The organism is uncultured Pelagimonas sp. (assembly GCF_947498515.1).
Classification (GTDB): domain Bacteria; phylum Pseudomonadota; class Alphaproteobacteria; order Rhodobacterales; family Rhodobacteraceae; genus Pelagimonas.
This window is the reverse complement of the sequence record NZ_CANMKO010000001.1, coordinates 562,000-619,670: the sequence shown is the minus strand read 5'-3', so window position 1 is coordinate 619,670 and position 57,671 is coordinate 562,000. Positions and strand designations below refer to the sequence as shown.

The 57,671-nt window shown below is 55.6% G+C and carries 48 protein-coding genes and 1 pseudogene (1 of these 49 running past the window's edge); 27 read left to right on the top strand and 22 right to left on the bottom strand.

The features are described 5' to 3' along the window. Positions 1–119: 119 nt before the first annotated feature. Entirely contained in the window at positions 120–2,207 is a 2,088-nt protein-coding gene (locus Q1A43_RS03125; protein ID WP_299932405.1) for a methyl-accepting chemotaxis protein, read from the top strand. 730 nt (positions 2,208–2,937) lie between these two features. On the opposite strand, the gene Q1A43_RS03120 is transcribed toward Q1A43_RS03125, so the two are convergent. The 7 genes from Q1A43_RS03120 to chvE form a co-directional block, all read right to left on the bottom strand. Next, entirely contained in the window at positions 2,938–4,452 is a 1,515-nt protein-coding gene (locus tag Q1A43_RS03120; RefSeq protein ID WP_299932404.1) for an aldehyde dehydrogenase (NADP(+)), read from the bottom strand. A 12-nt stretch (positions 4,453–4,464) separates the two neighbouring features. Continuing rightward, the gene (locus Q1A43_RS03115) at positions 4,465–5,382 is read right to left on the bottom strand and encodes a dihydrodipicolinate synthase family protein (protein WP_299932402.1); all 918 of its coding nucleotides are present in this window, start codon (positions 5,380–5,382) and stop codon (positions 4,465–4,467) included. Positions 5,383–5,448: 66 nt separating this feature from the next. Beyond that, entirely contained in the window at positions 5,449–6,378 is a 930-nt protein-coding gene (locus tag Q1A43_RS03110) for a Gfo/Idh/MocA family oxidoreductase (protein ID WP_299932399.1), read from the bottom strand. Further along, a complete protein-coding gene (gene araD / locus Q1A43_RS03105) occupies positions 6,378–8,120 on the bottom strand; it encodes an L-arabinonate dehydratase (RefSeq protein WP_299932396.1) in 1,743 nt (580 codons plus the stop codon). Before araD ends, Q1A43_RS03110 begins: the two co-directional genes overlap by 1 nt. Position 8,121: 1 nt before the next feature. Next, positions 8,122–9,357: a multiple monosaccharide ABC transporter permease gene (mmsB, locus tag Q1A43_RS03100; RefSeq protein ID WP_299932394.1), complete on the bottom strand. Its 1,236-nt coding sequence runs from the start codon at positions 9,355–9,357 to the stop codon at positions 8,122–8,124. Positions 9,358–9,368: 11 nt separating this feature from the next. Then, complete coding sequence (gene mmsA / locus Q1A43_RS03095) at positions 9,369–10,889, bottom strand: multiple monosaccharide ABC transporter ATP-binding protein (protein ID WP_299932392.1); 1,521 nt, start codon at positions 10,887–10,889, stop codon at positions 9,369–9,371. A gap of 66 nt (positions 10,890–10,955) precedes the next feature. Then, positions 10,956–12,008: a multiple monosaccharide ABC transporter substrate-binding protein gene (gene chvE / locus Q1A43_RS03090; RefSeq protein WP_299932390.1), complete on the bottom strand. Its 1,053-nt coding sequence runs from the start codon at positions 12,006–12,008 to the stop codon at positions 10,956–10,958. A 140-nt stretch (positions 12,009–12,148) separates the two neighbouring features. On the opposite strand from chvE, the gene Q1A43_RS03085 reads away from it, so the two are divergent. Then, on the top strand, positions 12,149–13,078 hold the full coding sequence (locus Q1A43_RS03085; protein ID WP_299928683.1) for a LysR family transcriptional regulator: 930 nt from the start codon (positions 12,149–12,151) through the stop codon (positions 13,076–13,078). A 138-nt stretch (positions 13,079–13,216) separates the two neighbouring features. Here the strand turns inward: Q1A43_RS03085 and Q1A43_RS03080 are convergent, their stop codons facing one another. From Q1A43_RS03080 to Q1A43_RS03070, 3 genes are all read right to left on the bottom strand, one after another. Further along, positions 13,217–13,525: a hypothetical protein gene (locus Q1A43_RS03080; protein WP_299928686.1), complete on the bottom strand. Its 309-nt coding sequence runs from the start codon at positions 13,523–13,525 to the stop codon at positions 13,217–13,219. A 10-nt stretch (positions 13,526–13,535) separates the two neighbouring features. After that, positions 13,536–13,985 carry a hypothetical protein gene (locus tag Q1A43_RS03075; protein ID WP_299928689.1) on the bottom strand — a complete coding sequence of 150 codons (450 nt, stop codon included), beginning with the start codon at positions 13,983–13,985 and terminating at the stop codon, positions 13,536–13,538. Between the two features lie 91 nt (positions 13,986–14,076). Continuing rightward, positions 14,077–14,733: a response regulator transcription factor gene (locus Q1A43_RS03070; protein WP_299932388.1), complete on the bottom strand. Its 657-nt coding sequence runs from the start codon at positions 14,731–14,733 to the stop codon at positions 14,077–14,079. 112 nt (positions 14,734–14,845) lie between these two features. On the opposite strand from Q1A43_RS03070, the gene Q1A43_RS03065 reads away from it, so the two are divergent. After that, positions 14,846–16,744, top strand: coding sequence for an MFS domain-containing histidine kinase (locus tag Q1A43_RS03065; RefSeq protein ID WP_299932385.1), 1,899 nt, complete (start codon positions 14,846–14,848; stop codon positions 16,742–16,744). Between the two features lie 6 nt (positions 16,745–16,750). Here the strand turns inward: Q1A43_RS03065 and Q1A43_RS03060 are convergent, their stop codons facing one another. From Q1A43_RS03060 to Q1A43_RS03050, 3 genes are all read right to left on the bottom strand, one after another. Further along, positions 16,751–17,629, bottom strand: coding sequence for a hypothetical protein (locus tag Q1A43_RS03060; protein ID WP_299932383.1), 879 nt, complete (start codon positions 17,627–17,629; stop codon positions 16,751–16,753). Positions 17,630–17,693: 64 nt separating this feature from the next. Then, positions 17,694–18,611 (bottom strand): hypothetical protein, encoded by a 918-nt coding sequence (locus Q1A43_RS03055; RefSeq protein ID WP_299932380.1) that lies wholly within the window; start codon positions 18,609–18,611, stop codon positions 17,694–17,696. A 37-nt stretch (positions 18,612–18,648) separates the two neighbouring features. Next, positions 18,649–19,041, bottom strand: a complete 393-nt coding sequence (locus tag Q1A43_RS03050; RefSeq protein WP_299928701.1) for a hypothetical protein — start codon at positions 19,039–19,041, stop codon at positions 18,649–18,651. 265 nt (positions 19,042–19,306) lie between these two features. Here Q1A43_RS03050 and Q1A43_RS03045 point away from each other — a divergent pair, with 265 nt between their 5' ends. The 13 genes and pseudogenes from Q1A43_RS03045 (at position 19,307) to Q1A43_RS02990 (ending at position 35,259) form a co-directional block, all read left to right on the top strand. Next, positions 19,307–21,217 carry a hypothetical protein gene (locus Q1A43_RS03045; protein ID WP_299932377.1) on the top strand — a complete coding sequence of 637 codons (1,911 nt, stop codon included), beginning with the start codon at positions 19,307–19,309 and terminating at the stop codon, positions 21,215–21,217. Between the two features lie 193 nt (positions 21,218–21,410). Beyond that, positions 21,411–21,763 (top strand): annotated as a pseudogene (locus Q1A43_RS03040) (transposase); the annotation flags it as partial. Positions 21,764–22,361: 598 nt separating this feature from the next. Next, positions 22,362–24,155, top strand: coding sequence for a calcium-binding protein (locus Q1A43_RS03035; RefSeq protein WP_299930673.1), 1,794 nt, complete (start codon positions 22,362–22,364; stop codon positions 24,153–24,155). A gap of 523 nt (positions 24,156–24,678) precedes the next feature. After that, complete coding sequence (locus Q1A43_RS22470) at positions 24,679–24,780, top strand: Hint domain-containing protein (RefSeq protein ID WP_366944224.1); 102 nt, start codon at positions 24,679–24,681, stop codon at positions 24,778–24,780. Between the two features lie 933 nt (positions 24,781–25,713). Further along, positions 25,714–26,286: a hypothetical protein gene (locus Q1A43_RS03030; protein ID WP_299920626.1), complete on the top strand. Its 573-nt coding sequence runs from the start codon at positions 25,714–25,716 to the stop codon at positions 26,284–26,286. A 291-nt stretch (positions 26,287–26,577) separates the two neighbouring features. Continuing rightward, positions 26,578–28,086, top strand: coding sequence for a methyl-accepting chemotaxis protein (locus Q1A43_RS03025; RefSeq protein WP_299932374.1), 1,509 nt, complete (start codon positions 26,578–26,580; stop codon positions 28,084–28,086). A gap of 1,015 nt (positions 28,087–29,101) precedes the next feature. Beyond that, positions 29,102–29,551, top strand: coding sequence for a cytochrome c (locus tag Q1A43_RS03020; protein ID WP_299920630.1), 450 nt, complete (start codon positions 29,102–29,104; stop codon positions 29,549–29,551). Between the two features lie 12 nt (positions 29,552–29,563). Beyond that, entirely contained in the window at positions 29,564–30,931 is a 1,368-nt protein-coding gene (locus tag Q1A43_RS03015) for a cbb3-type cytochrome c oxidase subunit I (protein ID WP_299932371.1), read from the top strand. A gap of 17 nt (positions 30,932–30,948) precedes the next feature. Continuing rightward, positions 30,949–31,758, top strand: coding sequence for a CbbQ/NirQ/NorQ/GpvN family protein (locus Q1A43_RS03010; RefSeq protein ID WP_299921241.1), 810 nt, complete (start codon positions 30,949–30,951; stop codon positions 31,756–31,758). 8 nt (positions 31,759–31,766) lie between these two features. Further along, positions 31,767–33,737, top strand: a complete 1,971-nt coding sequence (locus tag Q1A43_RS03005) for a VWA domain-containing protein (RefSeq protein WP_299932368.1) — start codon at positions 31,767–31,769, stop codon at positions 33,735–33,737. Beyond that, positions 33,734–34,291: a cytochrome c oxidase subunit 3 family protein gene (locus Q1A43_RS03000; protein WP_299932365.1), complete on the top strand. Its 558-nt coding sequence runs from the start codon at positions 33,734–33,736 to the stop codon at positions 34,289–34,291. The genes Q1A43_RS03005 and Q1A43_RS03000 overlap by 4 nt, the downstream gene beginning before the upstream one ends. A gap of 10 nt (positions 34,292–34,301) precedes the next feature. Then, positions 34,302–34,562: a cytochrome C oxidase subunit IV family protein gene (locus tag Q1A43_RS02995; protein WP_299932362.1), complete on the top strand. Its 261-nt coding sequence runs from the start codon at positions 34,302–34,304 to the stop codon at positions 34,560–34,562. A 16-nt stretch (positions 34,563–34,578) separates the two neighbouring features. Further along, the gene (locus Q1A43_RS02990) at positions 34,579–35,259 is read left to right on the top strand and encodes an NnrU family protein (protein ID WP_299932359.1); all 681 of its coding nucleotides are present in this window, start codon (positions 34,579–34,581) and stop codon (positions 35,257–35,259) included. 110 nt (positions 35,260–35,369) lie between these two features. Here the strand turns inward: Q1A43_RS02990 and Q1A43_RS02985 are convergent, their stop codons facing one another. The 4 genes from Q1A43_RS02985 to Q1A43_RS02970 form a co-directional block, all read right to left on the bottom strand. Further along, positions 35,370–35,939 carry a DUF4202 domain-containing protein gene (locus Q1A43_RS02985; RefSeq protein WP_299932356.1) on the bottom strand — a complete coding sequence of 190 codons (570 nt, stop codon included), beginning with the start codon at positions 35,937–35,939 and terminating at the stop codon, positions 35,370–35,372. Then, positions 35,936–36,637, bottom strand: coding sequence for a Crp/Fnr family transcriptional regulator (locus tag Q1A43_RS02980; protein ID WP_299932354.1), 702 nt, complete (start codon positions 36,635–36,637; stop codon positions 35,936–35,938). Before Q1A43_RS02980 ends, Q1A43_RS02985 begins: the two co-directional genes overlap by 4 nt. A 98-nt stretch (positions 36,638–36,735) precedes the next feature. Beyond that, on the bottom strand, positions 36,736–38,220 hold the full coding sequence (glpK, locus tag Q1A43_RS02975) for a glycerol kinase GlpK (protein ID WP_299932352.1): 1,485 nt from the start codon (positions 38,218–38,220) through the stop codon (positions 36,736–36,738). 83 nt (positions 38,221–38,303) lie between these two features. Further along, the gene (locus Q1A43_RS02970) at positions 38,304–38,906 is read right to left on the bottom strand and encodes a response regulator transcription factor (protein ID WP_299920645.1); all 603 of its coding nucleotides are present in this window, start codon (positions 38,904–38,906) and stop codon (positions 38,304–38,306) included. A 227-nt stretch (positions 38,907–39,133) separates the two neighbouring features. Here Q1A43_RS02970 and Q1A43_RS02965 point away from each other — a divergent pair, with 227 nt between their 5' ends. From Q1A43_RS02965 to Q1A43_RS02955, 3 genes are read left to right on the top strand one after another with little or no spacing between them, the layout of a single operon-like run. Beyond that, entirely contained in the window at positions 39,134–39,655 is a 522-nt protein-coding gene (locus tag Q1A43_RS02965; protein ID WP_299932350.1) for a molybdopterin-dependent oxidoreductase, read from the top strand. A 37-nt stretch (positions 39,656–39,692) separates the two neighbouring features. Then, positions 39,693–42,302 carry a response regulator gene (locus tag Q1A43_RS02960; protein WP_299932348.1) on the top strand — a complete coding sequence of 870 codons (2,610 nt, stop codon included), beginning with the start codon at positions 39,693–39,695 and terminating at the stop codon, positions 42,300–42,302. Between the two features lie 28 nt (positions 42,303–42,330). Further along, entirely contained in the window at positions 42,331–43,833 is a 1,503-nt protein-coding gene (locus tag Q1A43_RS02955; RefSeq protein WP_299932346.1) for a malonyl-CoA synthase, read from the top strand. On the opposite strand, the gene tsaA is transcribed toward Q1A43_RS02955, so the two are convergent. Both tsaA and Q1A43_RS02945 read right to left on the bottom strand, forming a co-directional pair. After that, positions 43,830–44,321, bottom strand: coding sequence for a tRNA (N6-threonylcarbamoyladenosine(37)-N6)-methyltransferase TrmO (gene tsaA, locus Q1A43_RS02950; RefSeq protein WP_299932345.1), 492 nt, complete (start codon positions 44,319–44,321; stop codon positions 43,830–43,832). The two genes, Q1A43_RS02955 and tsaA, sit on opposite strands and share 4 nt — an antisense overlap. Next, entirely contained in the window at positions 44,318–45,166 is an 849-nt protein-coding gene (locus Q1A43_RS02945; protein WP_299932342.1) for an SMP-30/gluconolactonase/LRE family protein, read from the bottom strand. The genes tsaA and Q1A43_RS02945 overlap by 4 nt, the downstream gene beginning before the upstream one ends. Before the next feature lie 207 nt (positions 45,167–45,373). Here Q1A43_RS02945 and Q1A43_RS02940 point away from each other — a divergent pair, with 207 nt between their 5' ends. Beyond that, positions 45,374–47,461, top strand: coding sequence for a 3-hydroxyacyl-CoA dehydrogenase NAD-binding domain-containing protein (locus Q1A43_RS02940; RefSeq protein WP_299932340.1), 2,088 nt, complete (start codon positions 45,374–45,376; stop codon positions 47,459–47,461). On the opposite strand, the gene Q1A43_RS02935 is transcribed toward Q1A43_RS02940, so the two are convergent. From Q1A43_RS02935 to glpD, 3 genes are all read right to left on the bottom strand, one after another. Then, positions 47,462–48,022 (bottom strand): DUF4166 domain-containing protein, encoded by a 561-nt coding sequence (locus Q1A43_RS02935; protein WP_299932338.1) that lies wholly within the window; start codon positions 48,020–48,022, stop codon positions 47,462–47,464. Beyond that, positions 48,019–48,483 carry a thiol-disulfide oxidoreductase DCC family protein gene (locus Q1A43_RS02930; RefSeq protein WP_299932336.1) on the bottom strand — a complete coding sequence of 155 codons (465 nt, stop codon included), beginning with the start codon at positions 48,481–48,483 and terminating at the stop codon, positions 48,019–48,021. Before Q1A43_RS02930 ends, Q1A43_RS02935 begins: the two co-directional genes overlap by 4 nt. A gap of 71 nt (positions 48,484–48,554) precedes the next feature. Continuing rightward, positions 48,555–50,141, bottom strand: a complete 1,587-nt coding sequence (gene glpD / locus Q1A43_RS02925) for a glycerol-3-phosphate dehydrogenase (protein WP_299932334.1) — start codon at positions 50,139–50,141, stop codon at positions 48,555–48,557. A gap of 205 nt (positions 50,142–50,346) precedes the next feature. Here glpD and Q1A43_RS02920 point away from each other — a divergent pair, with 205 nt between their 5' ends. The 7 genes from Q1A43_RS02920 to nirB all read left to right on the top strand — a co-directional run. Continuing rightward, positions 50,347–50,931, top strand: a complete 585-nt coding sequence (locus tag Q1A43_RS02920) for an ANTAR domain-containing protein (protein ID WP_299920670.1) — start codon at positions 50,347–50,349, stop codon at positions 50,929–50,931. Continuing rightward, a complete protein-coding gene (locus Q1A43_RS02915) occupies positions 50,928–52,130 on the top strand; it encodes a CmpA/NrtA family ABC transporter substrate-binding protein (protein WP_299932332.1) in 1,203 nt (400 codons plus the stop codon). The genes Q1A43_RS02920 and Q1A43_RS02915 overlap by 4 nt, the downstream gene beginning before the upstream one ends. 239 nt (positions 52,131–52,369) lie before the next feature. Continuing rightward, entirely contained in the window at positions 52,370–53,737 is a 1,368-nt protein-coding gene (locus tag Q1A43_RS02910; protein WP_299920675.1) for a CmpA/NrtA family ABC transporter substrate-binding protein, read from the top strand. Between the two features lie 103 nt (positions 53,738–53,840). Beyond that, on the top strand, positions 53,841–54,926 hold the full coding sequence (locus tag Q1A43_RS02905; RefSeq protein WP_299920678.1) for an ABC transporter permease: 1,086 nt from the start codon (positions 53,841–53,843) through the stop codon (positions 54,924–54,926). Positions 54,927–54,931: 5 nt separating this feature from the next. Next, a complete protein-coding gene (locus tag Q1A43_RS02900) occupies positions 54,932–56,629 on the top strand; it encodes an ABC transporter ATP-binding protein (RefSeq protein ID WP_299920681.1) in 1,698 nt (565 codons plus the stop codon). A gap of 83 nt (positions 56,630–56,712) precedes the next feature. Then, on the top strand, positions 56,713–57,138 hold the full coding sequence (locus Q1A43_RS02895) for a globin domain-containing protein (RefSeq protein WP_299920683.1): 426 nt from the start codon (positions 56,713–56,715) through the stop codon (positions 57,136–57,138). 46 nt (positions 57,139–57,184) lie between these two features. Beyond that, positions 57,185–57,671 carry the 5' portion of a nitrite reductase large subunit NirB gene (gene nirB, locus Q1A43_RS02890; RefSeq protein ID WP_299932329.1) on the top strand. 1,964 nt of this gene lie beyond the right edge of the window, so only the first 487 of its 2,451 coding nucleotides appear in the window; the start codon lies at positions 57,185–57,187; its stop codon lies beyond the right edge, outside the window.

Here is a 57,671-nt window from a genome sequence, read left to right as displayed (position 1 = left end):
GAAACCGCCAAAAAGTAAAATTGAGAAAATTCAAATTTGGACAAGTACCATTTCTTCAACAAATTCATTTAGCCAAATTGCGACCGAAAAGTAATTTGACGTATTTGTTTGGAGAAAAAATGAAATTTCGCACGCACATTTTGGTCATGATGGTATTGCCATTTTGCGCCCTGACCGCGCTCGGATTCTTGAGGGCCAATGAAAACTGGCACCGCTTGGGAAGCGCCGAACTTGCTCAATCCGAAGTTGCGGTGTCTCTTGGGCTGGTTACGCTTATTCATGATCTTCAAGTAGAGCGGGGGCAATCGGCAGTCTTCTTATCTTCTGGGGGCACTTCTGGTCGTACTGGACTTGCGAAAGCCCGAGACGAAGTTGACCTAGCATTCTTGGATGTTCCGAGTAGTGAAGCTGAGCTGATGGCACTCCTTGATAACTTGCAGGCAACAAGAACAGCAGTCTCTAATCAATCTTTGAACGTTCCGGAAATGGCGACGTTTTACACCGATGCCATTCAAGGCATTCTAGGCGCGGTCAGTCAGAAGTTGATTATCCAAAATAATATTCAACTTTCTCAGATCGGCAATGGCATGGTGTCCTTGATGTATGCCAAAGAAGCCGCCGGTTTGCAGCGGGCAGCCGGCGCGACCGGGTTCGGTGGACAGATCTTCACCTTGGATATCTACAAGAAATTCGCTGAAAAAGGCGCTAAAGAAGCTCAGCTTCTCGCAGTCGCTCAATTGACGTTAAAGACTTTCTTTCCCGATCTTGAACTAACCAATAGTTCCGTTGTCACCGGTTTGGACGAAGTACGAACAGACATTTTGAATGCGGGACCAGAAGGGCCGCTTCCCAACTTGACCGCGAATGAGTGGTTTTCGCTGTCAACGCTTTGGATTAGCCACCTTCACGATGTAGAAGTCGAAATCACCGATAGGCTAAGTGCAATAGCGTTACAAGAGGCGAGCGCCGCCAAGCAAACCCTGTTGATCACGCTCGCATGTGTCCTGATTTCACTACTTGGAAGCGTCTTCATGGGTGCGCGGCTCGTTAGGATTTTAACGCACGAATTCGCCGAAGTTCAAAGTGACCTAGATAGGTTGTCTCGCAAAGATTTCGATTTCAAGCCGAGCAGCCTCGACGCGAAAAACGAGATCGGGCAACTCAGCCGTTCCATGGAAAAAACGCGGATCGCATTGCAAGACTCAGAAGACAAACTGGTTCAGCTTGAGAAAAGCCGGATTGCCGACCGAGGTTCTGTGGTTGCAACCATTGAATCCCATCTCGAGCGTTTGGCGGATCGAAATCTTGATTGTGAAATCCACGAAGAATTCCCTGCGGAGTTTGAAACTCTACGGCTAAGTTTCAATGCCACTGTTCATACCTTAAAAACGACCATTTCAGATGTTGCAAATGTTGCCAAAGGCATCGCTTCAAGCGCATCTGAGGTTCATCAAGCCGCAAACGAAATGTCGCGCCGCACGGAAAGCCAGGCCGCCACACTTGAACAAGCTGCGGCAGCCTTGGAACAACAAACCGCTTCGGTTCGGTCGGCCGCTGCTGGGGCGGCGAACGTCGATCAAACAGTGGATAAGGCCCGAATTGAGGCGACCAAAAGCGAAACTGTCGTGAACAACGCCGTCACCGCAATGGAGCAGATCGAGTCGACATCCGACGAGATTGCAAAAATTACCAATGTGATCGATGACATTGCATTTCAAACCAACTTATTGGCCCTAAACGCGGGGGTAGAAGCTGCCCGTGCTGGCCCCGCTGGCAAAGGGTTTGCAGTCGTTGCCGTTGAGGTGCAGGGGTTGGCGCAGCGGTCCGCCGAAGCCGCAACAGGGATCAAAGATTTGATTACTGAAAGCACGGCCGAAGTCCTTAGGGGCTCCCAACTTGTCAGTGAAGCCGGTCTGGCTCTCAATTCTATTGTCTCCCAGGTCAACGAGATTTCCGACCTGATTGGAGGAATAGCAAGAAGCGCTGCGGAGCAATCAACCAGCCTGTCTGAAATCAACACAGGTGTGACTCATATGGACTCCGTTACTCAGAAAAACGCAGCTATGGCCGAACAATCCACCGCTTTGGGGCAGCTCTTGAATTCTGAGGCGATAAAACTGAGGGAGCTTATGGACCGTTTCCAAGTGGGAGTGGAAGCTCAGCATTTCCAGACAAACCAATTTAGCAAAACGTCAATCCAGGGCTAAGGGAAAAGCCAGAAACCAGAGCAAGGTTTCAGTTCAGACAAGGGACCTGAAACTTTGCTCCGCTTAGGTTGCAATTGGTTTGGTTTCATAAAGTCGCCGACCGTCAAGGGCTTCTGTTGAAACCACGAGTGCGTGCATCGCATCTGTCGCAAAGTGGAGTGGAGTGGAGTGGAGTGGAATATGTGAACTGAACGCCGTGAGCGACCGCAACCGGAGAAGCCCAGGCCACATGCCGCACCAGAAACCTCAAACGAAGTCAGGCCCTTGCATTGCCCAACAGGCAATTGCGCAAGCGCAATATCCCCTGAGGCGCGCCACGGCCAATTAACTCGCGGAGGTGCAAGGTCGCGGGCTTTCAATGGACACACAACACCGAAGCGCCAACCATGAGAAACAGAGGAATGACCCTGATACAGAAATTGAACTTAACCTAGCTTCCACTGCTGCCCCCCTGCAAAGAATAGGGGTGAACGGAGGCACTGCATTGCCCTCAAAGCGGCCAGTCGCACCGAACCACTGCAATGTGGTTAGGCCAATGGCCTCGACGAAAGTGCGGCGAAATCCAACATTCGGCTCATATCGCTCGCTGCCAGATACCTAGCGGTAGTGACTGTTGAAGGAGCAACAACGAAAACCTGTCCTGACGCGGCCAATGTCACGAAAACGCGCCAGCATTTCACCACGCGCCAAGGCCAAACGGCCGCCACCTTCACCTTAGCCAAGATGCCTGTCAGGCAAACTCATCTGGCACAAGACCCTTTGGGACATTCTGAAAACAAACTGGCCGCAAAAAACGGCGGATGGCGAGGGTGCCAACAGAGGTCGCGCCAAAGTTGGTGGATGCGGGATAAGGACCTCCGTGAACCATAGCATCGCTCACTTCAACTCCGGTTGGAAATCCGTTGGTCATGATGCGGCCAGCCTTTCGTTCAAGAACAGGCATCAACGTTTGAGCTAAGCCAAAATCGCCGCCCTCCATGTGTAGTGTACAGGTCAGTTGCCCTTCAAGGGACTTGGCAATTTTGATCATTTCGTCCTCATCACCGGCGCGGACAACGACCCCAAGAGGACCGAAAACCTCTTCTCCGAGCGATCTATTCTTCAACCATTGAGCGCCAGTGCTGGTAAACAAATTGGGGGTTCCTGTGCGTTGCTCGCAGGATGATGAGAAGAGGTTTTCAACTCCGGATGTGGCCACGATGCGGTCGCGGCCATCTCGGTAGGCTTGGGCGATACCGTCTGTCAGCATGGTTTGAGGTGCGATTGTCGCAACCGCCTCGACCGCGGCTATTTCGAATGCATCGGCATCTGGCCCATCGATCATGACGACAACGCCAGGGTTGGTGCAAAACTGGCCCGCGCCCATTGTCAGCGACGCCACCCAGCCAGAGGCGATGTCTCCACCGCGTGCTTTCAACGCTTCGGGCAACAAGAACATCGGATTGACGCTTCCTAACTCGCCAAAGAAAGGGATCGGGATAGGACGTCTCGCGCAGAGATCAAACAAAGCTCGCCCGCCACCAAGAGACCCTGTAAAGCCGACCGCATTGATCATAGGATGCTGTACAAGCGCCTGCCCCAATTCACGCGTATCACCTTGCAAGAAACTGAACGTGCCCGGCGCTACATCACACTTGGAGATTGCGGCATGAATGGCCTCGGCGATTATTTCACCAGTGCCGGGATGGGCCGGATGCCCCTTGACAACCACTGGACAGCCCGCCGCCAAGGCCGAGGCCGTGTCACCGCCAGCTGTTGAAAAGGCCAGCGGGAAATTCGACGCGCCAAAAACCGCAACAGGGCCGATTGGCCGTTGCAAAGTTTTGAGGTCAGGTCGCGGCAATGGGGTCCTATCAGGCAGTGCCACGTCGTGGCGCACATCAAGGTATTCGCCCTTCAAGATATGGTCCGCGAATAATCGCAACTGGCCTGTGGTGCGGCCTCTTTCGCCTTGAAGCCGCGCCTCGGGAAGACCGCTTTCTTGGGTGCCAATGGCGGTAATGTCATCTGCGCGAGCGTCAATTTCCTCTGCAATAACGTTTAAAAATGCGGCGCGGTCGGTGCGGGTGGAATAGCCATAGGTCCAAAAGGCCTCTTCTGCTGCAACACAGGCCCGATCCACATCAGCAGGCGTTGATATGCCAAAGCGATGGGTACCGCCAAAGGCAGGTGTCGATGCAAAGCTGGTGTCGCTAGCCACCCACTGTCCCGCGATCAAGTGTTTTCCGTGGGGTTGAAATGCCATTGTCAGAATTCCTTATTTGCCCCAACGCAGCGCAATGAGATCAAGCTCTCCGGCAAGCTGCAATAATCGGGATGTGGTGCGTTCCGACAAGGGTTTTAGCGGATGGCGCACGTGGTCCGATCCAATCACGCCGCCCGCCATCATCACTGTCTTAGTCGCTCGCAAACCGCATTGGCGGTTTTCGTGATTGATCAACGGCAGGCAAATTTTCCATTGCTCAAGTGCCCCGTCATGATCGCCCGCCAAATAGCGCGTGACGATGGGCCGGATCAATTCCGGTTGCAGGGCCGACGTCATCGTGCCGGTCGCACCCGCGTCAAGATCAGCCAACAAGGTCACGGCCTCTTCCCCGTCAAACGGCCCGACGATATCCGCCCCGCCTGCCTCAATCAAAGCGGCAAGTTTATCCGCCGCGAAGGGCGTCTCCATTTTGAAGTAGCTGACATTCTCAATTTCACGCGCCATTTTGACCAACAAAGGCACGCTTAGCGTGACACCGGACAAGGGCGCGTCCTGCACCATGATCGGTATAGAGATCGCGTCTGAGACTGCTTGAAAGTGCTCAAGAAGCCCCGCCTCACCCGGCACCAACCCAACGCCGTGATAGGGCGGCATCATCATAATCATCGACGCGCCCATGGCCTCAGCTTCGACCGCGCGTGCCACGGCAATCTGCGTGGAAAAGTGGCTGGTGGTCACAATCACAGGAACCCGACCTGATACATGTTCAAGGCTGATACGGGTCAGAGTGGCGCGTTCCGCATCGGATAACACAAACTGTTCCGAGTAGTTTGCCAAAATGCAGATCGCGTCTACCCCTTGATCAATCATGCAGTCCAGCACGCGGCGCATACCGTCTTCGTCAACGCGCCCATCGCCATGGAATGGTGTTGGGGCAACCGGCAAGATACCTGTCAAAGGATGTTGCATTTTGGGGCTCCTTGAAGTGTCCGTGCGGTCAGGCGAGATGCCCCCGCCAACCGCAATATGTTAGGTTTATTCAACAAACGCATCGACCATGATCCGCTGTCCAAGGGTGAACGCATCCGCCACATGGCGCATTGGGGCGACGTCGACATCGATATCGCCGTGGCTCACCAACTTGGCCATTCTGGCATAGAGCCGCGGATATTCTCCGGTGAGGGTCTGCTCTGTGGCGCTTAGCCGTTTGGTGCCATCAATCGAGAGCTGTGCGCCACCTTCCGAAAGCACCAAAGTGCCTTGGTCGGTTTCTGCGGTGATGCTCCAGATTTGCTCCCCCGTCTTTCGAAAGTCGAAGTCCGCGTGAACCTCTGCCCCATGGGGGTGGGCAAATTCGATAGACGCGGCAATCGGGGTCTGACAATTTTCAGGCACTTCAAGCACCGCGCGAGCCACATGAATGGGGTCAGGCAAGATGTCGGTCACGATCGACAAGGCGTTGATGCCGGGATCAAAAACACCAAGTCCACCCGGCTGCCATATCCAGTCTTGTCCGGGGTGCCAGCGGCGCACATCTTCCTTCCACGTGATCGTCATCTTGCGCAGGGTCTTGCCAGCCAACCATGCTTTGGCCTCTGCAACGCCAGCCGCTTCACGCGAATGCCACGTCGCAAACAAAGAAACCCGGTGTTTGCGGGCCAATGCTTCGAGGGCGTAACATTCTGAAAGCGTCGCACCGGGAGGCTTTTCAAGCATCACATGACGCCCTGCTTGGATCGCGGCGGTCGCCGCGGCAAACCGTGGCACGGGCGGCAAACACAAGGAAACAACGCGCACGTCGCTACGTGCGGCAAGCATCTTTTCCAAATCGGTAAAGGCCTCGACCTCCTCTACCTTGCCGTGACGCGACACCGTCGCGGCCAAGTCCCAATCAGGGGAGGTGTTTATTGCGGGAATATGCTGATCTACAGCAATCTTGCCAATCCCCATAAGCGCGATTTTCATCAATGAGAATCCTTTCCAACGGCGGCACCCCGGCACCCCTTTAGGAACCCGAGGTCGGCCCCCGTATCGGCCCCTTCTACATGGGTCTGATGCAACCAAGCATAGCCTGATCTGGCGGTCTCGTGCCGGGGCTGCCAGTCGGACAAACGTTGCGCCAATTCAACATCAGAAATATCCAGATGTAGACGGCGTCCTTCGACATCGACCTCGATCATGTCGCCGTTCTGCACAACAGCAAGCGGCCCCCCGGCGGCGGCTTCGGGTGAAGTATGCAGGATCACGGTGCCATAGGCCGTGCCCGACATACGTGCATCAGAAATGCGGATCATATCTTTGATCCCTTTCTTCAACACCTTCGGCGGCAACCCCATATTGCCGACTTCGGCCATGCCGGGATACCCTTTGGGACCACAGTTTTTGAGGACCATGATGCAAGTTTCATCAATATCAAGCGCATCATCCTCGATCTGCGCCTTGTAGTCATCGATGTCTTCAAACACGACGGCGCGGCCGCGATGTTGCATCAGATGGGGCGACGCCGCAGAGGGTTTCAAGATCGCGCCCTTGGGGGCCAGATTGCCTTTCAAAACAGCGATACCGCCCTTTTCTGTCAAAGGGTTGTCCACCGGGCGAATTACATCTTCGTTCAGGTTGACCGCGCCTTTCACCTCGTCCCAGATGGTTTCACCGGACACGGTTAATGCGTCTTTGTCCAGTTTGTTCGCCTCCGCGAGCCGTTTGAGCACAACCGGCAAACCGCCCGCATAGAAGAACTCTTCCATGAGGTATTCCCCAGACGGTTGCAGGTTCAAAATTGTCGAAATATCCCGACCACATCGGTCCCAGTCGTCAAGCGTCAGATCAACACCCATGCGCCCGGCAATCGCCAGCATATGAACAACCGTATTGGTCGAGCCCCCAACCGCCCCATTGCAGCGGATCGCGTTTTCAAACGCCTTTTTGGTGAGGACATCAGACGGCTTTAGGTCATCTTTCACCATCTGCACGATGCGTCTTCCCGATAGTTGCGCCATGACGCGGCGACGGCTGTCAACGGCGGGAATGGCGGCGTTGCCAGAAAGCGCCATGCCAAGCGCTTCTGACATGGCGGCCATCGACGACGCTGTTCCCATGGTATTGCAGCTTCCCGAAGATCGAGTGACAGCGGTCTCAGCGTTGAGGAATTCATCCTGCGTCATGTCTCCGGCTTTGACCGCCTCAGAGAACCGCCACAAATGTGTACCCGCGCCGACCCGTTCACCTTGGAACCAACCGTTCAGCATCGGCCCACCGGTCACGACAATCGAGGGAAGATCACAAGACGCAGCGGCCATTAGCAACGACGGGGTGGTCTTGTCACAGCCCACCATCAGCACACAGCCATCCATCGGCTGGCCCCGGATTTGCTCTTCTATCGACAACGCGGCAAGGTTTCTAAACATCATCGCCGTCGGGCGAAAGGTGTTCTCGGAGGCCGAGAAAACAGGCACTTCGAGCGGAAATCCACCGGCCTCCCAGATACCTGCTTTGACCTTTTCAGCCAGCTCTCGCAGGTGGCCGTTGCAGGGGGTCATATCCGACCATGTATTGAGGATGCCGATTACGGGCCGCCCGTCGAAAAGGTCGTCCGGGTAACCTTGGTTTTTCATCCAACCACGATGATAGATTACGTCTTTGGAGCTGCCTTCATACCATTCAGCTGAGCGTAGGCGGCGGGGCCATTTGGCGGGTTTGAATGTCATCTCAGGTCTGCTTTGATTTGTTATAGACGTCGAAAATCACCGCGGCGAGCAGCACAAGGCCCTTGATGACCTGCTGGTAGTCGATCCCAATACCAAGGATCGACATTCCGTTGTTGAGAACCCCCATCAGGAAGGCCCCGACAACCGCGCCGACAATGCGACCGACCCCACCAGACATTGACGCCCCGCCGATGAACACTGCCGCGATGACATCCAGCTCAAGGGCAAAGCCAGCCTTTGGAGTGGCCGAGTTCAAGCGCGCCGCAAACACCATACCCGCCGCCGCCGCCAGCACCCCCATATTGGCAAAGGCCAGAAACGTGAGGCGTTCAGTCTTTACACCAGACAGCTTGGCCGCCTTTTCATTGCCGCCAAGGGCATAAATCCGGCGCCCCGTAACTGTACGTTCCGTGAAAAAGGCGTAAATGATCGTCAGCACGCCCATGGTCAGCAAAACATTAGGCAGGCCCCGAAAGGTCGAGAGTTTGTAGAAGATAAAGATCAGCGCCAGCGAGGTGATACCGATGCGCGCATAGAAAAACGCGCTGGGTTCAAGTTCGATGCCATGGGCCCGGTTCTGCTCACGGGCCTTGAGCCCCATCCACGTGATCAAAAAGGCGGCAATGATCCCTGTGGCCAACGACAACACATTGATGCGTTTCACCCCAAGCAGACCCGCCACGGCGTCAGAGACGCTTTGGGGGACGATATCAGGTACAAATCCGTTTGAGATCATCTGAAATTCACGTGGAAACGGGCCAAGAGATTGCCCCTCAAGCAGCCAGAGCGACAGGCCGCGAAACACCAGCATGCCCGCCAGTGTCACAATAAAGGACGGGATGCTCCAATAGGCGATCCAGTACCCCTGCGCCGCGCCGATAAGCCCACCAGCGACAAGACATGTAACAATGGTGACGCCGGTGGATTGGTCATATTCAACGATCATCACCGCCGCCAACGCCCCAACAAACCCCATCACCGACCCCACCGATAGGTCGATGTGCCCTGCGACAATGACAATCAACATCCCTAGCGCCATGATGATGATATAGCTGTTTTGCAACAACAGGTTGGTCACATTCACAGGCTTAAGAAGTGTGCCGTTCGTCACCACCTGAAAGAAGAGCATGATCGCAATCAAGGCAAACAACAGCCCGTATTCACGCATGTGCCGCACGAGATATTCCCCGATCCCAAGCTTCTTGGTGGTCTTGGCGCTCTGTTCTGCTGCGTCCATGTTGGGGTCTCCTATTCGGTCACGATGAGCGACATGATGCGCTCTTGGCTGGCGTCATCGGCGGATAACTCACCGACAAAAGCACCTTCGTTCATTACGTAAATGCGATCACACATGCCCAAAAGCTCGGGCATTTCGGACGAGATCATCACAACACCTTTGCCCTGCTTGGACAGGTCATTGATGATCCCGTAGATTTCAAACTTTGCACCCACGTCGATACCGCGGGTGGGTTCATCCAAGATCAGAACCTCTGGTTCGGCAAAGAGCCATTTGGACAAAACAACTTTCTGCTGATTGCCTCCGGACAGGTTCATGACACGCTGAAACACGCTTGGCGTGCGAATGTTGAGGGTCTTGCGGTACTGTTCGGCGACCTGGGTTTCGCGGCCTTCATTCAAGATCGCATTGCGCGACACCTCGGGAAGATTGGACAGTGTTATGTTGCGCTGAATAGTTTCATCAAGCACCAGCCCCAGCGACTTTCGGTCTTCTGTGACATAGGCCAGCCCAGCGCCGATCGCCTTGCTAACAGTGCTGACGTCGACGGGTTTGCCCTGCATCTCGACCACACCAGAAATGTTGCGCCCGTAGGATTTTCCAAACACGCTCATGGCCAATTCGGTGCGCCCTGCCCCCATTAATCCGGCGATGCCAACCACTTCGCCCGCGCGCACAGCAAGGTTCACGTCCTTGATCATCTGGCGTTCCGTGTGGATAGGATGCCAGACGTTCCAATCCTTAATCTCCAACAACATATCACCGGCCTTGCGGTCGCGTTTGGGATACCGGTCGGCCATGTCACGGCCCACCATATCGTTGACGATGCGGTCTTCAGTGATCTCACCTTTGGCAGCATTCATCGTCGACACCGTGGCCCCATCGCGGATTACGGTGACTGTATCGGCCACGCGACGGACTTCGTTTAGCTTGTGGCTGATGATGATCTGGGTCACGCCTTGCTCTTTCAGCTCAAGCATCAGATCAAGCAGTGCTTGGCTGTCACTTTCTGAAAGTGCGGCCGTCGGCTCGTCTAGGATCAGCAAGCGAACCTCTTTGGAAAGCGCCTTGGCAATTTCGACCAACTGCTGTTTGCCCACACCCAACTTGTCGACGATGGCGCTTGGCGGTTCAGATAGACCAACCTTGCGCAACAAGGCCTCTGTGCGTCGGTTCGTGTCGCGCCAGTCGATGATGCCGCCTTTGGCGCGCTCGTTGCCCAAAAACAAGTTTTCGGCGATCGACAAAAGCGGCACAAGCGCCAGTTCCTGATGGATAATTATGATACCACGCGCCTCAGACCCCGAGATGTCGTCAAATTCGGCTAGCGCGCCGTCATAGTGAATTTCGCCGTCATAGGTGCCCGCCGGATAGACGCCGGACAGTACCTTCATGAGGGTGGATTTACCTGCGCCATTCTCGCCACAGATGGCGTGAATTTCACCTTTTTGAACGGCCAAATTGACCGTGTCGAGCGCTTTTACACCAGGGAATTCCTTGGTGATCGCCCGCATTTCAAGTAACGCGTCCATAACCTCGTCTCCGAAAAGGTATAGGCCTGCCCGCCCATAAACGGACAGACCCGGGGAGGAGCCAGATTACTGGATTTCGTCCATCGTGTAGTACCCGGACCCGATAATCACGTCTTTCCAGTTGGACATGTCGACGGACACAGGCTCAAGCAGGTAGCTCGGAATGACCTTAACGCCATTGTCATAGGTGGTCGTATCGTTGATCTCAGGCTCACCGCCCGCAAGCAGAGCATCAACCATCCCCACCGTCACCCGCGCAAGCTCACGCGTGTCTTTGAAAACGGTCGAGTATTGCTCCCCGGCAAGCATGGATTTGATCGAGCGAAGCTCTGCGTCCTGACCGGACACAATCGGCATCTCCTGATCACCAGACCCATAACCCACACCCTTGAGTGAGGAAATGATGCCGATGGACAAGCCGTCATAAGGAGACAAAACACCGTGGATCGTGTCGTCGGTGTAATGAGCAGACAGCAGGTTATCCATCCGCGCCTGTGCAACAGCGCCATCCCAGCGCAACGTTCCCACAGTCTCCATGCCCATTTGGCCGGACACGATGTTGACCGTGCCATCTGCGATCAACGGATCAAGCACCGACATAGCGCCATTGTAAAAGAAATAGGCGTTGTTGTCGTCGGGCGATCCGCCGAATAGCTCAACGTTATATGGACCATCGCCAAAGCGTTCCGAGAGGCCATCCACAAGTGATGTCGCCTGCTGAACGCCGACTTTGAAATTGTCGAATGTCGCATAGTAATCGACATAGGCGCTGTCGCGGATCAAACGATCATAGGCAATAACACGGATATCGGCGAAATGCGCATTTTCCAGCGCGTTCGAAAGGGTCGTGCCATCAATCGCCGCAATAACCAGAACATCGACATCATTGGTGATCATGTTTTCGATCTGGGCAAGTTGGTTGGGAATGTCGTCTTCGGCGTATTGCAAGATAGTCTCGTAGCCAGCAGCTTTGAACTGCTCGACCATAGAGTTTCCGTCAGAAATCCAGCGGGCAGACGATTGCGTCGGCATTGCAATCCCAATTGTACCTTCAGCGAATGCGGCACCCGACACGAGGGCCGTCACTGCTGCTGTTGTAAGCAGGCGTGTAAGTGTCATAATTTCCTCCCAAAATACGCGCTTTGACCAAGACGTGCTGCGCGTTTCCTTATTGCGAGCGATAAGGCTCCTCTCTTGCCTAGCGATAAAAAGCATAACAATAAAATTTCTTTATTGGCGCAAAACATACCAAAGATGGTATGCATGAGACTATGGATTTTGCCCGTCGCCTCAAAAACATTCATCTTCGCCTTATCTTGCAGGTTGCTTTGACGGGCAAACTGCAAACGGCGGCGGATGAAATCGCGTTATCTCAACCCGCGGCCTCCCGCATGTTGGCCGAGATCGAAAAACTGGTCGGCGTGCCGCTGTTCACCCGCCATGCCAAAGGGATGGTGCCAACGCCAATTGGCGACGCGGTGGTGCGTCATGCGCGCCAAATCATTCGCGCTTTCGACAATCTGGAAATGGATGTCGCCCAAATTTCAAGTGGTCGGGCCGGATCGGTGCGGATCGGGACCGTGACCGGCCCTGCCGTTGGTCTTGTGGTTCCGGTGGTTCGTTCCTTGCGCGAACAGAGACCTGAAGTCGAGTTCACAATTGAAGTCGCCCCATCCGCTTCATTGATGCGCGGGCTCGACGAAGGCATTTTCGACTTCGTCGTCGCAAGACCCGCCCAAGATTATAATAGGCAAAGCTATCGCATCTATCCCGCCCGCAGCGAAGTCGTATCAATGTTGGCCTACAAGGATCACCCGCTGGCCACTCAAAAAGCAATCCGTCTAAAGGAATTGAGGGCGTTCGATTGGATCATTCAGGACCACGGCACCCCCATCCGCGCCGCCGTGGAGACAGCGTTTTTAACCAATAGGGTTTTAATGCCAACACAAATTACCAACACGTCTTCCTTGCTTGTCGCCTTGGCGCTCCTAGAACAATCGACCGCCGTCGCGCCTCAATCTCAAGAAGTTGTCGAACTCCTGACGGTTTCGGCGTTGGACATGAACGTCGTGCGATTGGACGTTGTCGAAGACATCCGCGTCTCCCCCTTCTTTGTTATCGCGAGATCGGATCGCGAACTGTCGCCGCTCGCTGAACATGTTATTTTGGAAACTACCCGCAACATTTGATGGGGCACGTTGGCGCGACATCTGTGTCGGGGAACGAATGCAAGATACTGATCTCTAAAGAAAAAACGTACTATTGCTCAACTGACGGTCCAAATGCATTGGATGAGCACCAGTTCTTTGGTCATCATGACCGTCGATCTAGTTCGCGCGATAATCATCATCAGCGGCGCGCAATTCATCAGGAGACGCACGGTTGTCTTTGTTGACGTCAACGATGCCAAAAGCAAAGCGATAGGCCCCAAAGGTCCGGATGGTTTTTGCGGTGGGTTGCCCGGCCTTGGCCATGGCTTGGACAAAGGTCCGGAACTCCGTCAGAGACAGATACCCATCTTGATTTCGGTCCGCGATCACATAGGCATCAATCTCTTGATCTGTCGCCGAAAACACCTGTGCATATGAAGTTGCAGGGGCAAGACAAATCAGAGTGACAAGCGTTGTTTTGAGCATTTTGGACCCATCACTTCGTCGGGACATCGGTTGGGGTTTGCGCGCCATCTTGGGACCAGCGCAGGTAATAGACATGCCCAACCTTACCACGCAAATCCAACGGGGCCAGCATAGAGATGGCAAACACCCCATGAGGCGACCGCGACCAAAACACCAGAGATTGACGCAAAGGCGCAAGGGTGAGGCAATCGGACTGACCAATTGGAACAACAAATTCCGGTGGCGTGTCCGGGCGATTGCTCAGCGCTTTGGCGCTGTGGTTTTGCGCTGGATTTTCCAAGCACAATCGCACGCCATCACGCGCAGGCCCAACGCCGCGCTCAATGCCAACAATCAAATCAACCTGATCCCCAGCGGCGCTATGAAAGGACAGCATATCGCTATCTTGGGCCTTGCCTAATCCGGGGGAGACGAGGGCACAAAGCAGCGCTATTGCGACGTGAAGTTTGGGCGCGGGCATGTATGTCTCCTTGATCGGCAACATCATGGGATGTCGTCTCCCACCAAGGTACCGGTCCTAAACGCCCCGGCCTATGGGGCCGATCCCCCAATTAAAGCTCAGACGCGGGATCGACCAACCCTTCGCGCAGGGCATAGGCCATCAACTGCGGCACGGAATGCACCTTTAGCTTTTGCATCATGCTGGTGCGGTGTTTGTCGACGGTCTTGGCACTGATCCCCAAAATCTCGGCGATCTCCTTGTTGGCATGCCCCGCCAAAATCATGTTGAGCATTTGCCGTTCGCGGGCGGTCAATTGCACCGCCTCTGGTTCATCTCTGAGAGCTTCGACAAACCGATTGGCAATATGGCGCTGCCCACGCAGAATTCCGGGCAATCGGGTATAGAGTTCTTGATTGTCGTCGCCCTTGGAAAACAGCCCGTCAATGCCACTATCGACCAACGCCTTGATCATCCCCAAGGCCGTGACCCCGGTGAGCACAACAATCTTGGTGTCCGGGCTCCAACGGCGCACCTCAACCACCACTTCGACACCGCCGGCCAATGGCATTTGCACATCCAAAAGCAACAGGTCGGGTTTGTGCTGACGGGCCATTGCGATGGCTTCCAAACCGTTCTCGGCCTCACCAACCACCTCAACCCCAGAGGCTTCGATTTGCCCCGGCGTTTCAAGCGCACCGCGCAATCCGCTGCGCACTATTGCATGATCGTCCGCGACGACGGCATAGTATTTCCCACGCTCTTTCATTCACGCCCTTTCATGCTGGCATTCCCTCAAAGGTCTTTTCGAAATGTGCCATGCCCAAAGGTTGATACCCAGAGTTTTGGCCGCATGGCTTGCGATTTTTCTATGGTGCGGGGTGGCACAGGCACAGTTGGTTGCTTTGCAACCGGGCCACGACGTCGCAGATCTCGAACCGGATCTTAGCTATTGGGCCTCGCTGGCCCCAAAGGTCAGCACCGCGATCACCGCCTTTCGCGAGGGGCACTTCAGGTCAGGTTTTCAAACCACATCCTATAGCGCCCATTATTCGCCCGAAACCTGGGCCGCGGTCGAGATCATCAACGACGCCCCGGATGATGGCCGCCCGGATGATCGTTTCGTCGTGACCTTGGATGCGCCCTTGGCAAGCGGGGTTCGGCTGTTCTTGGTGCGTGCGGACGGGGTCACCGAAAACCTGACCACCTATTCGATTTTTGAGGCATTTGATCCGGTTGAACATGCGGTCAACCGGTTGCGCTCACCCGAATTTACCCTTTCCTCTGGGGAACGGGTCACCCTTTTGGCGCATGTGCAAACCGGGCCTTTCCCCGACTTTGGCATGCAAATCCATAGCCCCGATCATCTGGCCGAGGCCTCGTTTCGCTGGGGCGTGTCGCTGACCGGTTTCTACTCCTTTGCATTGAGTTGTCTTGTGTTCTTTTTCGGATTTCAGGCCGCCATGCGAAACGCCTTGGGCGTGTGGAACTCCTTATTGTTCTTGGTATTTTTGGCGGTGATTGGGTTTGTGGATGGGTTGTTGTTTCGCGTGCTCTATCCTCAAAATCCAGAATATGGCCCAAGCATTGGGTTTGGTTTGTTGTTTGCTTTGTCTGGCGCTGGGTTCATCGTCGCCGGGGTCGGCATGGCCCGCAAAGCCCCGCGAATGGGACGGGTGGTGGCAGGCCTGTCTTTGTTGTCATTGGCGGGGTTTGTCCTCGCGGTTTTCGTCCCCGGCCCGATGTCGGCGATCTTGTCCTATGGTTTGATCGGGGTGATGTTGGCGGCCAACGTGATGTCGGCCAAGGTCTTTGCCCAAGACGAAATCGCGCCGCCGGTTGGCGTGGTTTGGCTCTCTGGACTGGCTGTTCTCGGGGCCGTTGCCGTGATCGCATTGGTTGTGGGCGGCTTTGGTGGGCGTTGGTTGGACGCGCCGATGGCCATGCGTTTGGTGTTCTCGGCGTTGCTTTTGGCCACAATGACGGTCTTGACCGCCAATGTAATGGCCTTGCGAAAACGACATTTGCAAGCGGTCGAGGCGCGTGTGGAGGCCCTCAAAGCAGAAGCCGAAACAAGCCGGAACCTCCTTGAAACGGAACGGAATTACACCCGCGCCCGCGAATTAGCGGCGCTGCGGCAGCGCCAACTTGCAACCGCATCACATGACTTGCGCCAACCATTGATGTCGTTGCGTATGACCTTTGATGGCCTCGCCTCGGATATGAAACCCGAGATCAAATCGCGGTTGAACGAGGCCTTTGATTATCTCAACTCGCTGGCCACCGGTTATGTCGATGAGAGCGTCGAGGACGCACCAGACGACGAGACATTCGAGGATGCAAAACCCGAAACCTATGCGCTTTTCGTACCGCTAGGCACGGTTGAACAAATGTTTGAAGGCGAAGCGCAGGCCAAGGGCCTAGGTCTGCGGGTGATCCCGAGCACGGCGCAAACCAACGCCGCGCCCATCGCCTTGATGCGGATTGTCACGAACTTGGTGTCCAACGCGTTGAAATACACCGATCGGGGGGCTGTTTTGGTTGGGGTCCGGCGCGGTGATCCGCTGCGGATTTTGGTCGTTGATAGCGGTCCGGGTATGAACAACGAGGACATCGCAAAGTTTCGCCAAGCCTATGCCAAGGGCGACACATCCCAAGGTCATGGTTTGGGCCTGTCGGTGTGCTTTGCCCTTGCCGAAGAAAATGACATGACCCTAACCGTCACATCCACGCCGGGCAAAGGCACTTGCTTCTCCCTTGCCCTGCCAAAATCCGGATAACGGACCCTAGGGGCATCGCCCATCCGTCAGGCGTTTGTCGCCGCGCCCGCAGATTGTCAAAACACCCAACCCCGTGACCCTCCAAAGATCACCGTGTTTTTCCATCAGAACCCGAAAAACCTCTCCTGCAACGGAATCATCTGCCCATCCCGCCGAAATGACATTGGCGGCAAGGCTGTTCCCCTCCTGCTCTATTTTGATGTCGATATAGGGGTGCCCTTCTTCGACGCTTGGAAAATCCAGATCCAGATGTGTGGCGATTGTTTTGGGGTCCATCATCGTGATCTGCGGCGTCTCTAACGGGCGAAACACACCTAAATCATGTGATAACCCAATCTCTTGGTGAAGGTCCTTGGGCGGCATAATGATCGGCCAAATCCACATCCTGTCCTGACCTTGGATATCGACATAGGCGTCGAGCAATTCAGGACCGAAACCGTTAACTTGGTAGCTGGTGGAAAAATGCCCGTCCGCGACACCCGGCGCGATGCGTTCGCGGGTTGAAATCGTGCGAACATCGGCCCGGATGTCAGGCGACGAAATGATCGGTGTCACGCCAATACGCCCGGTTTGCATCTGAAAAGGGGCCCCGCCGGTGTCTGGGTCGGCCTCAAGTGATGTGCTAAACAAAGGAAAGAAAAGCGGTGTCAATCCGGTCTCGGTTTCCAAAATCATCACATAAAGCATATCGGCAATAGTGGCCCGGCAGGGGATTTGATACAGCGTTCCGGACCCAAAGGGCTGGCTTTCGATGTCCTCCGATAGGGAGCATTCTTGGGGGGCGATGGCATCGCGCAAAGACATCAACGTGTCGGTGTCGGCGCTATGGGCCAAATTTGGCAACAAGCCGACAAAGGCGATAAGGGACATTGGGGAGAGTTTCATGCAAAGGCTCCGTCAAATTGAAGAATAGAAAATGCGCCCCCTCAGCCTAGAGGGGGACGCGCCATTAGTTCCAGATTTTTGTCAAAGCGTAGGTGAGCGCTCCGCCGCCGCCAACACTGCCAATGCCAATCCCAAGGGTGAACCCCGCGAAATCAAAGGGTTTTGCGGTAAACCACATGTTTATCCCAACCCCTGATCCGGCATCAAATTCCGCAATCGACCCAAAGGCGTGGCCGTCAATCCGGTTGTTGCTGGCGCGAAAGAACGAGAACACCAGATCATTGCCACCACCAAAATGATAGCCACCAGAGAGCGACGTCGTCGTATAAAGCCGGGGCGTTTTGTCAAAATCGAGATCCATGGAAAACCCGGTTTCATGGGCCCCGCCGGCGAAAAACGCGCCGCTGCTTTCGATCCCGACGGTCATGGTTTTGAACCCCATGCGCTCCAAAGCGTCGAAACTGGATCGCAACTCTTGATTGTTGCGCAATAGGCGCTGCAAGGTGATGCCGTCCTGATCCTTGATGGCTTTGACAAGGGCCTTAGCCTCACGACCGCTTGGCAAAGCGGCCGAGATTTGGCGGGCAATTGTGGCCACTTCGGCCCCGTGTTTTTTGCTGGCGGCCCGGACTTTCTCCTTTTTCTTGCCCGAGAACACGCCGCTCACCGTATCGCCGATGCCGCCGATCAACGTGCTGCTTGTTGGCACGCATTTGCCCTTTTTGATGGACAGGCCCGGTTTGCAGGCCTTGCCCTTGGAGATGATCTTGCAGGCCTTTTGCCCTTGTGCCCCGCAGGGTTTGCAAATGCCGCCGATCTCTCTGAGCCACCTGCGGCATTCCGGGCCGGGTTTGTGCCATGCACAGGCGCTTTGACCTTTGCCACCACAGCTTTTGGCGATGGCTTGCGTTGGAGGGGCCATGGTCGCAGAGGCCAAACCAAGGGCCAGCACCATCAAGACGCGTTTGATTACAGGTTTCATCGGTTTGTCCTTTGCGAAATGGGGGTGATCGTTGGGTTTAGTCCGTCAAATCAACGCTAAAGGTGCGGTTGCGTTTGCATTCCTGATAGGTCGACGAGGCGCGTTTGATGCCGCTCCATTTGTTGAAATGCTTGTTGTTGGTGCGGGTGCGATACAGGATCGTCACCTGGGTCTGACGCTCGTTGGCGTGTTCAAAATTGCGGGTGTCGGAAAACGATTGACCGTTGGGAATGTCGACATTGCGGATCGGTTCCGATTTCTTGCCGTATCCCGAAATCATAAAGTTCATGTCGATCACTTTGATCAGCCCGCCGGTCTCGTTGTGAGCGATGACGTAGACGTCTTTACAGTTGCCCCGGGCGTGGCTTGGAGTGGCAACGGCTCCGGCAAGAGCGATGATGGCGGTGGCGAAAAGTGTCTTAGCAAACATGGTCTTAATCCCTTTATGGATGATGCCGGAACGCCCGGCGATTGAGGTTTCTGTGTGTCGAGGGGCGCTGTGTTTTGCCTCTCGACATCCTCATCATGCCGAACGCGGATCGGTTGCGGGATCGGGGAAACACCCCAATTGTGCCGGGGAAAACTGGGGGAAATCCCCCAGTGCCATGCGTGGACTCTTCAGGCTTAGTGAAGACAGAACCGCACCTTATCGGGGCGGCCAAATTGCAACCCGCCTTATTGAAAAGGAGAGCGCCATGCGCCGTTTCCAAACAAGCTTTTCCGCCCTTTTGATGATCACCACCTGCCTGTCGGGGTTTGCCTCCGCGCAAACCGCCCCCGAAATCACCCAGATTGAGTTGGGTCAGGCCGGGATAGCGCGCTACACCATGAGCGCAGAGGCAAACGGCAACCTCATCAGCTTCACAGTGCCCGAAGCCGCCTCAAGCGATGTGTTGGCGTCGCTTGTGGTGCGCGATCCGGCCGGGGGCGTGGTTGATTTGCAAACCGACACACCCGGGTCTGCCGCGGCGGCCTTGCGCGAGACAGCCTTTGCCCGCGGCATTCCACATGACACAGAGCAGCTGTTGTTCGCGCTCAAAGGCGAAACCGTTTCGCTCTCTAGCGCGACGTCTAAAATCACCGGTCAGGTCATGGGTCTTCGCCATTTTACCGCCGTTGAGGGTGGCGAACTTGTTGATCGTGCTGCCGTTATTCTTTTGTCGGGCACGGGTGTTAGCGAATTCATCCTTACGCCCGGCGTCAATGTTGGCTTTTCCGAAAAGATCGCCGCGCGTCTGGCCAAGGCGCTGGATGCCGGACAGGTGAGCCAAGCCACCCGCCAATTTGACCTCACCCTCGAAGCAGACAGCCAACGCGCCATTAACTTGTCCTATGTGACCGAAGCCGCCGCTTGGAAAAACTCTTGGCGTTTGTTGTTGGATGAGGGGCGCTTGCAGGGCTGGGCGACTTTCGAAAACGTATCTGGTGCGGATTGGGACAAGGTCGATCTGACCTTAACCACCGGATCCCCCGTGGCCTTTCAGCGTGACCTTATTGACCCGCATTTCGTCAGCCGCAGCAAAGATGACACCGCCAAACCCGAGGCGATCCGTGTCAAAGCCAGCCCGGCTGGGATGGGGCTTTTGTCAATGAACTCAGCCAGATCAGCGTCGCCAAGCGCCCCGCGCCCGGCCCCGGCATCAGGGAGTGCGTCAGCCGGTGATGCATTGGATAGCAGCGGCATCCTGCGCTATGCCCTGCCCGATGCGGTTGACCTCAAGGACGGGCGCACCGCCAACCTGATGTATCTTGATCTGGCGATCGAGCCAAAAATCCGAGGCCTTTATCGTCCGGCGGAGCGGCGCGGCACTATTTTGATGGCGGCGTCCATCACCTCGGATCAGGCTTTGGCCTCGGGGCTTGTCTCGGTTCAGGATCAAAACGGATTTGTCGGCGATGCGCCGTTTTTGGGAATGCAGGCCGGGCAATCGACCCTGTTGCCCTTTGCCGCCGTCACCGGGAGCGACATTCGCACACTAGAAGATCGCGGCATTCGTTTGACAACGGTGGTCTATCAAGACGGTCGTTTGACGCTGGATTTTGAAGACACCCGCACAACCACCTATTCGGGAACATTGCCCGAGATGGCGGATGTATTCACCGTTGAGCACCCGGTTGGCTTTGGCAAGTTGGACAGCACAAACGGGTCATCGGAACAGATCAACGGCGTGTATCGCATCACCGCTCCGGTCAAGGATAGCATGGGTGAAATTTCACTGGTTGAACGCAAAACCTACCAAAAACGGGTCCGCATAGGGGCCAGTGATTTCGCAACCGTACTTGCCGATATTGAAAGCGGTCAGGTCGATTTGAGCGCGGCCCACAAGGCGGCATTTGAACAGGCCAGCGATTTGAAGGTGAAGTTCGAAGAGGTGCGCGAGGCGCATTCCGCCGCCAATACGCGCTACAAGGAGTTGGGCGAGGAGCAAAAGCGCCTGCTAGAGAACCTTGAAACCGTCAAACAAGATGCGCTGCGCAATCGCTATCTTGAGGCGCTGGATAAAACCGAAACCGAAATCGCCAAAAGCTTTGACGATCGCGATCGGCTCAAGGCAGAGCTTCGCGGGTTTGAAACATCCCTGCGTGCAATTTTCGCCAATATGTAAGGTGTTCCAAAGTGTGCAAAGACTTAGCAGGGCCCCTATCGGGGCCTTGTTGCTCAAATCTGAGGCTGGGTTCCCACGAAGGACATGAGCACAAACTGCTCGGATTACAAAGGTGCGTTGCAGCGACGCGGATCGTTTCCATCCTCTAACCGGCGGTGCACTCCGGAACGAAGTGCCGCGAGAGGTTGGTTTGATCCAGACCTACCCGACGATCAAGACGCTCTTTGGGGTGCCATTTTGGCAAACAACAGGTGCCTTTAAAGCCAGCTGAAGCTTGTCGGTTTGGACTGGGCGATGCCGGGTTTCAGGACCCTACGACGCCGTCAACCAATGCTGAACGTCCGCTATCGTGGTAGCAAGGGTCCGCAAAACCTGTTGATCGATCGCACTGGTATCAAGGCGCCCTTCTTGGCACCATCCTTTGAATGAGCTTGGCGGGCCGCGAAAGGTAAAGGCACGCGGAATGCCCGCAGGGACGGCGGTGCGAAACGGCGTATCTGGCGCAAGGCCCACTTCGAAATCGACGAGAAAACGCAACAGCTCCGCATGGCCGTGCCCATCGGCGACATCGCGCTTGGCCTATTCCGCGCAGTGACCATAGTGAAAATCCCACCGGGAAAAAGGGACGTCCGACCAGCAACCGATTTGGGAAATAAGGCCTTTTAGAACGAAAATCGGCATAGAGAAAAACACGGCATCAGTATTCGAGCAACGTCGCAAACGATCAAGCTAAACAAACGTAGGTCACTTTGGGCTAAGGCGGTTTTGCACCGGCGTAACCCTACCTATTTTCCCTGAACGCGCTGTCACAGCTACACCGGATGACGGGAGTCAGCCCAAAGCAGACATGATCGATCTTCACATCGGGCGAACACGGTGAACTCGCTACGCTTGCTCAGGCATCTTGCTAGTTTGGCAAAAGTGGCCGTTCAAGGGTCAGTTTTCACGTAAAAGATGCAGCAAAGAATACAACGGTCAGAAATGCGCTGACTATAGAGGTTGCAAAGTTGAGTGGCCTAGTGCCTCTTCAATCAGAGCCTGTTTTTCATGCAAAGATATGCTATCCAGCAGGGAAATTGTAGAGAATCTAGAATTGTAGCATTCCGTTTGTTTTGACGGTTGTGTGAGTGAAAAGGACCTTGAAATGGCTGTAATTACCGAAACCACCGATGCTGCTGAAGATACGTCCACGACCTATGAAATGGGTGTCGAGGACAGCTTTGTTGGTGAAATCTCTCCCCGGGTTGATGACGACTGGATCGAGATCCAGATGATTGCTGGGACCACTTACATCATTGATCTGTTTGGGTCGGGCGGGGCTGACGCGCTGAGAGACCCCCATTTGGCGCTGCGAAATGAGTCTGGCCAAATAATCGGGTACAATAACAATGGCGGACCGGGCTCGGATAGCCGCCTTGGTTTTACCGCGTCGGTGTCGGGTAGCTACTATATTGAAGTACGGTCCCACTTAAACTTTTCGAGCGGTCAATACACAGTGACAATTGGCAATACTGTCTTGGAAGGAACGCCCGGCGATGACGACATTTCCGGCAATTATTTGATCCGTGGCGATGCCGGCGACGATACGCTGTCGGGTGGGTTGGACAATGATACGATTACTGGCGACTTCGGGAATGACAGTGTGAACGGCGGTGACGGTGATGATAACGTCTCGGGTGGTAATGGCCACGACACGATCCTTGGCGAAGCCGGAAATGACAGTCTGTGGGGGGGAAGGGGCAACGATTCGATCTTAGGCGGCATCGGAAACGACAGAGCTGCGGGAGGGAGTGGCCACGATACCATCCTAGGCGGCGTCGGGAATGACATTTTGGCCGGGGGGCATGGTGACGACGAGGTTTATGGTGGAATCTCGTGGGACCTTATCGAAGGTGGCAGCGGCGATGACCTTCTGAACGGTGAGGGTGGTAGTGATGTTATCGTAGGTGATAGTGGCAGCGACACGATGTACGGTGGCGAAGGCTCTGACGACCTAGATGGTGGCTCAGGGGCCGACGTTATCAGCGGCGGTCTGGGCAATGACCTGATCACTGGGGGCACGGAAGGTGACCAGTTGTCCGGTGACGAAGGTCACGACACGTTGGATAGCGGTACCGGCCGGGACACATTGGACGGCGGCGCTGGGGATGATGTCCTGATCGGCGGCACCAAAGATGATGAGCTCGACGGAGGTGCGGGTGACGATTTCCTGCGCGGAGGGCATGACGATGACGTGCTACTTGGCCGGGACGGGAATGATACGATAACTGCAAACTCTGGACAGGATTCGCTAGACGGCGGTGCTGGCGATGACCGGATGTTTGGCGGGGCCAACAATGACTTGCTGTCGGGCGGGGATGGGAATGATCTCCTGCATGGTGGCTATGGGCGCGATGATATCTCGGGAGATGCGGGCAATGACCGTTTGTTCGGGCATTACGGTGCGGATACAGCTGATGGCGGAAGCGGCCAAGATACGATCCGTGGCGGTGTTGGCGATGATCTGTTGCTTGGCCGTTCAGGCGATGACGTGATTGCCGGGAACGACGACAGCGACAGGCTGTATGGTGGTGCTGGCGAAGACAGGCTGTATGGCGGTGATGGCGGCGATGCGCTGTTTGGGGGATCGGATGACGACCTCCTCGACGGCGGGCGTGGCAGTGATACGCTGACGGGTGATGACGGGCACGACACCTTCCGGTTTTCTCTGGGTACCGAGACGGACACCATCACCGACTTCGACGTCACAGCCAGCGGAGACACGCTTCTTCTGTCGTCTGAGCTAACCGATGGGCTGACCGATGGGGCAGCGATCCTTGCTCAGTTCGTCGATGATAGCACTGGGGTTGTGGTCCTTGATTTCGGTGGGGGCGATGTGATCACCCTGTCCAACCTGTCGGATATTTCAGGGCTGGGGGATAATATCCTGATTTTTTGACCGTATTCTCGGTTTCACGGCGGCGTATTCGGCGTCGTGAGCCCCAATTGTTCGAAGATTGACTGGCACTGTGGAGCGCTACTCATGTCAGATCCACAGTGCCGGTTTACTGACTTCGATCAATGCAATGTATCTTTGATACCTCTTGAAAGGCGCGTTCGTTCAAGTCTGATCTATTGGAGGGGTGCGGCCTTATTGGGCTGGTTTCAATTGAAAGGGCTAGCTGCTTAGGTGACACTTTATAGTGTTGGAAAGAGGCTGATTCAATATAGGTTGTTCGGGCTATTTCATCTCGAAAACCTGTGTGACCAGCGGAGAGCCCAAAGTTAACCGCCCGGGTGATTAGAACATATCGGAAAATTTAGTATGTCCGCTTTCGGGAATCAGCTTCGCAACATGGCTTCCATTTTTGGATGACAGCTTTGGGCGGAACCCGCGACTTTGCAAAGCCCACTTCCTGCGCTGAGCTGCCGTTGCAGTCCTCGGCGGGGGACAGCTGCCTGAAGGTGGCGTTGCACACGATGTGACCGACCTGACACATCATCATATTCTGCTGTACCAACATGAGGTCATCGTCGCGAATGGTATGCCGACCGAAAGCCTATACCTAGAAAAGCTTACGTAAGGCACTAGGGAAAATGGCTTGCGCTGAAATTCGGTCTCTCTCCCCCAAACTGCAATGCCTCACAAACGACCGCCCGGAAAAGCAAGCCCGCCTCTTCCTCAAAGGCCCTAAGGCACGCCACAAAAAGTCCGTTAAGGCAGTTGTTGACAGTAAATTCATAAGGTTACCACCAACCTTAAGGGACACTCAGCAACAGGTAACGAGACTAGTACCCTAGAAATTTAAGTACCTAGCACCAACCGTCGACACCTTGTTGCTTGGTTTGCCATTGTGCCCACTAAGGGTGTTGCAATATTTGCTAGGTCTCGCCGACAAGATCACCCGATCAATTGCCCGAAATCGAGTTCTGAGTGACCGACCTTCCCGCATCAACCACCTTAGTATCTGGGGTAATTTAGAAATGTGACTTGGTTAGCGGCTCTACTCTGTGGCGTCTTTTGCGCCCCTATGAAACGGAACGGATACAAAGGAGCAGTAGGTCGACGGTGATTTCGTCCGCTCAGCCTCCGTTCGACCGCGCAGAGTGGCCGCATGAGCAGCGATGTTCGGTGTTTTCTGGTACCGATGCGGGTAAGGTCTTTCATCATGCCAATAAGCTGTGCGCCTTAGCAAAGACCACTATCTGCGCTGATCCTTCGTTGCGGAGATCGATGGATGGCGTGACCCAGTCGCGTAGCCGTTGGGCCGTTGGTGACAGCCCCCAAAACCGATCATTCCCAACGTCGGGTGCTCAATCCCCGCTGACTGCACGTGTCGAAATCTAACTCGTCCAATGCGTAATTCGCCATCTAAAAAGGGCTGGACCGACATGCAGTTTGCCTTCCTTCAATACCAAGAACGAGCGAATTTTACGTATTCGGCAGTACCCGATTATCCTAGAATCAATAGTTTTCAACCCAAGCTCTAGGCGACCGAAACGACTAGGACTGTAAAATGACATTGCTTTCAAAAATGGCCCTCGCAGCCACTCTTTGCGCCTCACCCCTTTGTGCGGCTGAATATGATGACGTCCTACAAGAGTTTTTGGACAGCAATATCCGAACATGGAGCTCGGCCCCGGCAATCGTCTCGGCGATTCACTCGCAAAACAGCGAAACCGCCGGGTTTGATGAGGCCCATATCATTGACTTGGATACGGTCTGGAGATCTGAAGTTGGTGGATCAGACACCCCAATGATTAATCGCGTTTTAGAGAATGAAACAGCTGAATTCCTGCGAACAAAAGTCGCTGAAATGGATGGCATCATTACTGAAATATTCATCATGGATTCCGTTGGTCTCAACGTCGCGGCCTCAGGTGTCACATCAGATTATTGGCAGGGTGATGAAGCAAAATTCACTCAAACATACGCCCATGGGCCGCAGGCTGTGCATTTTAGCGACGTTGATTTCGATGAATCCAGCCAAACCTATCAAGCCCAAATTTCGATGACGATTGTTGATCCCGACACTGGGGAAGCGATTGGGGCTCTGACCGTAGGCGTGTTGGCAGACAGCTTGATGTAGGCGCATCCCAGACCGGTATTTACCAACAAAACATGGGAATAGATTATGGCAACTCCAATAGACGCAAGCTTTCGCACAACAGCCTCCAACTCGCTGTTTGTGCGGTGCGCAGCCTTAATGACAATAACGACCATTGTAGTTGCTAGCATATTATCAGTTTTGTCGGCGCAACTCGCAGACGACCTGGCCGCCAAAAGCGTTGAGGAAAGGGCCTACAATACACTGGGCCAAAAGGCTCTTTCCCTTGCAAATCCGGTCAAATTTAACGTCGCAAACAAAATTGAGGCAGAGGTGCTTGACGGGTTACAGACACTGGGCGAAAGCGGCCTAGGCTTTGTTGTCGTTAACGGTGACGGTGATTTATTAAACAGCGCGGACGCGTCAAACACCTCTTTCGACGCACTTATGGAGATGGCGAAAAAGTCTATTGAAGCCGGCGTGTTATCCGAATCCGAGACGCGCCAGATTCTTGCCCTTCCAATCGTGTCCGGAAAGTCTAACAAAGTCATCGGTGCCGTCGCCTTGGCGTGGAGCGCGGCCCCTGCCAAGGCCGCCCTAGCCGCTGAAAAGCTATCCATTGCGGGATGGGCCACCGCCGTGTTTGGTGTGATGTCATTGTTAACAGTGTTTTTGTTGCGCCGATCTCTGGGCCAACCGTTGGCCGACCTAAGTCAGGCTATGCGCCGAGTTTCAGACGGCGACTACGACACCCCCATCGACATGACCGACCGACGAGACGAGCTTGGCGGTGTCGCTCGGGACTTGGCAAGCTTGATGCAAAAGCTTCAATCCGCACGCGAAAGTGAGGCAGATCGAGAGCGTCAACGTGCCGCTCAAATAACCGTGGTTGAGAGATTGGGCGCAGGGCTATCACAATTGGCCGATGGGATATTGCACGACGAAATTAATGACGATTTCCCTGGCAATTATCAGCTTCTCCAACAAAATTTTAATCGCGCGGTACAGGGGCTTCATTCGGTTATCACCGAAGTCAATTCGAACTCGGCCAATATCTTGGTTCACGCAGACGAAATTGCAAAAGCGTCGTCGGACCTTTCCCGGCGTACAGAGACGCAAGCGGCGACCTTAGAAGAATCCTCAGCGGCCTTGGACCAAATGCTTTCCATGGTCAAAGAGGCCGCCACAGCCGCTGATGAAACTGAAACGGCTGTTCAAACAACCAGCGATCTTGCCTCCAGAAGTGGTGAAGTTATGCACTCCGCCATGACCGCGATGGGGGAGATTGAAAAGTCATCTGAACAAATCAGCGACATAATTTCAGTTATCGATGACATCGCCTTTCAAACGAACCTCTTGGCTTTGAATGCTGGGGTCGAAGCCGCAAGAGCGGGAGAGTCAGGAAAGGGATTTGCCGTTGTAGCCTCCGAAGTACAAGGGCTTGCGCAACGAAGTGCCGAAGCGGCGCAACAGATCAAAGATCTCATCGTTGGGTCCGCCAACCAAGTTCAAGATGGCGTTATTCTAGTTCAAAATGCCGGATCAGCTCTTGATGAGGTTATGCAAAATGTCACGAGCATTTCGGCAATGGTCGCAGCGATCGCAAAGCGTTCAGCGGACCAAGCTGAGGGATTGAATGAGATCAATATTGGCGTGACCAACCTTGATCGGGTGACCCAGCAAAACGCGGCGATGGTCGAAGAGTCCACACATGCTGCGCAAATGCTCAAATCAGAGGCTATGGGTCTTAGCAATCTGGTTGAAAACTTCACTCTGGAAGGCACCCCAAGCCAAAACGGCACAGTTCCGGCTGAAAACGATCCACCAGCACGCGCAGCATAATCCTAGTGGTGTCTTGTTGCGAAAGTTGAGGACGATGGCGTCGGACCAGTTTGACTGGCCCACCATCTAAGAAGATGCACCGGGTCTTCTCGGCGTCGCCTTCGAAGTCGTTGCATCTCTGGGTCATAGGTCTCGTCGGTTTCCCTGCATTCTCGAGCGAATTGGATCAGTCAAAGGCCCTCAAATCATCGGGCGTTTTTCAACAAGTTTGGCCCTTCTTAAAAAATAGCGGCGTCACTCATCTTTTGGCACGAATGCCCTGTTTGGGCTGCAAAATAACCTCAGATTTCCACCCAATTTACTAGTCTTAACAGTATTTAATCAAATCGCGCTCCTGAAAGGGCTTTGCGCACCTCGACGCTCTACCAATCCCCCCGAAACATCGCCAGAATCGGACAGATCGGGGGTAAAGTCTTGATCTGGGGCCCCGGATCAAGGGGGGCAATCTCCCCCAAATTCGGTGGATTTTGCCCCCTTTGCCCCGTTGCGCAAAGGGCGAACGGGGCGTTACCAACAGTGCGCTTGGTTAACATACTCCCCAAAACCGCAGTGGGTTTTTCCCGTTCGGTGTGGACTGTGCATCGTTGTGACCCGTCACAAAGTTCATCGTTTGCCATCACGCGCAACGTCTCTTCGATGCTCTCTTATCCCTTCCCTGTCTCAACGGTGGTTCACCGGTTTTTGACCAACGCCATTTCTCAAGGTCTGTCCTAGACACGGCGGTTGGGATGGCTTTGCGACCAGAGGAAACCGGTCATGCCCCTGGATCTTTCCAAAAGGGTCGGGCCTACGGCTCCACTTGCTCCGCTCGACACGAAGACGGGACAATGAGGCGGAGCAATCGGGGGAACGCGAAGAGGTTCCCCCGGAAAAGGTCTCCCAAAAATGCAACGTTTTCAATCCTTAAGAGGGCACTGCCAAAAACTGACTGTTCCGATTGACTATTGTTAAGGTGCGACTCGTCCCTAACCGCGATTTTCTATTCACCAGAAAACTCAAGGGAAGGATAAGCGCGATGCGCGAAGTCATGACCAAGAGCATGGCCCGCAACATCTTCTATGGTGGGTCACTGTTCTTTATTATCATATTCCTGGCCCTTTCGGCCCACTCTCACCGTTACATCGTCACGACCTCTACCAATGAAGAAACGCTTACAGAAAGCGTGATCCTCGGCAAGCACGTGTGGGAAAAACACGCCTGCATCAACTGCCACACCCTGTTGGGGGAAGGTGCCTACTTTGCACCTGAATTGGTCAACGTGATGGAACGTTGGGGCGTGGAAGACGCCGAAGAGGGCTACGAAGCACTCCGCAACTGGATGGAAGCGATGCCCACAGGCATCGAAGGCCGCCGCCAGATGCCTAATTTTGATCTGACCGAAGAAGAGTATCGCGGCCTCGCCGACTTCTTCTTGTGGTCCCAGACGATCGACGCCCAAGACTGGCCACCCAACGAAGCCGGCTAAGGAGATAGGGACATGAAATACAAATCTCAGAAAATTGCCTTTGCCTATTTCATCGTGGCCATGGCACTGTTCGCAGTGCAGGTGACGATGGGTCTGGTCCTAGGCTGGATCTATGTTGACGGGAACTTCCTGTCTGACCTGATCCCCTTCAACATCGGCCGCATGCTGCACACCAACTCTTTGGTTGTTTGGCTGCTGACCGGTTTCTTTGGTGCTGCCTACTTCTTGGTACCAGAGGAATCCGAGCGGGAAATCCACTCGGAAAAACTTGCCTACCTTCAGCTGCTTATCCTTGTGATCGGCACCGCAGGTGTGGTTGTCACCTATCTGTTTAATATCGCAGAAGGTAACTTCCTCTTTGGTAAAGAAGGCCGCGAATTTATCGAGCAACCCAAATGGGTCAAAGCCGGTATCGTCGTTGCAGCGCTGATCTTCCTCTACAACATCTCGATGACAGTGTTGAAAGGCCGGAAAACCGCGATCACCAACATCCTGCTCTTGGGCCTGTGGGGCATTGCGCTGCTGTTCCTCTTCAGCTTCTACAACCCTGCCAACTTGGCGCTCGACAAAATGTACTGGTGGTACATCGTGCACCTCTGGGTCGAAGGCACTTGGGAACTTGTGATGGCTTCCATCCTTGCCTTCCTGATGCTGAAACTTACCGGTGTGGACCGCGAAGTTGTTGAAAAATGGCTATATGTTCTGGCTGCCTTGGCCCTGTTCTCGGGTATCCTTGGCACTGGTCACCACTACTTCTGGATCGGTACTCCCGGTTATTGGCAGTGGATCGGCTCGATCTTCAGCTCGCTCGAAATCGTTCCCTTCTTTGGCATGATGGCCTTTGCCTTTGTCATGGTTTGGAAAGGTCGTCGCGACCACCCCAACAAAGCAGCGCTGCTGTGGTCCTTGGGTTGTGCGACACTGGCCTTCTTTGGCGCGGGTGTCTGGGGCTTTTTGCACACATTGCACGGTGTGAATTACTACACACACGGCACGCAGATCACCGCGGCCCACGGTCACTTGGCATTCTTTGGTGCTTATGTTGCCCTGAACCTGGCGATCATCAGCTACGCAATGCCAATCCTTCGCGGACGTGATCCGTTCAACCAAGTGCTCAACATGTGCTCCTTCTGGCTGATGGCTGGCGGCATGACCTTCATGACCTTCACCTTGACCTTTGCCGGTACTGTTCAAACACACCTTCAACGTGTGAATGGCGAGGCGTTCATGGACGTTCAAGACCAACTCTGGGTCTTTTATGTGATGCGCTTTGGCTCCGGTATCGCGGTTGTTCTTGGGGCGCTGCTCTTCATCTACGCAGTGTTGAAGCCTCGCAACGAAATCATCGAAGCCGGTGCCGCTGGCACCCCAGCTGAATGAACGGCGGAATGACTATGATGGACGGAAATCCAACAAATCTGGAGGGGGCGGCAAATGCCCCCTTCTACCTCCCCACTGGTGACGAATGCGAATTGTTCGCCGCGGCCAGTCAAAACAATCTGCCGGTCCTGCTCAAGGGTCCGACGGGCTGCGGGAAAACCCGCTTTGTGGCCCATATGGCCGCCAAACTGAATCGCAAGCTTTACACCGTGGCCTGCCACGATGACCTATCCGCCAGCGATCTGATCGGTCGTTACCTTCTCAAAGGTGGCGAGACCGTCTGGGTCGATGGCCCCCTGACCCGCGCTGTGCGCGAGGGCGCTATCTGCTACCTTGATGAGGTTGTTGAGGCCCGAAAAGATGTAACAGTCGTACTTCATCCACTTACCGATGATCGGCGCATTCTGCCGCTGGATCGCACCGGTGAAGAACTTGAAGCCACGCCCGGATTTATGCTCGTTGCGAGCTATAACCCCGGTTATCAAAATATCCTGAAGACGCTGAAACCTTCGACGCGGCAACGCTTTGTGTCGATGGAGTTCGACTTCCCGACCCCCGAATACGAGATCCCCGTTGTGGTTCGCGAATCCGGGTTGGACGAAGAGCGCGTCAAACCCCTTGTCCGCTTGGCCAACAAGCTGCGCGATCTCAAGGGGCAGGACCTCGAGGAAGGCGTCTCGACCCGTCTGGTGATCTATGCGGCAACGCTGATCAACCAAGGCATGCCGGTCGAACGCGCCATTCTGGCCGCAATGATCGAACCGTTGTCGGATGACGCGGACGTGAAACGCGGGCTCCTCGATCTTGTCACTGCTATTTTCGGGTGAGGCCGGTGGTGACTTCGATCGATATTGAGCCATGGGAACCCGAAGAAACTGTCGGGAAACTTTGGCACAATTATGCCAGTCGTCTGGACGCACCTGTTGTCCACGATGGAGCCCGCGTCGACCTTTCTGAGGTTGGCGGGCGACTGGCAGTCTTATTCCGTGGTTTGGGCGGCGACCCGTCGGTCGAGCTTAAACCCGTCGGTGACGAGGTGTCTCATCACCGGCTAACCCTGCGCCGTAAGCTGGGCACATGGGCCGAAGCCGTCCCGCGTGCCAGTTATGACGGTATGGCGCTCCGGATGCCCGAAAGCCTTGCGGTTTTTCCGGCCCGTGAGGCCAATGCCGCGCTTTATTTGTGGCTGGCGGCCGCTGCGGCGGGTGCCGCGCAGGTCGATATTCCGGTGGAAGAAGATGATCCGCTGCGCGCCGATATGGCCGGGCTGCGAGCCGTCCAAGACACGATTACGAAGGCTTTGGAGATCGCACCAGGTTTTGCCAAGCTTTACCGCGACCTCTGTGAGGCGACGCTATTCTTGCGGCGCACCCCCACCCTGCCCCCGGCCGAGGCCGCCATCGAAGCTATTATTGCCAGATTGCTGGGCTCGAACGAGGCGCTAAGCGAGCGCGCCACTGCTATGCTCGCGTCAATCAATGCAGGGGATTATGGCGATTGGCACGCGCCGCGTGGCTATCTGTCGTTCCGCCCAGTTGCGCTTTGGCCCGATTTGCGCCCCTCTGATCGCTCGGAATCGATGACGGTTGCGAACCCGGAAACCGAGGGCGAAACCGAACAAGGTGACACCGAAGAAGGCCGCGCCCGCAAGGCACGCCGCCGCAAGGCCGACGCCATTGACCGCCCAGATAGCTTTATCTTACACAAATTCGAGGCAATCCTGAGCTGGGCCGAATTCATGAACATCAACCGCCGGGTTGAGGACGATGAAAACGACGACGCCAAAAAGGCCGCTGATGACCAAGAGGAAATCGGCCTTGGTCAGATCAAACAGGCTCCGGCCACGCGGCTGAAACTTCACCTCGATTTGGCCCCCGAAGATGTCGATCGCGAGATGCTATCGGCGGTGACAACCTATCCCGAATGGGACTGTCGCACCGGCACCTATATGCGCAATCACTGCCGGGTTTTGGCCTCACCTGCCGAAGCGGGGGATGTGGATGTCTTCACCCATGATCCGCGTGCGCAGGCCCGCATTCGCGCCGTGCGTCGTCAATTCGAAGCACTGCGCCCCGGTCGTGTGTCGACCCACGGCCACCCGGATGGCGATGAGCTAAACACCGAACGCGCCGTGCGCGCCCATGTGGATTTTCTAGCAACCGGCGTATCAGATGACCGGGTTTGGAACCAAACCCGCGCCGAAAAGCGTGATCTGGCGGTGTCGATCCTGCTCGATGTGTCACGCTCGACCGAAAGTTCGATCCCCGGTCATGGCCATGATGGTCGCCGGGTGATTGATGTCGAACGCGAGGCGCTTGCCGCATTCGCTTGGGGTTTGGATGCTTGCGGGGATGATTTTGCCATCAACGCGTTTTCATCGCTCAAGCGGGACCGGGTTTATGTCCAAAACGCCAAAAGCTTTGAAGAGCAGATGACCAAACAGGTCGAAGGTCGTATTGGGGCGCTGCAACCTGGGTTCTATACGCGCCTTGGTGCCGCAATGCGCCACGTCTCCAAAGACCTTAGTAACCAGCCCCGCAAACGGCGGTTGTTGTTGGTGATCACCGATGGCAAACCCAATGACCTTGACCACTACGAAGGCCGTCATGGCATCGAAGACAGCCGCATGGCCGTCCAAGAGGCGCGCCGTGCTGGTCATGCGGTCTATGGCATTGCCGTAGACCGGGATGGCAAAAGCTGGTTCCCGCGAATTTTTGGCAAAGGGGGTTATGCGCTGATCCCTGAACCGGACAAGCTTATTCAGGCCCTGCCGCGCATCTACCGGGAGTTGGTGGGCGCAGGATGAGCACGCAAACACACCCCGAGCAGGGTATCGACGCCCTGCCCGGCGATCTCATGATGTGGGTTCTGATCGTATCGGAGCTTTTGGTTTTTGGGGCAGGTTTGGCTGCGTTTATGGCCATGCGCCTTACCGATCCGGGCGGCTTTGCCGAAGCCCAAACCCATCTCAACGCGACCACCGCCGGGATCAATACCGTGGTCTTGGTCACGTCTGGCTGGCTGGCGGCGATGGCTGTGCGATCGTCCGAGTTGGGCGATGTGCTACGCACCCGTTTGTTGTTAACAGCGGCCAGCGTTTTGGGTGTCGTCTTTTTGGTGATTAAATGGGCGGAATATGCCTCCAAAGCCGCGCAAGGCATTGATTTTGAAACCCACACCTTCTTTCTGTTTTACTACATGCTGACTGGGTTCCACGCCATGCATGTGATCGCCGGGATCGTCATTCTGGCGTTAGTTGGCTGGAAATGCACCCCGCGCAACACCGAAGTCGGGGCGGCCTTTTGGCATATGGTCGACTTGGTCTGGGTTTTGCTGTTCCCGATTATTTACCTGCTCTAAAGGTGATCTGATGTCCTTGCCCAATATGAGTGCCACCCAAGCTTGGCTCAGCCTGATCGCCCTATCCGTTAGCAGCACCCTTCTAGCGTTTTTCGGCGCAACCGGCGTTTTTGCCGGGTTGGTGATTTTGGGCTTGGCCTGGATCAAGGCTCAGGTCATCTTGCGCGTCTATTTGGGATTGCAAGACGCCCCAAGTTGGGGACGCGGCTTTGCCCTTGTTTTGGCGATCTACATGATCGGCATTATGGGCTTGGCCATCGCCGCAGGTTAAGACGCAGGAGGCCATTTTGGGCTGGATTGAATTTGGGCTGGCCATGATGTTGTTCATGGCGTCTCACCGCATTCCATCGGCATTGGGGGTCAAGGACAGCTTGATCGAGCGATTGGGATCGCGCGGCTATACGGCGCTGTTTTCCATTGCCTCCACGCTGCTTTTGCTTTGGGTGATCTGGGCGGCGGGGCGTGCGCCTTTTGTGCCGCTTTGGGATCAAACGCCCGCCGCTCGATGGGCTGTCAACCTTGTGATGCCGGTGGTTATTGCACTCAGCGCCTTTGGCGTCGGCGCGCCCAATCCTTTTGCCTTTGAAGGGCGCAGCACCGGGTTTGACCCCGATCATCCCGGCATAGCCGGGGTCACGCGTCAGCCGTTGTTATGGGCGCTGGCGCTTTGGTCCCTTGCCCATCTTTGGGCCAATGGTGACTTGGCCCATGTCATTTTGTTTGGCACCTTTGCAGGGTTTTCATTGCTGGGCATGAAACTTGTGGAACGTCGCCGTGCCCGCATGATGGGGCACGATTGGGATCGGTTGAGTGCGCAGACCGCTCTTGTGCCATTTGCCGCGATGTTCACGGGGAAATGGCGCCCCCAAAGCGGGCCATCACTGGTTCGGTTGACAATCGCGGTAATTGCTTGGGCCGCTGTATTTCATTTGCATGAATGGGTGATTGGGGTGATGCCCAACCCGTAGACCATCGGGGTTCCCCCCTTTGATCAATTGGCCCAAGGGGGCCAGCCCCTCTTGCCGCAAGCGGCAATTCACCCCGGGATATTTCGGGAAAGAAGAAGCTCCATGGCCAGTTATTCCTGATCTCGGAACATCCCCGCAAAAGGTTCCGGTAGGTCAAATTCCTGCAAAGCGCGGGCGCGCCCTTCTGCCGACATTTTTGCGGCGGTGCGTTCCACGATACGGGGCAAGGCCTCGGGCTTTTGCGAGTCTGCAAAAGGTGAGAAGTACCATTTCAGGAAAACGAAACAGATGACGTCTTCGAGGGCCTGCACCTCGGCGTCTTGCTTGATGCCTTCTTTACGCAAAAGCACCCCGACACGTGTTTGCGCAGTGGCATCATATCCGGCTTCGGCCATGATCCCGGCAACCCGTTCGCCATGACGGCGGCCTTGTTCTTTGCGCCAAGCATAATAGCCTGCGCGCCCTTCGGGGAAATCCTTGCGGGGCAATTTCCAACGTTCAACATGTTGGCCCCGGCAAGCAATCTTTAAGACGTCGGAGGCGTCGGGAAACAGGCGGTCGACCTCTGAGGTCATCCGCTCTCCGTACAAACGCGCCTCGGGGCGGCCCTCGTCGATGTTCGGGTCCGCTTCGTTTGCCTGATCGATCAGTGCCAGTGCCTTGGTTAAATCACCGCTCATTTTTGCCCCCATGCATTGGCTGGATCTTCTTCGGCATAGGTACGGAGGGTTTCGACATCCGCAATCTCTGCCTTGTTTTGTTTGATTTTAACCCCATGCGCCTTGAGCGCCCCAAAGGCGCGGCTCAGACTTTCGGGTTTCATCCCCAAACGCCCGGCAATCAACACTTTGTCGTAAGGCAACACAACTTCGCACTTACCGACTTCGTTCTTCGAAAGCTCGAGCAGGAATTCCGCCACACGTTGGGCACCGGTACGAGCCTTGAGCGCTTCGACCTGAGACACGAGGCTATGCAAATGCGCAAAAGTTGCAGACAGGATCGACACGGCCATATCTGGGTTTGAGCGCACCAGATGCAGGTAATGCTCGGCCTCGATGCGCACCAATCGGCAATTGGTCACCGCCTCGGCCGACACCGGATAGGTGTCATGACGAAAGGCCACCGCCTCGCCGAAACTACGACCCTTGGTAAAGACACCAACCACGGCTTCAGAGCCGTTGCGGGCAATCCGATAGAGTTTCACCCAGCCATCCAAAACAATGTAAATCGCGCTGGCGCGTTCACCTTGCAAAAACACCGTGGCCCCACGATCAAAATCGCGCACTTGTGCACGCTGCAAAAGCAGTTTTTGCGCTTCTGGCACAAGCCCCCCCAGTAAGAGCGACGAGGAGGCAATTTCGAGATCTTCAGGTTTCATGGCGGGCCCATCAGGCTTGCTTTGGTGCTCAAAAGATATTGCCGATTGTGGCCACCCTGTCGAGGGTTAGACCCGCCATTTCATGCATCATTTGCGGATCAAAACGCTTGCGCAGCAGCAACTGCCCGTTTCCACGCCCTATATTTGCGATCTCGCAGGTCCTGTTCCATCTGAGGTTGAAACCGATTTTCCAAGGCCCAGATATCTGCAAACCCTTGCATGTTTGGGTAAATTCCGGCCCGTTGCCCCGCCAACCACGCCGCGCCCATCGCCGTGGTCTCTAAAATTTTGGGCCGATCAACGGGTGCGTCTAGGATGTCCGACAGGAACTGCATCGCCCAGTCAGATGCGCTCATCCCGCCATCAACCCGCAGAGCCGTGTCGCCGGTGTCGCCCCAATCCGCCTGCATCGCTTCGAGCAGATCGCGGGTTTGATAGCCGACGCTTTCCAAGGCCGCGCGGGCCACTTCGGCGACGCCAGAGCCACGGGTCAACCCAAACATCGCCCCCCGGCATTCGGCGTTCCAATAGGGGGCACCCAATCCGGTAAAAGCGGGCACCAAAACAACGTCCTGGGTGTCGTCCGCCTGTTGCGCAAGGGCATGTGTATCAGGAGCTGCGCCAATCACCTTGAGACCGTCACGCAACCATTGAACCACCGCGCCGGCCACAAAGATCGACCCTTCGAGCGCGTAGGTTGGCTTGCCCTCTAGCTGATAGGCAATGGTGGTAAGCAGGCGGTTTTTGGACATGACCGGGGTGTCGCCGGTGTTGAGCAAGGCAAAACAGCCGGTGCCATAGGTCGATTTCAACATGCCCGGTTTGAAACAGGCCTGTCCGATTGTTGCGGCTTGTTGATCCCCCGCGACACCCAGAATTGGGATCGCCGCGCCAAGATGCTCGGCCTCGGCAATGCCAAAGTCAGCCCCGCAATCAAGGACCTCGGGCAGCATCGCCATAGGGATGTTAAGCAAATCGCAAATCTCGGACGACCATTCGCCCTTGATGATGTCATAGAGCAAGGTCCGCGCCGCATTGGTGGCGTCGGTCACATGGCGTTTCCCGCCAGTCAGATGCCAGATAAGCCAACTATCAACAGTGCCGAAAACCAGTTCGCCCGCCTCGGCCCGTGCCCGTGCTCCGTCAACTGTATCAAGCAACCATGCCAGTTTTGTACCGCTGAAATAGGGATCTAGGAGCAAACCCGTGCGTTTGGTCACCATCTCTTCGTGGCCATCGGCCTTGAGACGCTGGCACATGTCCGAGGTTCGGCGGTCTTGCCAAACAATGGCGTTGTGAATGGGTTCGCCGGTTTTGCGGTCCCAAACCAAGGTTGTCTCGCGTTGATTGGTTATGCCAATCGCGGCGATGTCCGTGGCGGAAATACCGGCCTTGTCGATCGCAGCGCGACATGTCGACAAGGTCGTTGTCCAAAGATCCATACAATCATGTTCCACCCACCCGGAATCGGGGAAATGCTGCGCAAACTCTTCTTGTGCGGATGTGACGATATTCAGTTTGTCGTCAAAGACAATCGCCCGGCTGGACGTTGTCCCTTGATCAATTGCGAGAATGAACCCCATTCTTCCCCTCCATTTTCGCCAGTATTCGAATTTTTTCGAATTCTAGCGAATTTCAGGACAGGAAACCACAGAAATCAGACGCGTCAGGCCAAACCTTTGTCACGAGCGATCATCGCAACATGGGTTCGGTTGCGCGCACCGAGTTTCCGGCTGAGGGTTTTGACATGCAGTTTGACGGTGACCTCTTGGAGATCAAGGTCGCGGGCGATTTCCTTGTTGGCCTTGGCTTCGCAGATTCCGCGCAATACATCCAATTCGCGCCGCGTCAGCGTTCCGGTTTCATCATCAGGCTTTTGCTGCATAAATTCGACCGGTGCATAGATTTCGCCAGCTGCCATAAAACGAGCCGCCGTCAAAAGGGATTTGGCGCTAAGCGTTTTGGGAATAAACCCCTGCGCACCAGCTTTGAGCGCCGCATCAGCCACCTCGCGTGATGCGCTGCCGGAAATAATCGCAACCGGACGCCCGTCGTTAGCGTCCTTCATACGACCCAACCCTTCAAGGCCATTCATACCGGGCATATTGTAGTCTAGCAAAACCAGATCGAAACTACCGGTCTCATTGGCCGATTGCACCGCCTCATCCAGCGTCGACACAGTCACAACCTCTTTGATCTCTTCACCCGTCAAAAAGGCCGCAATGGTGTCGCGAACAAGGTCATGGTCATCTGCCACCAAGATACGCATACAGCAATTTCCGTTCCGGGCCACACGGCCGCGCTTCTGCTACTCTTACATCTTAAGAATAACATATGTTCCGTTAACAAAGTGGCAAGGGGCAAAGCCTTGACTTACCACACCGATAGCCTGCCAGCCTATACGAAAGAGAGCAACAGGTATCCGGCTGCTCTTACCAAGAAATTCGAATGCGGACCACAATCCGCGCACATTGATTTTGACGAAAGAAACGCAAAATGATTCGCCAGCCACACTATTTGTTCGGCCTTCTGAGCGTATTCTGGGTGGTGATTTCAACCACCATTCTTGTGGCAGACACGCTCCCTGCCCCATCTGGTCAGGTGGTTTTGACGGTATCGGGCGAAATTCAGCTAACAAACGTTGGTGACACAGCCGAATTCGATTTGGACATGTTGCGCGACCTCGAACGCACCGAGCTGGAAACCACAACTATCTGGACCGAAGGCCTGCAACATTTTGCCGGGATCAAGCTTGGCACCCTTTTGAAACATCTTGGCGTGGAAGATGGCATTATCAACGCGTCTGCGCTTAATGAGTATTTTATCGATATCCCTTTTGAGGATGCCGACACTGGTGCGGCGCTAATTGCCTATGAACGCAACGGTGCGCCGATGTCGGTGCGCGACAAAGGCCCCTTGTGGGTCATCTTTCCCTACGACCAATCCGCCCATTATCGCAGCGAAGTCTATTTCGCGCGTAGCATTTGGCAAATGGACCGGATTGAGATTGAGCGCTAAGCTGCGCCACAGGCGTGATGTAGGGCAGTAAATTACCGTGATAAACAAAGCTGAAAACGACTCCGGTGAAACCGGACGGATGCGGCGCGGCCTGACGGCTGTCATTGTCATTCTGTTTATCACGATCATCATGCTTCTGGTCATGGATGTGCGCAAGCAGCTGGAACGCTTGGCCTATGCGACCTCCGACAATGTTCAGTGGTTTTTGGGTCAGGCCGAGACCGAGGCCTTGGCCCTAGAGCTGGCAGCACATGAGGCATTACACAACGAAGCCCCCCATACGGGCGCGCTTCAAACGCGGTTTGATGTGTATTACAGCCGAATCGACACCCTTCGGAACAGCCCGACATTTGAGCCGCTTCATGCCCATCCCCGGGTCCTTGAGAACCTTGACCATATCGATCAATTCCTGACGAAATGGGTGGCTATTATCGATGCCAAGGACAATAGTTTTGCGCAATCCTTGCCCGAGTTCGCACGTGATGCCAGCGCAGCTCAGGATGCGACGCGCAATGTCGCTTTGGCTGGGATTGCGATTTTTGCCGAGATTCGCACCGGTCAGCGCAACAGTATCTCGCAAACCCTGACCCGCATTGCCATCCTGACGATCGCCTTGGTGACGGTCTTGATCATTGTGGTCATGGCGATGTTCCGGTTGGCCCAAATCCGCGAACAAGACGCCCAGACCAATTTAGAAATCAGCGAGCGCATGGAGGCCATCATCGCCACGGCACAGGACGCCGTTGTCGTGACGGACCGAAAAGGGCGCGTGGTCGAATATAACGGTGCCGCAGAGGATATGTTTGGTTATCCACGCGAGGTGGCCTTGGGCGCAAATATCGTTGATCTGATAATTCCCGAAGAATTCCGCGCACTACACAAAGAGGGGCTGGCTCAATACCATCGCGCCGGTTTGTCACGCCTGCAAGAAGACAGCACCGGGCGATTGGTTGGCCCCGGCATCGTCCAGCTTGAGGCGCAAAACCAAGAAGGCCGGGTCTTTCCGGTTGATTTGACCCTCGCCCGGACCGATAGCCGCGACGGTGAGATTTTTGTCAGCTTCATCCGCGATATTTCTACCCGTGTCCAAGCCGAAGAAGCCATGCGTGATGCCCGAGACCGGGCCATTGCCGGCGAAAAGCAAAAGGCGGATTTGTTGGCAGTGATGAGCCATGAAATGCGCACGCCGCTGAACGGGCTGTTGGGTACGCTTGACCTGTTTGAACCGGACCACCTTCCAAAAGAAGACCGCCATTATCTTAGCGTCATGCGCAAATCCGGTCAGATTTTGCTAGGTCATGTCAATGACGTCCTAGACATCTCGCGTTTGGATGCCGGCAAGATGAGCATGCAAAATCAATCCTTTGATCTGATCGAGCTACTTCAGGATATCCTTGACGGTCAACGCGCCCGCGCCGACGCACGTGGGAATGACTTGATCCTATCGCCAATGCAGCCGGAATTGCACGACGTCTTCAGCGATCCCGATCGGCTTCGTCAGGTGCTTTTGAACCTTGTCGGCAACGCCATCAAATTCACGGAAAACGGCCAAGTGATTGTCGAAGCTGAATGCCATCATGGGCTTGGTGAAGTTGAAATTCGGGTGATCGACACCGGTTTGGGCATATCACAGGCCGATCTGGATCGGGTGTTTGGCGACTTCGTCACCATCGATAGTTCCTATGCCCGAAGCAATACAGGCACCGGTCTAGGACTTGGCATTTCGCAACGGTTGGTGACGGCCTTGGGCGGCAAAATGGGGGCCGAAAGCGAGCTTGGCGATGGCAGCGTGTTTTGGCTTCGCCTGCCTATGGCCCGACCTGCCATTGGCGATATGGAAGCACCGGCTTTGCCTATAGAAAGCACTGGCAAAGACATACTACCAGAGGCCCCGGCCCCGATGTCGGTCCTGCTGGTCGAAGACAACCCGACCAACCGCATGGTTGCCCGGCAATTGTTGGAACGTGACGGGCACAGCGTAACAGAAGCGGTTGACGGTGCCGAAGGTGTCGCCAAGGCCCGGGACGCCGAATTCGACGCGATACTCATGGATATTTCCATGCCCGGAATGGACGGGATCACCGCAACCGGGCACATCCGCCAAAGCGACTCTGAAACCCCGATCATTGCCACCACCGCCCATGCCTTGCCCACCGAAGCCGCCCGCTTTATCGGCGCTGGTATGAACGCGGTTCTGGTCAAGCCATTGACCAAGGCGACCCTGCGCCAAGCGATGATTGACGCGGTGACCGCGAAACTGATCATTGTTCCGGGCATGCCTTTGTCTGATGACGTGATCAATCAAGATCTTCTTGATGAATTGCTCGAAGAGCTTCCGCGCGAGCGGGCCCTTGATTTGTTGGAAAAATTTAGCGCCGAAATGTCCGCCTTCCTGACTCTTAGCACTCAAGAATTGCCAACAGACTTCGACACACTTGGCAAAGAGGCCCACCGGATGGCTGGCTCTGCGGGGGTATTTGGCGCAAACCGTCTTAACCTCTTGTTGCGCGACATTCAGACCGCAGCCCAGGAATCGCACGCCGAATTGCCACCTCTGTTGGCCCAACTGCCACCAGTTTGGAGCGCGACATATCGCGAATTCCAACTGCTCGGGCTTGTCACAGACACAGCAGAGGCTAAACCCTAGCCCCAAAGCCGCAGCACCGGAGAGAGACATGGCCAACCTGCTTCACGATAGTTTGTTGGGTAAACGCGCAGACAGCGACGCAGTGTTTCTACATCTGCCTGATGGCGGCTCGGTCTCTTATGCGAAATTTGCCAAACGCGCCGCCCAATTCGCTCAGGCGCTATCGGAAAACAACATCGCCCCGGGTGATCGCGTCGCCATTCAGGTTGGCAAAAGCCCTGACGCTTTGGCGCTGATCTTTGGTTGCATTCAAGCCGGAATCATCTTTCTGCCGCTCAACACCGGCTATACGGGCGATGAGCTGGCGTATTTTGTGCAAAACAGCGGCGCGCGGCTTTTGGTTTGTGACCCGGAACACATCGATACCTTACGCCCAATCGCAGATAAGAGAGGTGCCGAGATTGCCAGCCTAGGCCAAACCGGCACCCTGACCGCGCAGGCCAATGCCGCTGGCGGCGTGTTCAAAACCGAACCGCGCCAAGGCGATGACATCGCTGCCTTTCTTTACACCTCTGGCACCACGGGCCGCTCCAAAGGCGCGATGCTAACCCAGAATAACCTGTTGTCCAACGCCCTAACGCTTGTGGATCATTGGCAATTCACCTCCTCGGATGTGTTGCTCCATGCGCTGCCAATTTTCCATACCCATGGGTTGTTTGTAGCCACCAATGTTATTCTGGCCGCTGGGGCCTCGATGGTGTTTTTCCCAAAACTCGATCCCGATGCCCTAATCGATCATATGCCCAAGACCACCAGCCTGATGGGGGTGCCGACCTTTTACACCCGCTTGCTCGACAATCCGCGCTTTACCCAAGATGTCACCGCCAATATGCGCCTGTTCATCTCTGGATCGGCCCCGCTTTTGGCAGAAACCCATCGCAGTTTTGAGGCCCGCACCGGTCACCGCATTCTGGAACGCTATGGGATGACCGAAACCAATATGAACACCTCAAACCCCTATGCCGGGGATCGTCGCGCCGGAACGGTTGGCCTCCCCCTACCGGGGGTCGACGTCAAAGTCTGTGGCGTGGATGGTGATGAATTGCCGCGCGGGGAAATCGGCGTCTTAGAAGTACGCGGGCCCAATGTGTTCAAAGGCTATTGGCAAATGCCAGAAAAGACCGCCGAAGAACTGCGCCCCGATGGGTTCTTTATCACCGGCGACCTCGCCGTGCAGGAACAAGACGGCTACGTCACCATTGTCGGCCGCAACAAGGACCTGATTATCTCGGGTGGCTACAACATCTATCCCAAAGAAATCGAAAGCCTTCTGGATGATCAACCCGGAGTGTTGGAAAGCGCCGTGATCGGGGTGCCCCATCCCGAATTTGGCGAAACGCCGGTGGCGGTTTTGGTGGCGGGACCCGATGGACCACCCGATATTGACGCAGTACAAAGCGCCGTCAGCAACAGTTTGGCCCGCTTTAAACACCCGCGTCGGTTCATCACCGTCGAAGCGTTGCCGCGCAACACGATGGGCAAGGTGCAAAAGAACGCTCTACGCCAAGAATACGGTGCGCTTTTCGCCTAAGGTTTTGGTGGGACCTGAATGCAATAGTTGCGACGGTCCGGTTTGATATCCAAAAGCGGTGTGCCGTCGAGGCAATCAAGACCACGCACCGTCAAGGTTGCGCCATCACGCGCGATCAACTCAACCACCGACGTGCCAATCGGATTGGGCCGCACAGGTGATCGCAAGGCAAAGGTGCCACGCGTTTCACCATTCGACTTCGGGCTTTGCGTAAGCAAATCGCGCCGCGCCCGATCTAACCAATAAAGCAGCTCAAGCCGCGTTCCTGGTTCCAACCCCTGCAACGCCGGTTCAAAGCGCGGTTCCACAACAACGTGACAGTCCGGTCCATGGGCCGGATCACCCTGCCGAGGGCAATCATTGCGGGTGGCAAAAGGCGTGCGAAGATGCCCGATAAACTGCAAGCTGGCCTGCTCGGGGATGTTTGCGTCAAGTACCGTTTCACCGGGGCGCGGTGCGTCGCTAGGATCCGGGGTGGCTCCGTTCACAAAATCACCTGATGTTCGGCCTGCCCGCGCGCGCTCACCTGTTTCACAAAGGTTTGGCCACGCAGCGGATCTTCGTCTCCCAACCCCGTGGCCGCCGAGGTTGCAAATAAGGTCTCAAGATCAGGGCCACCAAAGCTTGGGCAACTGATTTGCAAGGCAGGAAACTCCACCGCCTCGATAAACGCACCCTCGGGGCTATAGCAGGCCACCCGCGACGCACCCCATTGCGCATTCCAAAAATTGCCAGCGGCATCAACCACGGCCCCATCCGGGTTTAGTCCCTCAGATGTCAGATCAAGCCAAGGCTCCGCGTCACCAGCGGGCCAGCCGCTTTGATCCAACACAACCCTTTGGATCATTTTGGTGGCTGTGTCGGTGAAATAGGCATAGCGCGCGTCGGGGGAAAAACAGATCGCATTGGTGATTGAAATACCGTCAAACAGCTTGCGCAGCTCACCTTTGTAGTAGCGATAAATCGCACCTGCGCCGGGTTCGCACTCATACCCCATGGTGCCGATCCAAAAACCGCCTTTGGGGTCCGCGCGGCCATCATTGGATCGCGTCAGAGGATTATCCGCTTCTAGATCAACCACATGGGTTTGAGTTGCGGATTCGACATCAAAGACAAACAGATCTCGCTCTGAGGCAATCAGCAACCGGGTATTGTCGATCCAACCGGCCGCCGAGACCGCCCGGTCAAACGTCCATTCGCGCTGATCGCTGCCAGTATGTTCAAAAAGCCGATGCCCAAGAATATCGAACCAAAACAAGCTTTGGCGACCCGGATGCCACAGAGGCCCTTCCCCCAAGGTACAGGAAGTCTTTGAGAGAACGGTCTCAGTCATAATGTTAGCGCCCTACATTTGCATTTCGGCGCAGTTTCAACCGACTTAGCGTGCGGGTAAAGCCCCAAAATAGACAAAACGAACACAGATTTCCCCGTGGTTCCATCATTTGTTTTGTCGCAAACATAGAGCAACAGTATTGATTATCTGAGTTCCCTAAAAGTATAACCGACCAATTAGTCAGGTATATTGTCAGGAGGATATGACATGCCACAGCCGGTATCACTTGCCCAGCAGGATCATGTCGCGCTGATTGCCATCGACAATCCCCCAGTGAATGCCCTGTCTCACGCGGTTCGAAGCGGGCTCCAAAACTGCCTGCGTCAGGCCATTGAAGATGATGAGATCCAAGCCATTGTTATCTACGGTGAAGGGCGAAGCTTTATTGCCGGGGCGGATATTCGCGAATTTGGCCAACCGCCCAAAGTGCCGCACCTGCCTGATCTGATCAACGAGATCGAAGCCTCACCAAAACCGGTTGTGGTGGCCTGCCATGGCACCGCGCTTGGCGGTGGTCTTGAGGTCGCTCTTGGGGGGCATTATCGCGTTGCGCCGCCTAGTGCCAAATTTGGGCTGCCCGAGGTTTCGCTTGGCCTGTTACCCGGCGCTGGTGGCACCCAGCGCTTGCCACGTTTGGTTTCGGCCCAAAAAGCACTGGGCATGATCACCTCCGGCAAACCAATCACCGCACAAGATGCCTTTGAAAACGGGTTGATTGACCGGATCACCCCCGAAGGCCCGATGCGCGAGGCCGGATTGGCCTTTGCCCGAGATGTCTTAGAACAACGGATGCCGCTACGCCCGACGCGCAACCTTGGCCCTGACCCCGGAACTGAGAGCATCTTTGCGGACACGCGTGCCAAGCTACACAAATCCGCGCGCGGTCAAATTGCTCCGCAAAAGGCCATCGACGCCGTTGAAGCGAGCCTGACCAAGTCCTTTGACGATGGGTTGAAGAACGAACGCCGGTTATTTCTTGAGCTGATGGGCGGAGACCAACGCGCCGCCATGATCCATGCGTTTTTTGCCGAACGCAAAGTCGGCAAGCTGCCTGAACTGGCGAATGTCACCCCCCGTTGCGTCGCAGACATCGGCGTGATCGGCGGCGGCACGATGGGGGCTGGCATCGCCGCCAGTGCCGTGATGGCCGGGTTAAATGTCACGATGATTGAGCGGGACAAGGCTGCGGCCGCCAAAGGGCATGACACGGTGCGTGGTATTTTGGACGGTGCGGTCAAACGCGGCAAGCTTAGCGCAGAGAAACGCGACGCGATGATGCGCGACGCTTTTGATGCCGGTTCGGACTACGCCGCGTTGGCCAGCGCCGATTTGGTGATCGAAGCGGTTTTTGAAAGCATGGATGTCAAACAGGACGTGTTTTCGCGGCTGGATTCGGTGTGCAAACCCGGTGCTATTTTGGCCACCAACACCTCGTACCTCGACATCAACGACATCGCCAACCTGACCTCTCGCCCTAATGACGTGATCGGCTTGCACTTCTTTAGCCCGGCACATGTGATGCGCCTGCTCGAAGTTGTTGTGGCAGACAAAACCGACCCAGACGTGACCGCCACAGGCTTTGCGCTTGCTAAACGGCTCGGCAAAATCGCTGTTCGCGCCGGGGTCTGTGACGGGTTTATTGGCAACCGCATTCTGAGCCATTACCGCAAAGCGCTTGAGGGGGCGGTTTTGGCCGGGGCCAGCCCCTATGACGTAGATCGAGCGCTTGTTGGCTTTGGGCTTGCTATGGGCCCCTTTGCGGTGGGTGACCTTTCGGGGCTTGATATTGCCTGGGCCAATCGCAAACGCCATGCCGCCACGCGGGACCCGCGCGAAACCTATGCCCAATTTGCCGATACCCTTTGCGAAGCAGGCCATTTCGGCCGCAAAACTGGCCGCGGCTATTACGACTATTCCGATGGCACCCCGGTTCCCAACCCCGATCTGACTGCAATCCTTGAGCAAGAGCGCCTTGCAAAAGGGATCACAGCACGCGCATTGGACGAGCAAGACATCATCGATCGATACATGGCTGCGATGGTCAACGAAGCGTTCAAAATTCTTGACGAAGGTATCGCCCTGCGCCCATTGGATATCGATGTAACGATGCTAAACGGCTATGGCTTCCCGCGCTGGCGCGGCGGCCCTATGCACTATGCCGAAACGGTTGGGTTAGACAAAATTCTGTCAGACATCCGCTCATTTGCGAAAGAAGACAGCTATCTCTGGCAACCCGCAGCCTTGTTGGAACGCTTGGTCACAGACAAGCTTTGCTTGGCAAGTTTGAACGGTTGATTAGGCCGTTTCCCGATCTGGAATGGTATCCGGCAGGGCCTCAAACGTGTCGAGCCAGCCGGAATAATGAACGATCTGCGTGCCAAATATCGGCAGGCAGATCGTGACTTCGAAACGGTACCGGCCTGCTTCGGCAAATTCGGTCGCCTCAATCTCGGGTTGAAGCCAACTGGGGATCGCCAAACGGCCGAAATGAAAATCGGCCACACGTAGGATGAGTTGCCGCCCCTGAAGGATTGGGCGCATGGTCACCGTGACCGGCCCAAGCTTTTCGGCTAACAATCCATCGGTCGTGACCCAAAGCTCGGACTCCATCGGCGTGTCGCCAACCATTCGCCGCCAGTAATCGCGCCCCGCCTCTTGGCGCGCCTCAAAGACAAGCGCGACATCATCCGCAGCCGGGGCAAACCCAAACAAACGCCCCAGTTTCGCAACAAAAGGTAACGGCGCGTAGCTCACCGTGATGCGACCGGCAAAACGCCCATACCCTGCGTGAAGGTCCTGACAGGCGTCGGGCAAGTCATCAAACTGATCACCAAGCCATTTGCTATAGACTGTCATTCGCTCAACACCCGCCTCCGCAATTCTGGATCGGGCAATGCACAGAGATCGCCCCGGCCAAACCACGCATAGCGGTTGAGGGCGACACGCGCATAAAGCCAATCCTGAAGCCGCAAGGGTAGCAACCGACAGACTGAAAAAACCTTAAAGGCGGGATGCAAAACCGGCAGAACCCGCAATATCCCATCAAGCGAGCCATAACCGTGACCGTTCATCACCAAGAGCCAGCTTTGCGGGTCATCGGGATCAATCCCGTAGTGGCGCATTAGCCCCGCACCAAGCGGTGATTGGGCCGTGGTAATCCTAACCCGGTCATCCCTATCCCACTGCGCAACCCGCCGGGCCGACGCCGAGCACAATGCGCAATCGCCATCCATCACCAAAAGCACATAGCCGTCGTCATAGGCCGGGACTTGTGCGTCGTTTCGATAGGAATAGGCAGTTTGGCGGGATGGGCGCATTTGATACCTCTTTTTCAATAGGTAAGCACACCAACCCGCCAATCAACTGTGTCAAATGGTCAAGCCGCTGTTTAGGCGGCTTTGGACGACCGCCGGGCTTGCATCCACCCCTCAAGAGCCTCGATCTGGGATTGATCAAGATGCAGCCCAAGCTTGCCGCGCCGCCAAACAACGTCCTCGGCCCGCGTGGCGTATTCTCGATCCATCAGCCAAATGACTTCTGCCTCGCGCAGGCCCGCGCCGAAATCACGCCCCAAATCATCGGGTTTGCGGGCTTGGCCTAGGATGTCGCGGACCTCGGTGCCGTAAGCGCGGAATAGGCGCTGTGCCTCTTTGAAAGACAAGAACGGATAGTCCTGCGTCAGCTTGGCGATACGCGCCTCAACCTCTTCAACCGGGAAGTTTCCGCCGGGAAGCGGCACACCGGCGGTCCAGTCGCTTTCCATGCCGTCGAAATACGGGACAAGCTTGGCAATCGCGTTCTCAGCCAGCCGCCGATAGGTGGTGATCTTGCCGCCAAAGACGTGCAAAACCGGGGCACCGCCGGTGTCATCGACCTTTAGAACATAGTCCCGCGTCGCCGCTGTCGCGCTGCTCGCGCCGTCATCATAAAGCGGGCGCACGCCGGAATAGGTCCACACCACATCCTCGGCGCTCAGATCGTTTTTGAAGTAGCTATTGGCGAAATTAATCAGGTAATCGCGCTCTTCGTCGGTACAGGTCGGACGATCCTCAAGGTTTTCATGTTCGGAATCCGTGGTGCCAATGAGGGTGAAATCCTGCTCATAGGGGATCGCGAAAATGATGCGCCCATCGGTGCCTTGGAAGAAGTAGCATTTGTCGTGATCATAAAGCTTGCGGGTGACAATATGGCTTCCGCGCACAAGGCGAACCCCTTCGCGCGAATTGAGGCGAAGCGTTTCTTGCAAGACCTGACCAACCCACGGGCCACCGGCGTTTACCAAAACCTTGGCGCGATGTTCACGTGTTTCACCGCTGTGTTGGTCTGTGGTTTCAATCACCCAAATGCCATCGTCGCGGCGTGCCGATGTTACTTTGGTTTGGACCATAATTTGGGCACCACGTGCCTCGGCGTCACGGGCGTTGAGAACAACCAAACGCGCATCTTGGACCCAGCAATCAGAGTATTCATAGGCCATTTCAAAGCGGTCATCGATGGGGTGCCCTTCGTCTGTGCAAGGCAGCGACAAGGTTTTGGTGCCCGGTAGGATTTTGCGCCCACCTAGATGATCATACATGAATAGACCCATCCGGATTAGCCACGCCGGGCGCCGCCCCTTCATCCACGGCATAAAAAGCGTCAAAAGCCGCGACGTCGGCGTGTCGGATTCAAACCGCATGTCCTTGTGGTACGGGAGCACAAACCGCATCGGCCAGCTGATATGCGGCATGGCGCGCAAAAGCTCTTCGCGCTCGATAAGGGCCTCGCGAACCAGCCGGACCTTGAAAAACTCCAGATAGCGCAAGCCACCATGAAACAGTTTCGTCGAGGCAGACGACGTCGCCGAGGCCAAGTCGTTCATTTCCGCCAGTTTAACGGTCATCCCGCGCCCAACCGCATCCCGCGCGATACCGACACCATTGATGCCGCCGCCAATAACAAAAATATCTGCAATCTGTTTATCGCTGGCCTGCATGGCGGTCTCCTTTGGCTGACGAATAACAAATGCCACAAATGGCAAAAATGGGAAAGCATAATGTTCGAAAATGCGCGAGTTTGCGCTAAACCGAAAATGCGTAAAAAATACCCACTTGCTGTAAAATTGAGCAATTAACGACAAGGCGCTTAAAAATGCCGCAACGCAGCTTTACATCCGAACACCGGCGCGGTGTTCATCCCTCATGCCAAATACGCTCTCAATCGTAGTGGTCGAAGCCGACCGTGACCGCGCCTTACAAATCATCGACAGCCTGCGCGCCGCCGGCGATCATGATATTCGTGTTATTTCGGAAACCACCGGCCTTGCCCGGCAAATCCACCAACACAATCCAGACGTGGTTCTGATCGACATCGAAAACCCATCGCGCGACATGTTGGAAGAGCTGGCACTGGCCTCCGGGCCCCAAGACCGCGCCGTTGCGATGTTTGTTGACCAAAGCCAAGAGGGCCTATCCGCCGCCGCAATCGAGGCCGGGGTCTCGGCCTATGTGGTTGGCGGCATGCAACCCGAACGCGTTACCCCGGTGCTCGAAGCGGCCATCGCCCGCTTTCGCCTTTTTCAAAGGATGCGGGCGGAATTGGCCGAAACAAAACGCGCCTTAGAGGAACGCAAAGTCATCGACCGCGCCAAGGGCATGATCATGAAAGCCCGTGGCGTCACCGAAGACGAGGCCTATGCCTTACTCCGCAAAACCGCCATGGATCAAAACAGGCGCATGGCCGATGTCGCCGAGGCGCTTGTGACCGCAGCGGGGTTGTTGTCATGAGAAACACCACGCTTTCGCTCGGGTTCATCCCGCTTGTCGACGCCGCGCCGCTTATCGTGGCGCAGGAAATGGGCTTTGCCTCTCAGGAGGGGCTGACGCTTGATCTCAAACGCGCGCCGTCTTGGTCAAGCCTGCGTGATATGCTGAGCTTTGGTCAGGTCGACGCCGCCCATATGCTTGCGCCCGTGCCGGTCGCCGCCGCGCTTGGACTTGGCAATGCCGGCATGGCACTAGATGCGATCATGGTCACATCGATCAATGGCAATGTCATTGGGGTTGGCAAAGATCTGGCCGACCATCTCGTCGATCAGGGGCATGATTTTGATTTCACCGACGCGACAAAGGCCGGGCACGCCCTCACCGCCGGGCGCACCACACCGCTCAAAATCGGGGTGCCCTTTCCGTTTTCGATGCATGCCCAGCTGTTGTTCTATTGGCTCAATGCGCTCGGGTTACCCGCGCCGGACCATGTCGAAATCAAAACCGTGCCCCCGGCCCTGATGGCAGATGCGCTTGCCGCCAAAGAGGTCGATGCCTTTTGCGTCGGAGAGCCATGGGGGTCGATTTCGGTTGATCAAAGCCAAGGCTCGCTCTTACTCCCCGGCTCGGCGATCTGGCAACGCGCGCCGGAAAAGGTTCTGGCGGTGCGGCGCAATTGGGCCGACACCGAAACCGACCTCGCCCAGCGTCTTATCCGAGCGATCTGGCGCGCCTGCCAATGGTTGGCCGATCCGGGATCACGGCTTTTGACCGCCGAGCTTTTGGCGCGCAAAGCCTATTTGGATCGTCCAACCGAGATTATCGACCGCGCCTTGTCCGGAACGTTCACCGTCACCCCCAATGGGGTCCAGAGACATGCGGACGAGTTTTTAGACTTTCACACCGGAGCTGCGAACTTCCCTTGGCGCAGCCAGGCCCAGTGGATCGCGATGCAACTTGCCCTTCGTGTTGGTCTTGACCAAACCCACGCCACTAAAGCCGCAGGCACAGTGTTTAGATCAGATATCTACCGCGCGGCTTTGCGTGGAATCACCCCGGATTTACCCGGTGCCTCTTCCAAGCTCGAAGGCGCAAATGCGGCTTGGACTTCGGTTGCATCGGAATCAGGTAGCCTGACCCTGCCCCCAGATCGCTTCTTTGACGGCTCAATTTTTGACCCATCAGAAACGACGAGATTAAAAAATAGGCAACTTAGCTGACCCGCACGCTGCAATGCGGCATTTTTAACGAACTCCTTTGCAAGCGCAGCAAGATGAAGCCCATAAATGAATCAAGATAGCAACGACGCTGTCTAATCAGAATTCACCAGAGGCACCGATGGCCCCTGGAGAACAAGAGCAAAGCCGCTCGACAGGATGCCATCCTCCCTTGGCACTTGTCTGCGGCTTTCTTTGTTTCGGCCCTCCCCGAAACCAACCTAACAAAGGACCTGACCCAGATGAAAAAGCTGTTCTGCGCACTGGCAGCCACAACTGCCCTCACCACCCCCGCTTTTGCTGAGATGCTCGAGTTGGAGAAGGATGAGCTGACTTTTGGCTTCATCAAACTAACCGACATGGCCCCACTGGCCGTCGCTTATGAGCAAGGATTTTTTGACGACGAAGGCCTGTTCGTCACCCTCGAAGCGCAAGCCAACTGGAAAGTGCTTTTGGATGGTGTGATCGACGGAACACTGGACGGCGCGCATATGCTGGCCGGTCAACCTTTGGCAGCGACCATCGGGTATGGCACCGAGGCCCACATTATTACGCCTTTCTCGATGGACCTGAACGGCAATGGCATCACGCTGTCGAACGACGTTTGGGAAATGATCAAACCTGATCTGCCCACCGACGCCGATGGCAAAATTCAGCATCCGATTTCGGCAAGCCACCTCAAGCCAGTGATCGAAAGCTATCAGGCTAAGGGCAAGCCCTTTAACATGGGCATGGTTTTCCCGGTGTCCACCCATAACTACGAATTGCGCTACTGGTTGGCCGCGGGTGGCATTAACCCCGGTTACTACAGCCCCGAAAATGTCACCGGCCAGATCAACGCCGAGGCATTCCTCTCTGTAACCCCTCCGCCCCAGATGCCCGCGACCCTCGAAGCTGGCACCATCGACGGCTATTGCGTGGGTGAGCCTTGGAACCAACAGGCCGTATTCAAAGGCATCGGCGTTCCGGTCATCACCGATTATGAACTGTGGAAGAACAACCCGGAAAAAGTGTTCGGCATCACTGCTGAATTCGCCGAAGAGAACCCAAACACCACATTGGCCGTGGTCAAGGCTCTGATCCGCGCCGCCCAGTGGTTGGATGAAAACGATAACGCCAACCGCGAAGCCGCTGTCGAGATTCTGAGCCGCCCGGATTATGTGGGTGCCGATCCCGAAGTGATCGCCGCGTCGATGACCGGCACGTTTGAGTACGAAAAAGGCGACAAGCGTGAAGTGCCTGATTTCAATGTGTTCTTCCGCTACAACGCAACCTACCCGTTCTATTCGGATGCCATCTGGTACCTGACACAGATGCGTCGTTGGGGTCAGATCCCTGAGGCGAAATCCGATAGCTGGTACGACGAAGTGGCCAAGTCGGTTTACAAGCCTGAAATCTATCTGGAGGCTGCCAAGCTTCTGGTCGAAGAAGGTCTCGTAAGCGAAGCGGACTTCCCATGGGACAGCGATGGCTACAAAGCCCCGACCCCATCCGAGGATATCATCGACGGCATCGCCTATGACGGCAAAGCCCCGAACGCTTATCTCGACAGCTTGCCGATTGGCCTAAAAGCGGATCAACGCGTCGTCGGATCCGACATCGAAGGCTAAGCAGCCGCGTTTCACCCAAACGCCAAATGGGACGGCGGGTGGGGCGACGTGCATCGCACAAGCGTCACCCCCGTCCACCCCAATCCACCCAAGGACATTCCTGATGACTGCCATCGACCCAGACAGCCTCAACATCGACGCCGAGCGCGAAGCCCGCCGCGCCCGTCTTTTCACCCGCATCAATGCCGCCGACAAATGGTTTCAGGTCCTTGGACTGGCCTGGATCACGCCGATCCTCAAAGCCGCCGCCGGTGACAACCCGCGCGCGCAATACAAAGAAATCTGGCGTCTTCTCGGCGTGCCTTTGCTGGCGATCACCGGGTTCCTGCTGCTCTGGGCCACTCTTGCGCCCCAAGTTCAAACCTCCCTCGGTGCCATCCCCGGCCCCGCCGCCGTCTGGACCGAAACCGTCAACCTGCATCAGGACGCCATTGCCAAGGCCGAAAAGAAAGCCAAACACGAAGAGCGCGTCGCAACCCGCAACGAACGCTTCATCGCCCAAGGCAAACCTGAAAAAGTCAAAGACATCCCCTATACCGGATCGCCAAGCTATTACGAACAGATCTGGACTTCGATCAAAACCGTCTTCTTTGGTTTCCTGATCGCTTCGGCCATCGCAATTCCACTGGGCATTCTTGCCGGTCTGTCGCCAAGCGCCAACGCCGCGATCAACCCGCTTGTACAAATCTTCAAGCCGGTCTCGCCCCTCGCATGGCTCCCCATCGTGACCATGGTCGTCTCGGCCATGTATGCCACCAACGACGGGTTGTTCTCCAAATCCTTCCTCGTCTCGGCGATCACCGTGACGCTCTGCTCGCTCTGGCCAACACTGATCAACACCGCCCTTGGCGTTGCAAGCATCGACAAAGACCTCGTCTCGGTTTCCAAAGTTCTGAAAATGAACACTTGGACCAAGATCACCAAGCTGGTTCTCCCCTCAGCTCTGCCGCTGATCTTCACCGGACTGCGTCTGTCCTTGGGTGTGGGTTGGATGGTTCTGATTGCCGCGGAAATGCTGGCTCAAAACCCCGGCCTTGGCAAATTCGTCTGGGATGAGTTCCAGAATGGCTCCTCGCAATCCCTCGCCAAGATCATTGTTGCGGTTTTGACCATCGGCATCATCGGCTTCCTGCTTGATCGTGTGATGTTCGCCCTGCAATCGCTCTTTACCTTCTCGAACAACCGGTGATCCCCATGACCACGCAAGAGAGCATTCTCAAGTTCGAACACGTCAACAAAGGCTTTGGTGAAGGCACGCATTTCACCAAAGTACTCAACGACATCAATCTCGACATCCAAGACGGCGAATTCCTTGTCATCCTCGGGTTTTCGGGCACCGGCAAAACCACTTTGGTCAATCTAATGGCCGGGTTGGAACAACCAAGCACCGGCGACGTCACCTTCAAAGGCAAGCCCATCAAAGAGCCAAGCCCAGAGCGCGGCGTGATCTTTCAAAGCTACTCTTTGATGCCGTGGCTCACCGTGGCCGGTAACATTCGCCTCGCGCTGGACTCGGTCTTTCCAAAGATGCCAACCGCGGAAAAGGATGAAAAGGTCGCCCATTACATCAAGATGGTTGGCTTGTCCCACGCGGCAAGCCGCCGCCCCGCCGAATTGTCGGGCGGTATGCGCCAACGGGTGAACGTCGCCCGCGCTTTGGCGATGGACCCTGAAATGCTGTTGCTTGACGAACCGCTGTCGGCGCTTGACGCCCTAACCCGCGCCAATCTCGCCGATGAGATCGTCAAAATCTGGGACGAAAGCAAAAAGACCTGTGTTTTGATCACCAATGATGTGGACGAAGCCATTTTGGTCGGCGATCGCATCATCGCTCTGAACCCCGACGGCACCTTAGGGGATGAGTTCAAGGTCGACATCCCGCGTCCGCGCGATCGAACCGAGATGAACAACGATGAGGGTTTCAAAGCTCTGCGCGCCAAGGTCACCAACTACCTGATGGATGTCGGGATCAAGGGCAAGGTTGAGGGCACCAAGACGCTCCCCGATGTCACCCCAATCCACGGCGTGCCTTCGGCGGTGGTCGAAGCGCAAAAGGGTTTGATCGACGAACGCTTTCTCGATTTCTCGCAGCTCCACAAAATCTATCCCACCCCCAAGGGCCCCTTGACCGTGGTCGAGGATTTCAATCTCAAGATCAATCGCGGTGAATTCATCTCCCTGATTGGCCACTCTGGTTGCGGGAAATCCACGGTTTTGACCATGGCTGCCGGCCTCAATGACATCTCCAAGGGCGCGATCAAACTTGACGGTCGTCACGTCGAAGGGGCGGACCCCGAACGCGCCGTTGTCTTTCAATCGCCCAACCTCTTCCCGTGGCTAAGCGCGCGCGAAAACTGTGCCATTGGCGTTGACAAGGTCTATCCCAAGGCTAGCCAAGCAGAACGTCAAGACGTGGTGGAATACTACCTTGAACGGGTTGGTTTGGCCGATGCGATGGATCGTCCGGCCAATTCCATGTCCAACGGTATGAAGCAACGGGTCGGCATCGCCCGCGCCTTTGCCCTATCACCGAAATTGCTCTTGCTTGATGAACCTTTCGGCATGCTCGACAGCCTCACGCGCTGGGAATTGCAAGAGGTTCTGATGGAAGTCTGGTCGCGCACCAAAGTCACCGCAATCTGCGTCACCCATGACGTGGATGAGGCCATCCTTTTGGCGGATCGTGTGGTGATGATGACCAACGGCCCACAGGCGACAATCGGTAAAATCACCAATGTCGACCTGCCGCGCCCGCGCACCCGCAAGGCGCTTTTGGAACATCCAGACTACTACACTTACCGCCAGGAAGTGCTCGATTTCCTTGAAGAATACGAACACGGGGCCAAGCCCAAACCAAAGGCGAAACCTGCAACCACAATTGCAGCGGAGTGAGGGGATGACCGTTAACCAAACCACCTTTGGGTTCAGTAAACTTTTAATAAATATTGTCGAATTCCTAACAGAAGGAAAAGACAATGAGCGAGTTTACTCAAGAACAAATCTGGCATGTCACCCGCAGTTTCAACCGTCTCAAAGCGGCACACAACGACTTTGCAGACGAGTTTTACTTCATCCTCTTCGAACGTGCGCCGGCAGTTCGGGCCTTCTTTCCCGATCACATTTGCGACCAGTCGCGCAAGCTGGAGGAGACATTGGAATTGGTGGTGCAAAACTTGCCCAATCTGGCGGTGATTTTGCAACCCATTCTCGAAATGGCCGAACGCCATGTGGGCTACGGGGCCACTCCCGAGCACTACGAAGTGGTGCGCGTCGCTCTATTCGACACGATCGTTCAGATGACCCCCTTCGGATTGTCGGAACCGGAAGTGCAAGCCTGGGATCTCGCCTTGCAAAGCATCTGCGATCTGATGGTTGGGCATGCCTACTCACTAGCAAGCTAACATCACGGGTCGCCCAGACGCGCCCCCAACTTAAGGAGGGCGCGCAATGACCCAACGCCTTGTTATCATTGGAGCAGGCATGGCCGCTGGCCGTGTGTTGGACCACCTGACCGACGCCCAGAAAGATGGGGAAAGCGCCGATTGGGATGTCACCCTGTTCAACGCCGAACCGCGCGGGACCTATAACCGCATTATGCTTTCACCGGTTTTGTCCGGTGAAAAGACCTATGACGATATCGTCACCCATGACGCCGATTGGTACGAAGAAAAAGGCGTCGACACCAAATTTGGCGTCAAAGTCACCGAGGTTGACCGCGCCGCCAAGATCGTGCGCGGCGATGACGGCTCTGAAGTGGCCTATGACAAGCTGGTCTTTGCCACCGGATCGAACCCATTCATCATCCCGATGCCGGGCCATGATCTGGACGGCGTGATTGCCTATCGCGATCTCGAAGACACCCATGACATGATGTCCCTGACCCTTGGCCAAAAGGCAGTGGTGATTGGCGGTGGTTTGCTGGGGCTTGAAGCCG

What these genes read in the sequence shown, in the direction of transcription:
- Q1A43_RS03125 (WP_299932405.1), top strand. Translation starts at nt 120, where the DNA reads ATGAAATTTCGCACGCACATTTTGGTCATGATGGTATTGCCATTTTGC.
- Q1A43_RS03050 (WP_299928701.1), bottom strand. Translation starts at nt 19,041, where the DNA reads ATGTTTGCTAAGACACTTTTCGCCACCGCCATCATCGCTCTTGCCGGA.
- Q1A43_RS02955 (WP_299932346.1), top strand. Translation starts at nt 42,331, where the DNA reads ATGGCCAACCTGCTTCACGATAGTTTGTTGGGTAAACGCGCAGACAGC.
- Q1A43_RS02930 (WP_299932336.1), bottom strand. Translation starts at nt 48,483, where the DNA reads ATGCGCCCATCCCGCCAAACTGCCTATTCCTATCGAAACGACGCACAA.
- Q1A43_RS03085 (WP_299928683.1), top strand. Translation starts at nt 12,149, where the DNA reads ATGCATGAGACTATGGATTTTGCCCGTCGCCTCAAAAACATTCATCTT.
- Q1A43_RS03035 (WP_299930673.1), top strand. Translation starts at nt 22,362, where the DNA reads ATGGCTGTAATTACCGAAACCACCGATGCTGCTGAAGATACGTCCACG.
- Q1A43_RS02905 (WP_299920678.1), top strand. Translation starts at nt 53,841, where the DNA reads ATGACTGCCATCGACCCAGACAGCCTCAACATCGACGCCGAGCGCGAA.
- chvE (WP_299932390.1), bottom strand. Translation starts at nt 12,008, where the DNA reads ATGACACTTACACGCCTGCTTACAACAGCAGCAGTGACGGCCCTCGTG.
- Q1A43_RS02970 (WP_299920645.1), bottom strand. Translation starts at nt 38,906, where the DNA reads ATGCGTATCTTGGTGGCAGATGACCATGACCTTGTTCGCGACACCATT.
- Q1A43_RS02895 (WP_299920683.1), top strand. Translation starts at nt 56,713, where the DNA reads ATGAGCGAGTTTACTCAAGAACAAATCTGGCATGTCACCCGCAGTTTC.
- Q1A43_RS03055 (WP_299932380.1), bottom strand. Translation starts at nt 18,611, where the DNA reads ATGAAACCTGTAATCAAACGCGTCTTGATGGTGCTGGCCCTTGGTTTG.
- Q1A43_RS03120 (WP_299932404.1), bottom strand. Translation starts at nt 4,452, where the DNA reads ATGGCATTTCAACCCCACGGAAAACACTTGATCGCGGGACAGTGGGTG.
- Q1A43_RS03010 (WP_299921241.1), top strand. Translation starts at nt 30,949, where the DNA reads ATGGACGGAAATCCAACAAATCTGGAGGGGGCGGCAAATGCCCCCTTC.
- glpD (WP_299932334.1), bottom strand. Translation starts at nt 50,141, where the DNA reads ATGCAGGCCAGCGATAAACAGATTGCAGATATTTTTGTTATTGGCGGC.
- Q1A43_RS02940 (WP_299932340.1), top strand. Translation starts at nt 45,374, where the DNA reads ATGCCACAGCCGGTATCACTTGCCCAGCAGGATCATGTCGCGCTGATT.
- araD (WP_299932396.1), bottom strand. Translation starts at nt 8,120, where the DNA reads ATGACATTCAAACCCGCCAAATGGCCCCGCCGCCTACGCTCAGCTGAA.
- Q1A43_RS03115 (WP_299932402.1), bottom strand. Translation starts at nt 5,382, where the DNA reads ATGCAACATCCTTTGACAGGTATCTTGCCGGTTGCCCCAACACCATTC.
- Q1A43_RS03110 (WP_299932399.1), bottom strand. Translation starts at nt 6,378, where the DNA reads ATGAAAATCGCGCTTATGGGGATTGGCAAGATTGCTGTAGATCAGCAT.
- Q1A43_RS02995 (WP_299932362.1), top strand. Translation starts at nt 34,302, where the DNA reads ATGTCCTTGCCCAATATGAGTGCCACCCAAGCTTGGCTCAGCCTGATC.
- Q1A43_RS02985 (WP_299932356.1), bottom strand. Translation starts at nt 35,939, where the DNA reads ATGAGCGGTGATTTAACCAAGGCACTGGCACTGATCGATCAGGCAAAC.
- Q1A43_RS02945 (WP_299932342.1), bottom strand. Translation starts at nt 45,166, where the DNA reads ATGACTGAGACCGTTCTCTCAAAGACTTCCTGTACCTTGGGGGAAGGG.
- Q1A43_RS03070 (WP_299932388.1), bottom strand. Translation starts at nt 14,733, where the DNA reads ATGAAAGAGCGTGGGAAATACTATGCCGTCGTCGCGGACGATCATGCA.
- mmsA (WP_299932392.1), bottom strand. Translation starts at nt 10,889, where the DNA reads ATGGACGCGTTACTTGAAATGCGGGCGATCACCAAGGAATTCCCTGGT.
- Q1A43_RS02900 (WP_299920681.1), top strand. Translation starts at nt 54,932, where the DNA reads ATGACCACGCAAGAGAGCATTCTCAAGTTCGAACACGTCAACAAAGGC.
- Q1A43_RS03030 (WP_299920626.1), top strand. Translation starts at nt 25,714, where the DNA reads ATGACATTGCTTTCAAAAATGGCCCTCGCAGCCACTCTTTGCGCCTCA.
- Q1A43_RS03000 (WP_299932365.1), top strand. Translation starts at nt 33,734, where the DNA reads ATGAGCACGCAAACACACCCCGAGCAGGGTATCGACGCCCTGCCCGGC.
- Q1A43_RS03020 (WP_299920630.1), top strand. Translation starts at nt 29,102, where the DNA reads ATGCGCGAAGTCATGACCAAGAGCATGGCCCGCAACATCTTCTATGGT.
- Q1A43_RS02980 (WP_299932354.1), bottom strand. Translation starts at nt 36,637, where the DNA reads ATGAAACCTGAAGATCTCGAAATTGCCTCCTCGTCGCTCTTACTGGGG.
- Q1A43_RS02915 (WP_299932332.1), top strand. Translation starts at nt 50,928, where the DNA reads ATGAGAAACACCACGCTTTCGCTCGGGTTCATCCCGCTTGTCGACGCC.
- Q1A43_RS02965 (WP_299932350.1), top strand. Translation starts at nt 39,134, where the DNA reads ATGATTCGCCAGCCACACTATTTGTTCGGCCTTCTGAGCGTATTCTGG.
- Q1A43_RS03060 (WP_299932383.1), bottom strand. Translation starts at nt 17,629, where the DNA reads ATGAAACTCTCCCCAATGTCCCTTATCGCCTTTGTCGGCTTGTTGCCA.
- Q1A43_RS02910 (WP_299920675.1), top strand. Translation starts at nt 52,370, where the DNA reads ATGAAAAAGCTGTTCTGCGCACTGGCAGCCACAACTGCCCTCACCACC.
- mmsB (WP_299932394.1), bottom strand. Translation starts at nt 9,357, where the DNA reads ATGGACGCAGCAGAACAGAGCGCCAAGACCACCAAGAAGCTTGGGATC.
- Q1A43_RS03080 (WP_299928686.1), bottom strand. Translation starts at nt 13,525, where the DNA reads ATGCTCAAAACAACGCTTGTCACTCTGATTTGTCTTGCCCCTGCAACT.
- Q1A43_RS03015 (WP_299932371.1), top strand. Translation starts at nt 29,564, where the DNA reads ATGAAATACAAATCTCAGAAAATTGCCTTTGCCTATTTCATCGTGGCC.
- Q1A43_RS03045 (WP_299932377.1), top strand. Translation starts at nt 19,307, where the DNA reads ATGCGCCGTTTCCAAACAAGCTTTTCCGCCCTTTTGATGATCACCACC.
- glpK (WP_299932352.1), bottom strand. Translation starts at nt 38,220, where the DNA reads ATGGGGTTCATTCTCGCAATTGATCAAGGGACAACGTCCAGCCGGGCG.
- Q1A43_RS03075 (WP_299928689.1), bottom strand. Translation starts at nt 13,985, where the DNA reads ATGCCCGCGCCCAAACTTCACGTCGCAATAGCGCTGCTTTGTGCCCTC.
- Q1A43_RS02935 (WP_299932338.1), bottom strand. Translation starts at nt 48,022, where the DNA reads ATGACAGTCTATAGCAAATGGCTTGGTGATCAGTTTGATGACTTGCCC.
- Q1A43_RS02920 (WP_299920670.1), top strand. Translation starts at nt 50,347, where the DNA reads ATGCCAAATACGCTCTCAATCGTAGTGGTCGAAGCCGACCGTGACCGC.